Origin of the sequence: Spirillospora sp. NPDC052242, assembly GCF_040679555.1 — a bacterium.
Classification (GTDB): Bacteria; Actinomycetota; Actinomycetes; order Streptosporangiales; family Streptosporangiaceae; genus Spirillospora.
Genome location: NZ_JBFAUZ010000006.1, coordinates 1 through 57,464 on the forward strand (window position 1 = coordinate 1; position 57,464 = coordinate 57,464).

50 protein-coding genes and 2 tRNA genes (1 of these 52 running past the window's edge) are annotated in these 57,464 nt (G+C 71.1%); 20 read left to right on the forward strand and 32 right to left on the reverse strand.

The window, feature by feature from the left end; all coding sequences use genetic code 11:
• Nucleotides 1-146: 146 nt before the first annotated feature.
• The gene (gene rpmH / locus AB0L25_RS06410; protein WP_192759082.1) at nt 147-284 is read right to left on the reverse strand and encodes a 50S ribosomal protein L34; all 138 of its coding nucleotides are present in this window, start codon (nt 282-284) and stop codon (nt 147-149) included.
• A 708-nt stretch (nt 285-992) separates the two neighbouring features.
• On the opposite strand from rpmH, the gene dnaA reads away from it, so the two are divergent.
• The 12 genes from dnaA (at nt 993) to AB0L25_RS06470 (ending at nt 18,107) form a co-directional block, all read left to right on the forward strand.
• A complete protein-coding gene (dnaA, locus tag AB0L25_RS06415) occupies nt 993-3,230 on the forward strand; it encodes a chromosomal replication initiator protein DnaA (RefSeq protein WP_500169254.1) in 2,238 nt (745 codons plus the stop codon).
• 662 nt (nt 3,231-3,892) lie between these two features.
• Complete coding sequence (dnaN, locus tag AB0L25_RS06420; RefSeq protein ID WP_500169256.1) at nt 3,893-5,035, forward strand: DNA polymerase III subunit beta; 1,143 nt, start codon at nt 3,893-3,895, stop codon at nt 5,033-5,035.
• Between the two features lie 113 nt (nt 5,036-5,148).
• On the forward strand, nt 5,149-6,069 hold the full coding sequence (gnd, locus tag AB0L25_RS06425) for a phosphogluconate dehydrogenase (NAD(+)-dependent, decarboxylating) (RefSeq protein ID WP_500169258.1): 921 nt from the start codon (nt 5,149-5,151) through the stop codon (nt 6,067-6,069).
• Nucleotides 6,070-6,234: 165 nt separating this feature from the next.
• Entirely contained in the window at nt 6,235-7,359 is a 1,125-nt protein-coding gene (gene recF, locus AB0L25_RS06430; protein ID WP_500169260.1) for a DNA replication/repair protein RecF, read from the forward strand.
• Between the two features lie 211 nt (nt 7,360-7,570).
• Nucleotides 7,571-8,143, forward strand: a complete 573-nt coding sequence (locus AB0L25_RS06435) for a DciA family protein (RefSeq protein WP_500169262.1) — start codon at nt 7,571-7,573, stop codon at nt 8,141-8,143.
• Nucleotides 8,144-8,495: 352 nt separating this feature from the next.
• Nucleotides 8,496-10,445: a DNA topoisomerase (ATP-hydrolyzing) subunit B gene (gene gyrB / locus AB0L25_RS06440; RefSeq protein WP_500169264.1), complete on the forward strand. Its 1,950-nt coding sequence runs from the start codon at nt 8,496-8,498 to the stop codon at nt 10,443-10,445.
• Nucleotides 10,446-10,539: 94 nt separating this feature from the next.
• A complete protein-coding gene (gene gyrA, locus AB0L25_RS06445; RefSeq protein ID WP_500169585.1) occupies nt 10,540-13,038 on the forward strand; it encodes a DNA gyrase subunit A in 2,499 nt (832 codons plus the stop codon).
• 42 nt (nt 13,039-13,080) lie between these two features.
• The gene (locus AB0L25_RS06450) at nt 13,081-14,175 is read left to right on the forward strand and encodes a DUF3566 domain-containing protein (protein WP_500169266.1); all 1,095 of its coding nucleotides are present in this window, start codon (nt 13,081-13,083) and stop codon (nt 14,173-14,175) included.
• A gap of 101 nt (nt 14,176-14,276) precedes the next feature.
• Nucleotides 14,277-14,353: transfer RNA gene (locus AB0L25_RS06455), tRNA-Ile, on the forward strand.
• 215 nt (nt 14,354-14,568) lie between these two features.
• On the forward strand, nt 14,569-15,921 hold the full coding sequence (locus tag AB0L25_RS06460; protein WP_500169268.1) for a TrkH family potassium uptake protein: 1,353 nt from the start codon (nt 14,569-14,571) through the stop codon (nt 15,919-15,921).
• Between the two features lie 253 nt (nt 15,922-16,174).
• Nucleotides 16,175-17,452, forward strand: a complete 1,278-nt coding sequence (locus AB0L25_RS06465; RefSeq protein WP_500169587.1) for a TrkH family potassium uptake protein — start codon at nt 16,175-16,177, stop codon at nt 17,450-17,452.
• Nucleotides 17,445-18,107: a potassium channel family protein gene (locus tag AB0L25_RS06470; RefSeq protein ID WP_500169270.1), complete on the forward strand. Its 663-nt coding sequence runs from the start codon at nt 17,445-17,447 to the stop codon at nt 18,105-18,107. Before AB0L25_RS06465 ends, AB0L25_RS06470 begins: the two co-directional genes overlap by 8 nt.
• A gap of 276 nt (nt 18,108-18,383) precedes the next feature.
• Here AB0L25_RS06470 and AB0L25_RS06475 read toward each other — a convergent pair whose 3' ends face one another.
• On the reverse strand, nt 18,384-18,773 hold the full coding sequence (locus AB0L25_RS06475) for an ADP-ribosylation/crystallin J1 (protein WP_500169272.1): 390 nt from the start codon (nt 18,771-18,773) through the stop codon (nt 18,384-18,386).
• A gap of 92 nt (nt 18,774-18,865) precedes the next feature.
• Here AB0L25_RS06475 and AB0L25_RS06480 point away from each other — a divergent pair, with 92 nt between their 5' ends.
• Complete coding sequence (locus tag AB0L25_RS06480) at nt 18,866-19,585, forward strand: bleomycin resistance protein (protein ID WP_500169274.1); 720 nt, start codon at nt 18,866-18,868, stop codon at nt 19,583-19,585.
• 26 nt (nt 19,586-19,611) lie between these two features.
• On the opposite strand, the gene AB0L25_RS06485 is transcribed toward AB0L25_RS06480, so the two are convergent.
• On the reverse strand, nt 19,612-20,178 hold the full coding sequence (locus AB0L25_RS06485; protein ID WP_500169276.1) for a TetR/AcrR family transcriptional regulator: 567 nt from the start codon (nt 20,176-20,178) through the stop codon (nt 19,612-19,614).
• Nucleotides 20,179-20,189: 11 nt separating this feature from the next.
• Nucleotides 20,190-20,774 carry a short chain dehydrogenase gene (locus AB0L25_RS06490; RefSeq protein ID WP_500169278.1) on the reverse strand — a complete coding sequence of 195 codons (585 nt, stop codon included), beginning with the start codon at nt 20,772-20,774 and terminating at the stop codon, nt 20,190-20,192.
• A gap of 815 nt (nt 20,775-21,589) precedes the next feature.
• Here AB0L25_RS06490 and AB0L25_RS06495 point away from each other — a divergent pair.
• From AB0L25_RS06495 to AB0L25_RS06505, 3 genes are read left to right on the forward strand one after another with little or no spacing between them, the layout of a single operon-like run.
• Nucleotides 21,590-21,823: a hypothetical protein gene (locus AB0L25_RS06495; RefSeq protein ID WP_500169280.1), complete on the forward strand. Its 234-nt coding sequence runs from the start codon at nt 21,590-21,592 to the stop codon at nt 21,821-21,823.
• Nucleotides 21,780-22,757, forward strand: coding sequence for a helix-turn-helix transcriptional regulator (locus AB0L25_RS06500; protein ID WP_500169282.1), 978 nt, complete (start codon nt 21,780-21,782; stop codon nt 22,755-22,757). The genes AB0L25_RS06495 and AB0L25_RS06500 overlap by 44 nt, the downstream gene beginning before the upstream one ends.
• A gap of 48 nt (nt 22,758-22,805) precedes the next feature.
• A complete protein-coding gene (locus tag AB0L25_RS06505; RefSeq protein ID WP_500169284.1) occupies nt 22,806-23,729 on the forward strand; it encodes a DMT family transporter in 924 nt (307 codons plus the stop codon).
• Between the two features lie 138 nt (nt 23,730-23,867).
• Here AB0L25_RS06505 and AB0L25_RS06510 read toward each other — a convergent pair whose 3' ends face one another.
• A complete protein-coding gene (locus AB0L25_RS06510) occupies nt 23,868-25,640 on the reverse strand; it encodes a M64 family metallopeptidase (RefSeq protein WP_500169286.1) in 1,773 nt (590 codons plus the stop codon).
• 239 nt (nt 25,641-25,879) lie between these two features.
• Between AB0L25_RS06510 and AB0L25_RS06515 the strand changes: the two genes are divergently transcribed.
• The gene (locus AB0L25_RS06515) at nt 25,880-25,999 is read left to right on the forward strand and encodes a DLW-39 family protein (RefSeq protein WP_211238580.1); all 120 of its coding nucleotides are present in this window, start codon (nt 25,880-25,882) and stop codon (nt 25,997-25,999) included.
• A 246-nt stretch (nt 26,000-26,245) separates the two neighbouring features.
• Nucleotides 26,246-26,318, forward strand: a tRNA-Ala gene (locus tag AB0L25_RS06520).
• 59 nt (nt 26,319-26,377) lie between these two features.
• Here AB0L25_RS06520 and AB0L25_RS06525 read toward each other — a convergent pair.
• From AB0L25_RS06525 to AB0L25_RS06570, 10 genes are all read right to left on the reverse strand, one after another.
• Nucleotides 26,378-27,712, reverse strand: a complete 1,335-nt coding sequence (locus tag AB0L25_RS06525) for a tyrosine-type recombinase/integrase (protein WP_500169288.1) — start codon at nt 27,710-27,712, stop codon at nt 26,378-26,380.
• Nucleotides 27,712-27,951 carry a helix-turn-helix domain-containing protein gene (locus AB0L25_RS06530; protein WP_500169290.1) on the reverse strand — a complete coding sequence of 80 codons (240 nt, stop codon included), beginning with the start codon at nt 27,949-27,951 and terminating at the stop codon, nt 27,712-27,714. The genes AB0L25_RS06525 and AB0L25_RS06530 overlap by 1 nt, the downstream gene beginning before the upstream one ends.
• Nucleotides 27,948-29,630, reverse strand: a complete 1,683-nt coding sequence (locus AB0L25_RS06535) for a replication initiator (protein WP_500169292.1) — start codon at nt 29,628-29,630, stop codon at nt 27,948-27,950. Before AB0L25_RS06535 ends, AB0L25_RS06530 begins: the two co-directional genes overlap by 4 nt.
• A complete protein-coding gene (locus AB0L25_RS06540) occupies nt 29,627-31,093 on the reverse strand; it encodes an FtsK/SpoIIIE domain-containing protein (RefSeq protein ID WP_500169294.1) in 1,467 nt (488 codons plus the stop codon). Before AB0L25_RS06540 ends, AB0L25_RS06535 begins: the two co-directional genes overlap by 4 nt.
• A gap of 88 nt (nt 31,094-31,181) precedes the next feature.
• Nucleotides 31,182-31,388 (reverse strand): hypothetical protein, encoded by a 207-nt coding sequence (locus tag AB0L25_RS06545; protein WP_500169296.1) that lies wholly within the window; start codon nt 31,386-31,388, stop codon nt 31,182-31,184.
• The gene (locus AB0L25_RS06550; protein ID WP_500169298.1) at nt 31,385-31,696 is read right to left on the reverse strand and encodes a hypothetical protein; all 312 of its coding nucleotides are present in this window, start codon (nt 31,694-31,696) and stop codon (nt 31,385-31,387) included. The genes AB0L25_RS06545 and AB0L25_RS06550 overlap by 4 nt, the downstream gene beginning before the upstream one ends.
• Nucleotides 31,696-32,175, reverse strand: a complete 480-nt coding sequence (locus tag AB0L25_RS06555; RefSeq protein ID WP_500169300.1) for a plasmid replication, integration and excision activator — start codon at nt 32,173-32,175, stop codon at nt 31,696-31,698. The genes AB0L25_RS06550 and AB0L25_RS06555 overlap by 1 nt, the downstream gene beginning before the upstream one ends.
• A gap of 69 nt (nt 32,176-32,244) precedes the next feature.
• Nucleotides 32,245-32,979: a GntR family transcriptional regulator gene (locus AB0L25_RS06560; RefSeq protein ID WP_500169589.1), complete on the reverse strand. Its 735-nt coding sequence runs from the start codon at nt 32,977-32,979 to the stop codon at nt 32,245-32,247.
• A gap of 221 nt (nt 32,980-33,200) precedes the next feature.
• Complete coding sequence (locus tag AB0L25_RS06565; RefSeq protein ID WP_500169302.1) at nt 33,201-33,425, reverse strand: hypothetical protein; 225 nt, start codon at nt 33,423-33,425, stop codon at nt 33,201-33,203.
• Nucleotides 33,425-33,802, reverse strand: a complete 378-nt coding sequence (locus tag AB0L25_RS06570; protein ID WP_500169304.1) for a hypothetical protein — start codon at nt 33,800-33,802, stop codon at nt 33,425-33,427. Before AB0L25_RS06570 ends, AB0L25_RS06565 begins: the two co-directional genes overlap by 1 nt.
• A 364-nt stretch (nt 33,803-34,166) precedes the next feature.
• Between AB0L25_RS06570 and AB0L25_RS06575 the strand changes: the two genes are divergently transcribed.
• On the forward strand, nt 34,167-34,946 hold the full coding sequence (locus AB0L25_RS06575) for an aminotransferase class IV family protein (protein WP_500169306.1): 780 nt from the start codon (nt 34,167-34,169) through the stop codon (nt 34,944-34,946).
• A gap of 29 nt (nt 34,947-34,975) precedes the next feature.
• On the forward strand, nt 34,976-35,962 hold the full coding sequence (locus AB0L25_RS06580) for an SUMF1/EgtB/PvdO family nonheme iron enzyme (protein WP_500169308.1): 987 nt from the start codon (nt 34,976-34,978) through the stop codon (nt 35,960-35,962).
• 3 nt (nt 35,963-35,965) lie between these two features.
• Here AB0L25_RS06580 and AB0L25_RS06585 read toward each other — a convergent pair whose 3' ends face one another.
• The 17 genes from AB0L25_RS06585 to AB0L25_RS06665 all read right to left on the reverse strand — a co-directional run.
• The gene (locus tag AB0L25_RS06585) at nt 35,966-36,703 is read right to left on the reverse strand and encodes a hypothetical protein (RefSeq protein WP_500169310.1); all 738 of its coding nucleotides are present in this window, start codon (nt 36,701-36,703) and stop codon (nt 35,966-35,968) included.
• A 935-nt stretch (nt 36,704-37,638) separates the two neighbouring features.
• A complete protein-coding gene (locus AB0L25_RS06590) occupies nt 37,639-38,547 on the reverse strand; it encodes a hypothetical protein (protein ID WP_500169312.1) in 909 nt (302 codons plus the stop codon).
• A 193-nt stretch (nt 38,548-38,740) separates the two neighbouring features.
• Nucleotides 38,741-39,262, reverse strand: coding sequence for a hypothetical protein (locus tag AB0L25_RS06595; protein ID WP_500169314.1), 522 nt, complete (start codon nt 39,260-39,262; stop codon nt 38,741-38,743).
• A 95-nt stretch (nt 39,263-39,357) separates the two neighbouring features.
• Nucleotides 39,358-40,629, reverse strand: coding sequence for a hypothetical protein (locus tag AB0L25_RS06600; RefSeq protein ID WP_500169316.1), 1,272 nt, complete (start codon nt 40,627-40,629; stop codon nt 39,358-39,360).
• The gene (locus tag AB0L25_RS06605) at nt 40,629-41,888 is read right to left on the reverse strand and encodes an ATP-grasp domain-containing protein (RefSeq protein WP_500169318.1); all 1,260 of its coding nucleotides are present in this window, start codon (nt 41,886-41,888) and stop codon (nt 40,629-40,631) included. Before AB0L25_RS06605 ends, AB0L25_RS06600 begins: the two co-directional genes overlap by 1 nt.
• A gap of 29 nt (nt 41,889-41,917) precedes the next feature.
• The gene (locus tag AB0L25_RS06610) at nt 41,918-43,168 is read right to left on the reverse strand and encodes an MFS transporter (protein WP_500169319.1); all 1,251 of its coding nucleotides are present in this window, start codon (nt 43,166-43,168) and stop codon (nt 41,918-41,920) included.
• Entirely contained in the window at nt 43,165-44,424 is a 1,260-nt protein-coding gene (locus AB0L25_RS06615; protein ID WP_500169321.1) for an ATP-grasp domain-containing protein, read from the reverse strand. The genes AB0L25_RS06610 and AB0L25_RS06615 overlap by 4 nt, the downstream gene beginning before the upstream one ends.
• Nucleotides 44,421-45,518, reverse strand: coding sequence for a hypothetical protein (locus tag AB0L25_RS06620; protein ID WP_500169323.1), 1,098 nt, complete (start codon nt 45,516-45,518; stop codon nt 44,421-44,423). Before AB0L25_RS06620 ends, AB0L25_RS06615 begins: the two co-directional genes overlap by 4 nt.
• The gene (locus AB0L25_RS06625; protein ID WP_500169325.1) at nt 45,511-46,974 is read right to left on the reverse strand and encodes an iron-containing redox enzyme family protein; all 1,464 of its coding nucleotides are present in this window, start codon (nt 46,972-46,974) and stop codon (nt 45,511-45,513) included. The genes AB0L25_RS06620 and AB0L25_RS06625 overlap by 8 nt, the downstream gene beginning before the upstream one ends.
• Nucleotides 46,971-48,080: a 50S ribosomal protein L11 methyltransferase gene (locus tag AB0L25_RS06630; RefSeq protein ID WP_500169327.1), complete on the reverse strand. Its 1,110-nt coding sequence runs from the start codon at nt 48,078-48,080 to the stop codon at nt 46,971-46,973. The genes AB0L25_RS06625 and AB0L25_RS06630 overlap by 4 nt, the downstream gene beginning before the upstream one ends.
• Nucleotides 48,081-48,112: 32 nt before the next feature.
• Nucleotides 48,113-48,511 carry a Rieske 2Fe-2S domain-containing protein gene (locus AB0L25_RS06635; RefSeq protein ID WP_500169329.1) on the reverse strand — a complete coding sequence of 133 codons (399 nt, stop codon included), beginning with the start codon at nt 48,509-48,511 and terminating at the stop codon, nt 48,113-48,115.
• Between the two features lie 127 nt (nt 48,512-48,638).
• Complete coding sequence (locus AB0L25_RS06640) at nt 48,639-50,084, reverse strand: iron-containing redox enzyme family protein (protein WP_500169331.1); 1,446 nt, start codon at nt 50,082-50,084, stop codon at nt 48,639-48,641.
• 778 nt (nt 50,085-50,862) lie between these two features.
• The gene (gene cydC, locus AB0L25_RS06645) at nt 50,863-52,611 is read right to left on the reverse strand and encodes a thiol reductant ABC exporter subunit CydC (RefSeq protein ID WP_500169333.1); all 1,749 of its coding nucleotides are present in this window, start codon (nt 52,609-52,611) and stop codon (nt 50,863-50,865) included.
• Nucleotides 52,608-54,263 (reverse strand): thiol reductant ABC exporter subunit CydD, encoded by a 1,656-nt coding sequence (gene cydD / locus AB0L25_RS06650; RefSeq protein ID WP_500169335.1) that lies wholly within the window; start codon nt 54,261-54,263, stop codon nt 52,608-52,610. Before cydD ends, cydC begins: the two co-directional genes overlap by 4 nt.
• Nucleotides 54,260-55,303: a cytochrome d ubiquinol oxidase subunit II gene (gene cydB, locus AB0L25_RS06655; protein ID WP_500169337.1), complete on the reverse strand. Its 1,044-nt coding sequence runs from the start codon at nt 55,301-55,303 to the stop codon at nt 54,260-54,262. The genes cydD and cydB overlap by 4 nt, the downstream gene beginning before the upstream one ends.
• A 25-nt stretch (nt 55,304-55,328) precedes the next feature.
• Nucleotides 55,329-56,744, reverse strand: a complete 1,416-nt coding sequence (locus AB0L25_RS06660) for a cytochrome ubiquinol oxidase subunit I (protein ID WP_500169339.1) — start codon at nt 56,742-56,744, stop codon at nt 55,329-55,331.
• A 235-nt stretch (nt 56,745-56,979) separates the two neighbouring features.
• A protein-coding gene (locus AB0L25_RS06665; RefSeq protein ID WP_500169341.1) for a GntP family permease crosses the window boundary here: on the reverse strand, nt 56,980-57,464 show its 3' end. Its footprint extends 991 nt past the window's final position; the window shows 485 of its 1,476 coding nt (coding positions 992-1,476); its start codon lies off the right edge, out of view; it ends in the stop codon at nt 56,980-56,982.

Below are 57,464 nucleotides of genomic sequence, written 5' to 3' on the forward strand. Positions count from 1 at the left end.
AAATACTTTTTTTCGCCTCGTTTTTTTGTTTTAGTCGGTGGTCTAAGCCCCCCCGGGCGCCGGCCCCCCCCCCCCCCCCCCACGGCCAGTGTGAAGTCGTCCCGCCGCCGCATCCGGTGTCCGGACGGCAGCACGGTGGGGTGGGCTCAGACCGCGACCCGGGCGCGGCCCTTGCGGCGGCGCTCGGCGAGGACGGCGCGCCCGGCACGCGTGCGCATCCGCAGCCGGAAGCCGTGCTTCTTGTGGCGACGACGGTTGTTCGGCTGGAAAGTACGCTTGCTCACTTGAGGCTCCAGTGCTGCGGTCGGATCGTTAAGGCTCGATGGCTCGCATCTAGGGCCGCGTCTGGTCCCCCGCAGCGGGGGCCCACCCGTTCTTCCCAGTGGGTCGGTCGGCGGGCACGCGGCATCTCCGTCGATGCGTCTCGACCTCAGCACATTACGGGCTCATCGAGGACCCGGTCAAACGGAACGCCCCTCCCGGCACGGGCCGGCGGCGCGGGTCCCGCCCGCGCGTCCCGTTGTGGACGGCGACACGTCCCCAAAGTTATCCACAGGGCGGCGCCGGCGGTGGACGGTGCGCCCGCGCGGACGCGAGTGCGTGCAGGCCCCGGCGTCCAAGGGGCGGACGGTGGCCGGGACGTCTTCTGTTGCGGGTGGGCCTGACAGCGGCTATCGTCTTCCGGGCGAGCCGACGCCTCTTCGGTCATCTGTTGTCGGCATCATGCGCTTAATCCTCCCGTACCTGTACTCCTTTTCCGCACCGGTCCTTCCGTGGCCGGGCACCTCGCGACCGTTCCTTCAGGGTGCGCCTGAGAGTTATACACAGGCGCCGCACCACTATGCACAGCATGTGGAAAACTCTGTGGACAACTCGTGAGAGAGTAGGGCTTCCGCATCGCGGACGTGCCCCACGAGGCGGGACGCCACCCGCGGAACAGCAGGGCAGTCAGGTACTCCGTTCGACGGAGATGTGGGGAGGGGACCTTGCGCATGGACGGTCAGGATCTCGGATCGGTCTGGGCCCGCACCCTCACCGCACTGGCCGAGAGCGATCTGTCTCCGAGCTACCGCGCATGGCTGCCGATGGTCCGCCCGCTGGCCCTCGTCGAGGGCACCGCCCTCCTCGCCGCGCCGAACGAGTTCGCCAAGGACGCCCTGGAGACGCGGCTGCGCAGCCTGATCACGCAGGCGCTGTCGCGCGAGCTGGGCCGTGAGATCCGCGTCGCGGTGACCGTCCAGCCGGAACCGCCGGCATCCTCGGCGCCCGGCCCCGGCGGCGGGCCCCGCGCGGGCGGCGAGCCGCTGTCCGCGCCGATCCCCGGCCTCGGCCCGCACGAACCGGCGCCTTCTTCCTATGGCGAACGTCCCCACGACCGCTCGCACGAGCGCCCGCACGACCGTTCACATGAGCGTCCGCACGATCGTCCGCACGAGGGGGAGCGTCCGTACGGCGACCAGCAGTACGGGGACTCCCAGTACAAAGACGCGCAGTTCCCTGACCGCCAGTACCAGGAGCAGTCCTACGGGGACCAGGGGTACGGCGAGAAGGGGTACCGGCAGCAGCCCGGAGTTACCCACAGCCCCGGTGGTTATCCACAGGGGGAGGACGACCGTGGCTGGCCGCAGCGCGAGGGCGAGCATGGAGGCGGGTACCCCTCGGCGCCCCGGCAGCCCCCGTTCGGTTCGTCCCGTCCCGGCCCGTTCGACGGGCGCCAGGGCTACCGCGCGCGTCCTCCCGGAGCGGGCGGCGACTACGGAAACGAGGGATACGGGAGCGAGGGGTACGGCGGTCCCGAGAACTCCGGCTTCGGTGGGTCCGAGGGCTACGGCCCCGAATACGGGGGTTCCGAGGGGTTCGGGGGCGATCTTCCCGGACGTCCGCCGCACGCGCCCTCGCACCTGAACGACCGGACGCTCGGCCCGCTGCGTCCGGGCGGGCACGCGGAGGGCAAGGAGCGCGAGCCCGGAAGCGACACCGGCCACGGCGAGGGCCCCTTCCAGGGCGGCGAGGGCCCGTTCGGGGGCTCCGACCAGTCGTACCGGGGAGAAGAGGCGTACCGCGACGAGGACGCCTCCGACGGGCGCGGCCCCGGCGGGGCCCCTGGCGCAGGCCCCGGCGGCGGAGCGCCCGGTGGCGGCCCCGGCGGGACGCACGGGTCCGGCGGCGGCTCGGGCTCCGGGACGTCCGAGCACGCGCGGCTGAACCCGAAGTACACGTTCGAGACGTTCGTCATCGGGTCGTCGAACCGGTTCGCGCACGCGGCGGCGGTCGCGGTGGCGGAGCAGCCGGCGAAGGCGTACAACCCGCTCTTCGTCTACGGCGACTCGGGACTCGGCAAGACGCACCTTCTCCACGCGATCGGTCATTACGCGCAGAGCCTCTTCAACGGGGCGCGCGTCCGGTACGTGAGCTCGGAGGAGTTCACGAACGACTTCATCAACTCGATCCGGGACGGCAAGGCGGACGGGTTCCGCCGCCGCTACCGGGACGTGGACATCCTTCTCGTCGACGACATCCAGTTCCTTGAGGGCAAGGAGCAGACGCAGGAGGAGTTCTTCCACACCTTCAACACCCTCCACAACGCCAGCAAGCAGATCGTCATCTCCAGCGACCGCCCGCCCAAGGAGCTGGTCACGCTGGAGGACCGGCTGCGCAACCGGTTCGAGTGGGGGCTGACGACCGACGTCCAGCCGCCCGAGCTGGAGACGCGGATCGCGATCCTGCAGAAGAAGGCCCGGCAGGAGGGCCTGGCCGCGCCGCCGGACGTCCTGGAGTTCATCGCCTCGCAGATCGCGACGAACATCCGGGAGCTGGAGGGCGCGCTGATCCGGGTGACGGCGTTCGCGAGCCTGAACCGGCAGTCGGTGGACATGCGGCTCGCCGAGATCGTGCTGAAGGACCTGATCCCGAACGACACCGGTCCGGAGATCACCGCGGCGATGATCATGGCGCAGACCGTCGAGTACTTCGGGACGACGATCGACGACCTGTGCGGGCCGTCGCGGTCCCGGATGCTGGTGACCGCCCGGCAGATCGCGATGTACCTGTGCCGGGAGCTGACCGACCTGTCGCTGCCCAAGATCGGGCAGCAGTTCGGCGGCCGCGACCACACGACGGTCATCCACGCCGACCGGAAGATCCGGTCGCTGATGGCCGAGCGGCGCGCGATCTACAACCAGGTCACCGAGCTGACCGGGCGGATCAAGCACCAGGCGAGCAGGCACTGACCACAGGGGCCCCGACCTGTGGAAAACTCCCTCCCCGGGACTGTGGACGGCCGCCGTTCCCGTCGTCCACAGCCGGCGGGCGGAACAGAAACGACATAATCCGCCCTCTCGGCAAAACGGAAGCGGCTACTCACAGGTTGTGGAAAACCCTGGGGATTTTCGTGGATAACCCCGTGGACAACCCGTGGAAAACCTGAGGATGAAGTGTGGACGACTGTGGACGGGCTATGCACCGGCGCCCGCGTCTTGGGGAAAACCGGTGGAAAAGCTGGGGACGACCTGGGGACGAACGGTGGACGACCGAGCCCCCGCCCCGCGCGTCCCGCCGGATCCCGCCGACCGGCGTGGAGAACCCGTGGAAAACTCGTGGATAACCGGTGGATGACCTGGGGACGGCCTGTGGGCACAGAATCGCCCTCCACAGGCGGCCCTCGTCCTCCACAGTTCGTGCACAGCCCGCCCGTGGACAAAAATACGGGGCCTCACCTGGGACGATGGCCTCTGTCCACACTGTCCACAGCCCCTACTACTAAGACCACACCTGTTCTCTACCCAAGAAAAGATTCACCTCAAGTTCGGGCCTGGGGAAAACGCGCCCCGAGAGCCCGGACCGAGGTGCTCGCACCGAACCGTTGTCCGACACCTGCAGGAGGCGGGTCCCCTTGAAGTTCCGCATCGACAGAGACGCCCTCGCCGACGCCGTGGCCTGGACGGCGCGCACGCTGCCGCCCCGGCCCCCGGTCCCGGTCCTGGCGGGCATGCACATCGAGGCCGGGGGTGAGGGCAACGAGGACCGGCTGCGGCTCTCGGCGTTCGACTACGAGGTCTCCGCGCAGGTCTCCACCGACATCGACGTCGAAGAGGCCGGGACCGTCCTCGTGTCGGGCCGGCTGCTCGCCGAGATCAGCCGGAACCTTCCTCCCCACCCTGTGGAGATCACCACCGACGGGGCGAAGGTGATGGTGCGCTGCGGCAGCGCCAAGTTCACCCTCCTCACCATGCCCGTGGAGGACTACCCGACCCTGCCGGAGATGCCGCCCGCCGCGGGCTCCGTCGGCAGCGACGAGTTCGCCGCCGCCGTCTCCCAGGTCGCGATCGCCGCGGGCAAGGACGACACGATCCCGATGCTCACCGGCGTCCGCGTCGAGATCGAGGGCGAGACCGTCACGCTCGCGTCCACCGACCGGTACCGCCTCGCCGTCCGCGAGCTGCACTGGAAGCCCGAGCGTCCCGACTTCTCCGCCGTCGCGCTCGTCCCGGCCAAGACGCTCGCCGACACCGCCAAGTCGCTGACGTCCGGCGCCGAGGTGTCGATCGCGCTCGGCGGCACGTCCGGCGCCGGCGACGGCATGATCGGTTTCGCGGGCGGCGGCCGCCGCACCACGTCCCGGCTGCTCGACGGCGACTTCGTCAAGTACCGGTCGCTGCTGCCGAGCGAGTACGCCGGCCACGCCGAGATCCACACGGCGCCGTTCATCGAGGCCGTCAAGCGCGTCTCGCTCGTCGCCGAGCGGAACACGCCCGTCCGGCTGTCGTTCCGGCAGGGCGAGGTCGTCCTCGAGGCCGGGACGGGCGACGAGGCGCAGGCCGTCGAGGCGCTGGAGGCCAACCTGGAGGGCGAGGACATCGACATCGCCTTCAACCCCGGGTTCCTGCAGGAGGGCCTGTCGGCGATCGGCTCGGACGTCGCCCGGCTGTCGTTCACGACCCCGACCAAGCCCGCCGTGCTCACCGGCAAGCCGCCGGAGGAAGGCGCGAACCCGAACTACCGTTACCTGATCATGCCGGTGCGTCTGTCCGGGTAAGGATCGGTTCACGGGCATCACAGGGGGGACGGACGATCCGCGGGGGAGCCGCCCTCGCGGATCGGCGCGCGTCCCGACCGGCGCGCGCGCAGACGAAGCACAGGGGAGTGAACATGGAGCTGGGCATCATCGGCCTGGGCAAGATGGGCGGCAACATGGCCGAGCGGCTGCGCCGCGGCGGCCACACGGTCGTCGGCTACGACCGCGATCCCGCGCTGAGCGACGTCGGCTCGCTGCAGGAGCTGGTCGACCGCCTGTCCCCGCCGCGCGCCGTGTGGGTGATGGTGCCCGCCGGCCGTCCCACCCAGGACACGATCAACGGCCTCGGGGAGATCCTCGACGAGGGCGACATCGTCGTGGACGGCGGCAATTCACACTATGTGGACGACCAGAAGCACGGCGAGGAGCTCGCGGCCAAGGGCATCGGCTTCGTCGACTGCGGCGTCAGCGGCGGCGTGTGGGGCCTCGAGAACGGCTACGCGCTCATGGTCGGCGGCGACGACGAGCACGTCGCGCGCCTCATGCCGATCTTCGAGACGCTCAAGCCCGAGGGCGAGTTCGGGTTCGTCCACTCCGGCAAGGTCGGCGCGGGCCACTTCGTGAAGATGGTCCACAACGGCATCGAGTACGCGATGATGCAGGCCTTCGGCGAGGGCTACGAGCTGATCGAGGCCAGCGACGTCGTGACGAACGTGCCGGAGACGTTCCGCAGCTGGCAGGAGGGCACGGTCATCCGGTCGTGGCTGCTCGACCTGATGAACCGCGCGCTCGCCGAGGACCCCGAGCTCGACGACATCCGCGGCTACGCGAACGACTCCGGCGAGGGCCGCTGGACCGTCCAGGCCGCCGTCGACCACGCCGTCCCCCTGCCCGCGATCAGCGCGTCCCTCTTCGCCCGCTTCGCCTCCCGCCAGGACGACTCCCCCGCCATGCGCGTCGTCGCCGCCCTGCGCAACCAGTTCGGCGGCCACGCCGTCGAGTCGGCCAAGGGCGCCGACTCCCCCGGCGCCGACGTCACCCCGCCCACCGTCTGACGAAAGTTATCCACACCCCGTGGATTCCCCCCGCCTTCGGGGGACGACCCTCGACACTCGAGATGGGGTCGGCCCCCCAGGGCGGGCGGGGACCGGAGACCGGGGCCGACGGGCGGTGGGCGTTGTGGGCGGGGCAGGGGGTGGGAGGCTCTACGCTCGTGTTCCGTGCACGTCGCCCACCTCTCGCTCCAGGACTTCCGCTCGTACGCGGCCGCCGAGGTCGCGCTCGAGCCGGGGGTCACCGCGTTCGTGGGGCCGAACGGCCAGGGCAAGACGAACCTGGTCGAGGCCGTCGGTTACGTCGCGTCGCACGGGAGCCACCGGGCCTCGACGGACGCGCCGCTCGTGCGGCACGGCGCGCCGCGCGCGATCGTCCGCGTCGGTGCGGTGAAGGACGACCGCAAGGCCCTCATCGAGCTGGAGATCAACCCCGGTAAGGCGAACCGGGCGCGGCTGAACCGGTCGCCCGTCCCCAGGCCGCGCGAGATCCTGGGGATGGTGCGGACCGTGCTGTTCGCGCCCGAGGACCTCTCGCTCGTCAAGGGCGACCCGGGGGAACGGCGCCGGTTCATGGACGAGCTGCTGACGGCGCGCGCGCCGCGCTTCGCGGGGGTGCGGTCCGACTACGACCGGGTGCTCAAGCAGCGCAACGCCCTGCTGAAGTCGGCGGCGGCGCACCGCCGCGCGCCGGGCCCGGAGGTCCTCGCGACCCTCGACGTGTGGGATTCGCACCTCGCCCGGACGGGCGCCGAACTGCTGGCCGCGCGGCTGGACCTCGTGGGCGCGCTCCGTCCGCTCGTCGCGCGCGCGTACGATGCGCTCGCCCCCGGCGGCGGGGCGGCGGATCTGCAGTACCGCAGCTCGCTGGGCGACGCCGAGTTGTCCACAGACCGTGGAAAACTCGCCGAGCAGCTGCTCGCGGCCGCGGGCGACACGCGGAAGCAGGAACTGGAGCGGGGCGTCAGTCTCGTGGGCCCGCATCGGGACGAGCTCGTCCTGCGCCTCGGGGAGCTGCCCGCGCGGGGGTACGCGAGCCACGGCGAGTCCTGGTCGTTCGCGCTCGGGCTGCGGCTCGCCGCGTTCGACCTGCTGCGGGCGGACGGCGACGACCCGGTGCTGATCCTCGACGACGTCTTCGCCGAACTGGACGCGGGGCGCCGCAGCCGCCTCGCCGGGATGGTCGCGCCGGCCGAGCAGGTCCTGATCACCGCCGCCGTGCCCGCCGACGTACCGGACGAACTGACGGGCGCGACGTTCGCCGTGTCGGACGGCCAAGTCCTCCGGGAGTGACCCGCAGGGCGCTGGGGTGCCGCAGGGCCGGGCGCCCCGCGGCCGCCGTCCCCCTGCGTACCGGGTGCTCTGCGCGGCGGCCGTCCCGCGCATGGCGGCCGCGCCGGGCCCGATGGCCGGGCGGCGGGCGTCCCTTCGGACGGGTCGTCCTGTCGGGTGTCGTGGGGTGCGGTCAGAATGGTCGTCCACAGGCTGTGGGGAGGAGGGTGACATGAGCGAGGATCCACAGGATGTGGACGGCGCCACCGGCGGGGCCGCCGACGGCGAGCCGGGGGACGCCGATGCCGCGCGTCCCGCCGATCCCCTGGCCGCGTCCGGGAAGTCGGGGATCGAGCTGGCGCGGGAGGCGCTGGCGCAGGCGAAGGCGGACGCGCTGAAGCGGGGCACCCTCCCCGGCCACAAGAACCGCCGCAAGGGCGGGGGCCTGCCGGTGCGGAGCCGGGATCCGGGGCGCGGCGGGGACCCGAAGCCGTTCGGGGCCGCGATCCGCGACCTGCTCGCGACACGCGGGTGGGAGCAGCGCGCGGCGGTCGGCGGCGTGTTCGGCAACTGGGCGGGGATCGTGGGGCCCGAGCTGGCCGAACACACCCGGCCGGAGCACTTCGAGGACGGCGAGCTGACGATCGCCGCCGACTCGGCGACGTGGGCGACGCAGCTGCGGCTGCTGTCGTCGAACCTCGTGCGGCGGCTGAACCAGGAGCTGGGGCACGGGACGGTCCGGCGGGTGAAGGTGGTCGGCCCGTCGTCGGGCCCGCGCCGCGGCGGGGCGTGGCGCGCCCGCTGAGTCCCGGAACCGCCGACCTTGTCAGTGCCGGGTGAGAACATCTGTTCGGGATGCAGGGCGACGAGTTCGGCGACGAGCGTGCCGTAGGCCAGAGAACCCCCCCAGAGTCATGGGGGGATGTGCCTCCGGTGTCGCTCGGCCGCCACACGCGCACACAGCGCCGCGTGAGTGCCACTTTTCGCCGTGCGACCCGGTAGAATGACATCGGGTACAGGATGCTGCGCCGCCGTGGGGTGCCCGGGGCTCTGACCAGGTGTGAACAGAGCACAGGGGCGCCCTCATGTGTGTTACGGGGCACACCGCGCTCCCTCCGGGCGTGGGGCGGCAGACATCCCCGGCAGGAGGATCTCCTTTGGCGTACGACGCTAGTTCGATCACTGTCCTTGAAGGCCTCGAGGCGGTGCGCAAACGCCCGGGCATGTACATCGGATCGACCGGTGAGCGCGGCCTCCACCACCTGGTCTACGAGATCGTGGACAACTCGGTCGACGAGGCCCTGGCGGGCTACGCCGACGACATCGTGGTGACGCTGCTGGCCGACGGCGGCGTGAGCGTGCTCGACAACGGCCGCGGCATCCCGGTCGGCGAGCACCCGGTGGAGAAGCGGCCGGCCATCGAGCTGGTGCTGACCACGCTGCACGCGGGCGGCAAGTTCGACGGCAAGTCCTACGCGGTGTCCGGCGGCCTGCACGGCGTCGGGTCCGCGGTGGTGAACGCGCTGTCCACCCGGCTCGAGGCCGAGGTGCGCACGGACGGGCACGTCTGGCGGCAGTCCTACACCTGGCAGGGCCCGGAGACGGAGCTGCGCAAGGGCGAGGAGACATCGGAGACCGGCACCCTCATCAGGTTCTGGCCCGACGCGGAGATCTTCGAGACCACCGAGTGGAACTTCGAGACGCTGTCGCGGCGCATGCAGGAGTACGCGTTCCTGAACCGCGGGCTGGCGATCACCCTGCGGGACGAGCGGCCCGACCACGCGAACGGTGACGGGAACGGCGAACCGCACGTCGTCCGGTACCACTACGAGGGCGGCATCCAGGACTTCGTCCGCTACATCAACGCCCGCAAGGAGGCGGTCCACGAGTCGGTCGTCTACTTCGAGGACTCCACCGAGGGCATGTCGGTCGAGATCGCCATGCAGTGGAACTCGTCGTACGCCGAGTCGGTCCACACCTTCGCCAACACGATCAACACGGCGGAGGGCGGCACCCACGAGGAGGGGTTCCGGGCGGCGCTCACCACGATCGTCAACCGGTACGCCCGCGACAAGGGGCTGCTGCGCGAGAAGGACGACAACCTGACCGGCGAGGACGTCCGCGAGGGCCTCACGTCGATCATCTCGATCAAGCTCGCCGACCCGCAGTTCGAGGGGCAGACGAAGACGAAGCTCGGGAACACCGAGGCGAAGTCGTTCGTCCAGCGCGCCTGCAACGTGTACCTCCGCGACTGGTTCGAGGAGAACCCGGGCGAGGCCAAGGAGATCATCAACAAGGCGTCGCAGGCGGCGCGCGCGCGGGTCGCGGCGAGGCAGGCGCGGGATCTGACGCGCCGCAAGAGCCTCCTCGAGACGACGTCGCTGCCCGGCAAGCTGTCGGACTGCCAGTCCACCGACCCGGCGCAGTCGGAGCTGTACATCGTCGAGGGCGACTCGGCGGGCGGCTCCGCGAAGGGCGGCCGCGCCGTCCAGTACCAGGCGATCCTCCCGATCCGCGGCAAGATCCTGAACGTCGAGAAGGCGCGGATCGACAAGATCCTCAAGAACAACGAGGTCCAGGCGATCATCACGGCGCTGGGCACCGGGGTGCACGACGAGTTCGACATCTCCCGGCTCCGCTACCACAAGATCATCCTGATGTCGGACGCCGACGTCGACGGCCACCACATCAACACGCTGCTGATGACGCTGCTGTTCCGGTTCATGAAGCCGCTGATCGAGGCCGGCCACGTGTACCTGTCGCAGCCGCCGCTCTACAAGATCAAGTGGGACGCCCGGGGCAACGAGGTCGACTACGCGTTCTCCGACGCCGAGCGCGACGCCGTCATCGAGGCGGGCATCGCCGCCGGCAAGCGCGACCCGCGCCCCCGCGACCTGGTGCAGCGGTTCAAGGGTCTCGGCGAGATGAACGCCAACGAGCTGTGGGACACCACGATGAACCCCGAGAACCGGGTGCTCCTGCAGGTCCAGCTCGACGACGCCGCCCAGGCCGACGAGCTGTTCAGCGTGCTCATGGGCGAGGAGGTCGAACCGCGCCGCGAGTTCATCCAGCGCAACGCCAAGGACGTGCGCTTCCTCGACATCTGAGGTGCGGGCACGGGCCGGGCTCCCAGCGGCCCGAACCGTAGCGGTGAACGTACTTCCTTCCCTTCAAGCAGAAGAGGTCAGCTAAGTGACGGACATGACCACGGCGGGCGGCCCCCACCCGGGCGAACGGATCGAACCTGTCGACATCCAGGTCGAGATGCAGAAGAGCTACCTCGACTACGCGATGTCGGTCATCGTCGCGCGCGCGCTTCCCGAGGTCCGCGACGGGCTCAAGCCGGTGCACCGCCGCGTCCTGTACGCGATGTACGACGGCGGCTACCGTCCCGACCGCGGGTACTTCAAGTGCGCCCGCGTCGTCGGCGACGTCATGGGGAACTACCACCCCCACGGCGACTCGGCCATCTACGACGCGCTGGTGCGGCTGGCGCAGCCGTGGTCGATGCGGTACCCGCTGGTGGACGGCAACGGGAACTTCGGCTCGCGCGGCAACGACCCGGCCGCGGCCATGCGGTACACCGAGTGCCGGATGGCGCCCCTGGCGATGGAGCTGCTGCGCGACATCGACAAGGAGACCGTCGACTTCACCCCGAATTACGACGGCCGCTCGCAGGAGCCGGACGTCCTGCCGTCGCGTTACCCGAACCTGCTGGTCAACGGGTCCGCGGGCATCGCGGTCGGGATGGCGACGAACATCCCGCCGCACAACCTGCGGGAGGTCGCCGACGGCGTCCGGTGGTACCTGGACAACTACGGCGCGACCGATGAGGAGCTGCTCGAGGCGCTGATCGAGCGGATCAAGGGCCCCGACTTCCCCACCGCCGCGCTGATCGTCGGCCGCAAGGGCATCGAGGAGGCGTACCGCACCGGCCGCGGCTCGATCACGATGCGCGCGGTCGTCGAGGTCGAGGAGATCCAGGGCCGCACCTGCCTCGTCGTCACCGAACTCCCCTACCAGGTCAACCCGGACAACCTCGCCCTCAAGATCGCCGACGGGGTCAAGGACGGGAAGCTGGACGGCATCGCGGACGTCCGCGACGAGACGTCCGGACGGACGGGCCAGCGGCTCGTGATCGTCCTCAAGCGGGACGCGGTCGCGAAGGTCGTCCTCAACAACCTGTACAAGCACACGCAGCTGCAGGAGACGTTCGGCGCGAACATGCTCGCGCTCGTCGACGGGGTTCCCCGCACGCTCCGCATCGACCAGTTCGTCCGGCACTGGGTCGCGCACCAGATCGACGTCATCGTCCGCCGCACCCGGTTCCTGCTGCGCAAGGCCGAGGAGCGCGCCCACATCCTGCGCGCGCTGCTGAAGGCCCTCGACCGCATCGACGAGGTCATCGCGCTGATCCGCCGGTCGCCGTCGGCGTCGGAGGCCCAGCAGGGCCTGATGAACCTCCTGGAGATCGACGAGATCCAGGCGCAGGCGATCCTGGACATGCAGCTGCGCAAGCTCGCCGCCCTGGAGCGCCGGCAGATCACCGACGAGTACGACAAGCTCATGGCGGAGATCGCCGACTACAACGACATCCTCGCCTCGCCCGATCGGCAGCGCCGGATCGTCGGCGAGGAACTCGAGCCGATCGTCGAGAAGTTCGGCGACGAGCGCCGCACCCAGATCGTCCCGTTCGACGGCGACGTGTCCTACGAGGACCTGATCGCCGAAGAGGGCGTCGTCGTCACGATCACCCGCGGCGGCTACGCGAAGCGGACCCGCACCGACCTGTACCGGGCGCAGAAGCGCGGCGGGAAGGGCGTGCGCGGCGCGCAGCTGAAGCAGGACGACATCGTCGACCAGTTCTTCGTCACCACGACGCACCACTGGATCCTGTTCTTCACCAACAAGGGCCGCGTGTACCGGGCCAAGGCGTACGAGCTGCCGGACGCCGGGCGCGACTCGCGCGGGCAGCACGTCGCGAACCTGCTGGCGTTCCAGCCGGACGAGCACATCGCCCAGGTCATGGACCTGCGCGACTACGACGTGGCGCCCTACCTCGTGCTCGCCACCAAGAAGGGCCGCGTCAAGAAGACCGCGCTGCGCGACTTCGACTCGCCCCGCACCGGCGGCATCATCGCGATCAACCTGGTGGACGACGACGAGGTGATCGCGGCGCGGCTCGTGTCGTCCGACGACCACCTGCTGATGGTGTCGACCGGCGCGCAGGCGATCCGGTTCCGCGCCGACGACGACTCGCTGCGCCCGATGGGCCGCGCGACGTCCGGCGTGATCGGCATGCGGTTCGAGGAGGACCAGGAGGTCCTCAACATGCTGGTCGTGCAGGGCAGCGAGCAGGACGTCCTGGTCGCCACGGAGGGCGGCTACGCGAAGCGGACGCCGGCGGACCAGTACCCGCTCCAAGGACGTGGGGGTAAGGGAGTCCTCACCGCTAAGATCGTTGAGGCGCGCGGCACGTTGGTAGGGGCCCTCATGGTCGGCCCGGACGACGAGGTGTTCGCGATGACGTCGAACGGCGGCGTCATCCGTACCACCGCCGCCGAGATCAAGCAGTCCGGCAGGCAGACCATGGGCGTGCGGTTGATGAACCTCGCCGACGGGGACAGCGTCGTGGCCATCGCGAGGAACGTAGAGTCCATGGATGACGCAGAGGAAGCCGAGAGTGGCGAGGACGAGTAATGGAGCCGGTCTCGTCCCGCCGCTAGGCCAGGAGGACGACACGTGAGCACCGAGCCCGGCGAGAACAAGGGCGGCACCGGCAAGGGGAGCGCGAAGAAGCCCGGCGGCGGGACGGTCGCGGCCGCCTCCGCCAAGCCGGGCCGTGACGAGGCGAAGGCCGGCGTCGGCCGGGGCGCCGAGGAGACGAGGACCGACCTGGCCAAGGTCGACGACGAGCCCGAGTCGGGCTCCGCGGCCGGGTCCGGTTCGTCGACGGCGGACGACACGGTCGTCGACGACGCCGGGAAGGGTTCGGCGAACTCCACGGGCGCGAAGTCTGGTTCGTCCGGCTCGTCGAGTTCGTCGGGCTCGAAGGCGGCGGGGGCCAAGGGCTCCGCGAAGGACGCTCCGGGCGCGTCGAACGCCAAGGGGACGTCCGGGGCGAAGAGCCCGTCGAGCGCCCCGAGCGCCCCGACCGGCTCGCCGGCCCGCTCGTCCGGCTCGTCGGGCGGCTCCGACTGGACCAAGCCCGCCGAGCCCGCCGCCTCCGTCTCCGCGGGCCGCACCGAGCAGCCGTCCCCGCCGCCCTCCCCGCGCGCTCCCTCCGCCCCGTCGGCCCCGCCCGTCCCGGCGGGCGCGCAGACGCCGCCGTCCGGTTCCGGAGCGGCCGGCGGCGGGTTCGCGGGCACCGTCCTGCGCGACCGTCCGGTCCCCGCCACGACCGCGGGCGGCGCGTCCGGCAAGCCCGCCGGGGGCAAGGGCGGCAAGGGCGACGGGAAGCCGGCCCGCAAGGCGCAGCTGCAGCTGGCGCGCCTCGAGCCGTGGTCGGTGATGAAGTTCAGCTTCGTCCTGTCGCTGGTCTGCTTCGTGGTGCTGCTGGTCGCGGTCGTGGTCCTGTACGTGATCCTGTCCGGCCTCGGCGTGTTCGACGCGCTCACCGACACGATCAACAGCCTCACCGAGGGCGACGACGGCTCCGCCTCCGGCGTCGACTCCGCGAGCTGGTTCTCGTTCTTCCGCGTCTTCGGCTACACGGTGCTGGTGGGCGCCCTGAACGTGCTGCTCATCACGGCCCTGTCCACGGTCGGGTCCGTGATCTACAACCTCACCGCGGATCTCGTGGGCGGTGTCGAGGTGACGCTCAAGGAGGCCGAGTAGTCACTGCGCGCCCGCTCCGCCGCGGCCGTCCGATATCGATTTCCGGTTGCCGCTCCAGATGGGGTAATCTCTCGTTGCGCCGCCAAGGACGGCCGCAGTGCGGGCCTATAGCTCAGTCGGTTAGAGCGCATCCCTGATAAGGATGAGGCCGGTGGTTCAAGTCCACCTAGGCCCACCAGCACGAAAAACCCCCCACCGGGACCGGTGGGGGGTTTTCGCATTCCCGCCCGGGGAGCGGGCGGGAGGTCCCGGGCGGAAATCGAACCGGGCACGGGCGGAATGCCGGTACGGTCGGCGCGTGCGTTCTGTGGTGGCATGCCGGACTGATCACGTGGTCCGCGCCCGGCAGCGGGCCGGCGGACGCGCCGGCGCGGGTTCGGCGGGGGCGGACGGGTGAAGCCTCGCGGTGCCGCCCTGCTGGAGCGGTTCCAGCATCCGGCGCAGGTCGTCGTCACCGGGTTCGGGATCACCATCCTGATCGGGACGGGCCTGCTGTCGCTGCCGCACGCCACCGCCGACGAGCCCTCGGCCGACCCGGTGGACGCGCTGTTCACCGCGACGTCCGCCGTATGCCTCACCGGGCTGATCACCCAGGACACCGCGTCGCACTGGTCGCTGTTCGGCGAGCTGGTGATCATGGGGTTGATGCAGGTCGGCGGTCTCGGCCTGATGACGGTCGCCACGCTGTTCGGGATCCTCCTGTCCGGACGGGTGGGGCTGCGCGCGCGCATGGCGGCCCAGGTCGAGACGAAGACCCTCCAGATGACGGACGTACGCCGCGTCGTGCGGAACGTCGTGCTGTTCAGCCTGACGTGCGAGGCCGTGGTCGCGGCCGTGCTGGCGGTCCGCCTCGCGCAGGGGTACGGGGAGTCGTGGGCCCGCGCCGTCTATCTCGGCGCATTCCACTCGGTGTCGGCGTTCAACAACGCGGGGCTGGCGCTGTGGCCGGACAGCATCATGCGGTTCGTCGGCGACCCGTGGATCTGCCTGCCGATCTGCGCGGCCGTCATGATCGGCGGGCTCGGGTTCCCGGTCGTGTTCGAGCTGGCGCGCCGGTGGCGGCGTCCGCGCACGTGGTCGATCCTGACGCGCGTCACCGTCGGGACGACGACGGTGCTGTTCGTCGTCGGCGCGTTCGTCCTCACCGCCCTGGAGTGGAACAACACCGAGACGCTGGGCACGCGCCCGCGCCCGACGCGGTGGCTGGCGGGCATCGTCCTGTCGGTGATGCCCCGCAGCGGCGGGTTCAACAGCGTGGACACGTCGGCGATGCGTCCGGAGAGCTGGTTCGTGACGGACGTCCTGATGTTCATCGGCGGGGGCAGTGCGGGCACCGCGGGCGGGATCAAGGTGACGACGTTCGGGCTGCTGGCGTTCGTCCTGTGGGCGGAGATGCGCGGGGACGCGCACGTGAACGTGGGCACGCGGCGGCTGCCGGCCGGGACGCCGCGGCAGGCGATGGCGATCGTCCTGCTGAGCGCCGGGCTCGTGACGGTCGCGACGATCGTCCTCATGGCGCTGACGGACCACTCGCTGGACCGGGTGCTGTTCGAGGTGGTGTCGGCGACCGCGACGGTGGGGCTCTCCACGGGGATCACGGGGGATCTGCCGCTGTCGGGCGAGGTGATGCTGGTCGTGCTGATGTTCGTCGGGCGCATCGGCCCGCTGACGTTGGCCACGGCGCTCGCGCTTCGCAAGCGCACGAGGCGGTACGAACTCCCCGAGGAGCGGCCCATCGTCGGCTGAGCCGCGCCCCGGCCGCGTGCGGGGGCGTGCGGGGCGCCCGCGGGCGCGCGGGGTGGCGATGACACCGGTTCTTTAGCGGTACCTTCACATGCCGGGCCGCATCCCGATTTGTCGGCCTTGGCATGGTCCGCGAGGAGAGAAGGACGTGGTTCGGGGGATCCGACGGCCGCGGCGGGGGCCGAAACCCCGGGGGACGGCGCTGCTGGAGCGGTTCCAGCACCCGGCCCAGGTCGTCGTCACCGGGTTCGCGGTCATGATCCTCGCCGGGACGGGCCTGCTGTCGCTGCCCGTCGCCCGCACGGGCCCCGGCGGGGCCGAACCGCTGGACGCGCTGTTCACCGCGACGTCCGCCGTGTGCGTGACCGGGCTGATCACCGTGGACACGCCGGTCTACTGGTCGACGTTCGGCGAGGTCGTCATCCTGTGCCTGATCCAGGTCGGCGGTTTCGGCCTGATGACCCTGGCGACCCTCTTCGCCATCCTCCTGTCCGGACGGGTGGGGCTGCGCGCGCGCATGGCCGCCCAGGTCGAGACGAAGACCCTCCAGATGACGGACGTACGCCGCGTCGTGCGGAACATCGTCGTGTTCAGCTTGAGCTGCGAGGCGGTCATCGCCGTGGTGCTGGCCGCCCGGTTCGCCCTCGGCTACGGTGAGCCGCTCGGCCGCGCCGCCTACCTGGGCGTCTTCCACTCGGTGTCGGCGTTCAACAACGCCGGGTTCGCGCTGTGGTCCGACAGCCTCATGGGGTTCGTGACCGACCCGTGGATCTGCCTGCCGATCTGCGCGGCGATCATCGTCGGCGGGCTCGGGTTCCCGGTGGTGTTCGAGCTGGCGCGCCGGTGGCGGCGTCCGCGCACGTGGTCGATCCTGACGCGCGTCACCGTCGCGACGTCCGCCGTCCTGCTCGCCGGCGGGACCCTGGTGCTCACGGCCCTCGAATGGACCAACCAGGACACGCTGGGGCCGCTCTCGCGCCCGTCCCGCGGGCTCGCCGGGTTCGTCATGGCGGTCATGCCGCGCACCGCCGGGTTCAACAACGTGGACGTCGCCGCGATGCGCCCCGAGAGCTGGCTGGTGACGGACGTCCTGATGTTCATCGGCGGGGGCAGTGCGGGCACCGCGGGCGGGATCAAGGTGACGACGTTCGGGCTGCTGGCGTTCGTCCTGTGGGCGGAGATGCGCGGGGACGCGCACGTCAACGTGGGCACGCGGCGGCTGCCCGTCGGCACGCAGCGGCAGGCGATGGGCATCGTGCTGCTGGCCGTGGGGCTCGTCGTGGCCGCGACCGTCACCCTGATGATCCTCACCTCCCACTCCCTCGACAGGGTCCTGTTCGAGGTGGTGTCGGCGTTCGGCACCGTGGGGATGTCCACCGGCATCACCGCGGACCTGCCCCCGTCCGGCCACATCCTGTTGATCGTGCTGATGTTCCTCGGGCGCATCGGCCCGCTGACCATGGCCACCGCACTGGCGCTGCGCAGACGCGTCCGGCGCCACGAACTACCGGAGGAGCGACCCATCGTTGGCTGACAGCAGAAGAGATCCCGTCGTGGTGATCGGCCTCGGCCGCTTCGGCACCGCGCTCTCGCTCGAACTGGCCGAGCGCGGCACCGAGGTGCTCGCGATCGATCACCGGCCCAAGGTCGTCCAGGCGCTGTCGGGGCGGCTGACGCACATCGCCACCGCCGACTCCACCGACATCGACGCCCTCCGCGAGCTCGGCGTCGCCGAGTTCTACCGCGGCGTCGTCGCGATCGGCGGCGACCTCGAGGCCAGCATCCTGACGACGTCGCACCTGGTGGAGCTGGGTGTGGACAACATTTGGGCCAAGGCCGTCACGCACCAGCACAAGCGCATCCTGGAGCGGATCGGCGCCCACCACATCGTGCTGCCCGAGCACGACATGGGCGAGCGCGTCGCGCACCTCGTCAGCGGCCGCATGCTCGACTACGTCGAGGTCGACGACGACTTCGCGCTGGTGAAGACGCACCCGCCCAAGGACATCGAGGGCGTGCCGCTGGGGGAGACGCGGCTGCGGTCCCGGCACGGCGTCACCGTCGTGTGCGTCAAGTCGCCGGGCGAGCAGTTCACGTACGCGACGGCCGACACCGTCCTGCAGTACAGCGACGTGATCCTGGTCGCGGGCCCGATCGCGAAGGTCGAGAGCTTCGCCGAACGGACCTGACGTCCCGTCCGTCCGTCCGGTGTGGCCGGTGGCGGCGGCTGGGGACAACCGCGATCCTGGGGATTTCCTGGGGACGACGCTGGGGACGGCGCCGTCCCCAGGGGTGTGGAGCAAGTTATCCACAACTTGTGGACGACGAGTGTGTGCAGTCCGCCGACCAGCGAGAACACACGTTTCCCCAGGACGAACGGCCTGTGGAGATCCGGGGACGACGCTGCGTCACCGGTTGTCCACCCCTGGGGACGACAGTTATCCACAATCTGTGGACACCCGTGTTCACCCGTTGAGCCCGAGGTGCCGATGGACGGTCCGCACGCGATCGTCCGCGCGGAACTCGTGCACCACCTCGATCGGGCCGACGATGTGCGCGTTGAACTCGGCGAGTTCCTCTGCAGGCACCCACAGCTCCAGGATCGTCCGTCCGCCGGCCTGCCGGACGGGGTAGCGCGCGGCGAACGCGGCGTCCACCGCGAACCGCGTCACGAACCCCGAGCCGTGCGCCGGGACGTTCCAGTCCCGCGCGATCTTGATCGCGTACTCCTCGTTGAGGACGGGGTAGAAGATCGGCTGCTCGGGCAGGCGCGGCGGCCACGCGCGCCAGCCGGCGGCGCGCAGCAACTCCAGTTCGGCCGGGCCGACCGGCCGCCACAGCGTCAACGTGCTCATTCCCCGAGTCTGTCCGCAGCGGTGGCCGGGGGGCGACCGGATTAGCTAATCAAACTTGACCACCCGCTCGCCGTCGGCCTACGCTCGCCGCCATGGGCCAGAAGACGATTCCGATCTTTCCGTGCCGCTCGATCGGCGACACCTGGGAGTTCTACAAGGCGCTAGGATTCGAGCAGACGTCGTGGCAGACCCGTCCCAACCCTTTCCTCTCCGTACGCCACGGTGACATCGAGCTTCAGTTCTACGGCTGGAAGAAGCACGACCCCACCACGTCCATGCACATGTGCTACGTCGTCACCGACGACGTGGACGGCCTCTACGAGGCCTTCCGCAGCGGACTAAAGGAGGCTCTGGGGCGGATCCCGACGCGCGGGCTGCCCCGTATGGGCGTCCTCAAGGACATGACGTACGGCATGCGGCAGTTTCTGCTCACCGACCCCGACGGCGTGCAACTCCGCATCGGCCAGCAGATCTCCGACGATCTCGAACACGCCCCCATCCCCACCGAGCCCGTCGCGAAGGCCCTGCACATGGCCGTCCTCCTGGGCGACTCCAAGGAGGACTACAAGGGAGCGGCCAGGATCCTCGACAAACTCCTCGACGGCACCGAACCCTTGACCCCGCCCCAACGCCTCCAGGCCCTCACCATGCGCGCGGACATGGCCCTCCACCTCGACGACCCCGAACACGCCCGTACCGTCCTGTCCCAAGCGCGCGCGGTGCCGCTGACGGACGAGGAACGCGCCGCCCTGAGCGACGAACTGCTCCGCCTGGAAGACCTGGACCCGTCCCCGGAACTCCCCGCCCCCTGACCCGCGAGCCCGGCGCCGGACGGACGTCAGAAGTGCCGGTCGACGATGGCGCGGGCGGCGCGGCGGGCCGCCGGGACGGTGTCGCCGACGGACTCGAGCGCCGCGGCGGCCATCGTCCCGTCGAGGAGGAGCGTCAGCTCGCGGGCGAGCGACCCGGGATCGCGCGCGCCGGCCGCGTCCGCGAGGTCGCGCACCCACGCGAGGACCGCCCGCTTGTGGTCGACGGTCGCCCGGTGGACGGCTCCGCCCGGCACCGACTCGCTCGCCGTGTTGAGGAACACGCAGCCGCGGAACCCGCCGTCGTCCCCCGCCCGGATCGCGTCGAACATGCCGACGAGGCGGTCGCGCGGGTCGTCGCCGGCGGCGTCCGCGGCCTCGCGCAGCATGCGGCGCCACTTGCCGTCGGCCCCGTGCAGGAACGCCAGCACCAGGTCGTCCTTGGACTTGAAGTGCGCGTAGAGCGTCGCCTTGGCGACCCCGGACTCGGCGATGATGCGGTCGACGCCGACGCCCCGGATGCCGTGCGCGTAGAACAGGTCGGCGGCGGTGCGCAGGATCCGGTCCCGGGCGGGTTCGCGCGCGGCGGCGGCCATTGGGCGTACCCTCACCGGCGCGGGCGGAAGATCTCGCCCTGCGCCGACCCGTCCACGGCTCCCGCGTAGGCCCGCGCCACGTCCGCCGCCGGGGTGCCGTCGGCGCCGTCCATGCCGAGGGCGTCGAGGGTCTCGGAGACCCACCCGGGGCTGACGGCGTTCACCCGGAGCCCGCGCGGCAGCTCGGCCGCCGCCGTCCGGACGAACGCCTCGAGGCCCGCGTTCACCAGCGCGCCGAACGCCGCACCGGGGATGGGACGGTCGAAGGTCCCGCTCGTCAGCGTGATCGAGCCGCCGTCCCGCAGGTGCCGGATCGCCCGCCGGGCCAGATGCACCTGCCCCAGCAGCTTGGCCCGCATGACGTCCGCCGCGTCGACGTCGGCGTCCAGCGGCGTGAGCGGCGCCCCGGCGGCGCAGCACACGACGGCGTCCGCGCCGGGGACGGCCTCGAACAGCGCGTCGATCGTGGCGGGGTCGTCCAGGTCGACGCCGACCGGTCCGCTCCGGGACGCGCGGACGACTTCGTGTTCCTTCTCGAGCAGGGCCCCGACGGCCGAACCGATCACGCCCGTCGCCCCGACGACGATGACCTTCATTGCCCTCCTCGGACCGCACTCCGGCAAGGAGGCCAACCTAGACAGACAGGTCTGTCTAGGTCAAGGCCGCGCACGGATCCGCGAGAAGGTCCCCCGGGCGTCCGCGTGGCGGGCGTCGGCTGGGGACAGAGGTGGGGATTATCGGTGGACGACGTTGTCCACCGACTCGGCCCGCCTGTGGACCGAGTTTGTCCACAGCCTGTGCAACCAGTCGGTCACATAGCGTCATGGCGCGGCATCGGTCGAGGTGAGAGCGTTATCCACGCTGTGGACGGACGGGCCTGGGGTTGGGGACGAAGCTGGGGAAGAATGGTGGACGGCGAACCGGCCGGAGATCCCCAGGGTGTGCACAGAAGTTATCCACAGGCTGTGGACGACAGGTGTGGGCACCCGGTCATCTGAATACCTGTGGAGATGACTCGCCGGAGTGGCGGGAGGCGTGCAAAACTGCGTCCGGCCTGGGGATTTCCTGTGGAGAAGATGCCCGCACGCGCTGGTCGCGAGGGGGGCGACCCGTTCGGAAAGTTATCCACAGTTTGTGGACGATGGGCTGTTCGCGAACCGCCGATGGTTCGCTGGGTCATGGATCGGCGGGACGGCCCGTGCGACGTGCACGCGGCCACCGGCGGGGCCCGCGCGCGAACCGGTGAGCACCCGGTCGCGCACCGGCGTCCCGGCCGAGGGGAAGCCCGGCGAGCGGTGCGAAGGGGGAGAGATGAAGGCTCGACCTGACGGCGGACGCCCCGCGGCGGCGCGCGACATTCCGGCACTGACCTGCGAACATATGTTCGACTACGTGATAGGGTCCCGGACCCATGGGGCAGTTGCTGAACGAGCCGGTCCGCGCCGAGCACGACCCGGCCGGACGGCTCACCGCGTACGAATGGCGGGGGTCGCGCTATGCGGTGCAGGAGGTGCTGAAGACGTACGGAGCGCCGGGCGACGGCCGGGTCTACCGGGTCCGCGTCACCGGCGCCGACGGGGTGGCCGTCGCGGAGCTCGGCCGTGACCGGGACCGCTGGCGGCTCCGGACCGTCTTCTCCGCCTGACCCGCCGCGGACGGCCGCCGCGCCCGGAGCCGTCCCCCGGCCGCCGGCTCCGCTGGCGCCGCGCCCGGCCGCCCGCTCGCCGAAGCGGCCCGACCGGGTCAGCTGGACGCGGGTCCACGGCGTGCAGGGCTCCCCGCTCGACCTGCTGACCGCCCGCATCGGACGACGGCACTACGCGCCGCACGTCCACGACGAGTACGCCATCGGCGTGACGGTCGACGGCGTCGAAACGATGCGGTACCGCGGTGAGAACGTCTACTCGGGAGCGGGCAGCGTCGTCGTGATCGAACCCGGAGAGGCGCACACCGGCGGCCCGGCACGGCCGGAGGGCTTCGCGTATCTGGCCCTGTACCCGACCGCCGAGCTGCTGCGGGCGGTCGTGCCCGGGGACGCCGAGCCGCACTTCCGGGGCCCGATCATCGACGACCCGGCGCTGGGCGACGCGCTGCGGCTCGCCCACCGCGCCCTGCGCGCGGGCGACGACCCGCTGGAGGCCGAGACCCGGCTGCTGGAGGTGTTCGGCGCGCTGGTCCGGCGGCACGCGATACCGCGCCCCGGTGCCCCCGCGTCCGGACGTCCGGGGCCCGGGGCCGCGCGGATCGCGCGGAGCGTCGCCGACCGCCTGGCCGACGAGCTGACCCGGCCGCCGCCGCTGGCGGAGGTCGCCGCCGACCTCGGCCTGTCCCGTTACCAGGCGCTGCGCGCGTTCCGCGACGTCATGGGCATGCCCCCGTACGCCTGGCTGGCGCAGCACCGGGTGTCGCGCGCCCGCGCCCTGCTGGACGCCGGGCACCGTCCGGCCGACGCGGCGGCGCTCGTCGGGTTCGCCGATCAGGCGCACCTCACCCGCTGGTTCCGTCGGGTCCTCGGGGTCACCCCCGGCGCGTACCGCAACAGCGTTCAAGACGCCGCCGTCCGCCGCGCCGCATCCTGAACCCGCGCTCGGGGCAGTCCGGGCGGACGACGGACGTGGAGGGTCGTGGTGAGTCGCCGCGGTTGGGTGCTGTTCGCCCTGATGTGCGTGCTGTGGGGCATCCCCTACCTGCTGATCAAGGTGGCGGTCGACGAGGTGTCGGTGGCCGTCGTGGTGTTCGCCCGGACGGCGCTGGGCGCGGCCGTGCTGCTGCCGCTCGCGTTCCGGTCGGGCGGCTTCGGCACGGTGCGGCGCCACTGGCGCCCGCTGCTCGCGTTCACCGCGCTGGAGATCCTCGGGCCGTGGGCGCTGCTCTCCGACGCCGAGCGGCACCTGACCAGCTCCATGACGGGCCTGCTCATCGCCGCGGTCCCGATCGTCGGGGTGGTGCTCGCCCGCTGCACCGGCGACGCCGAACGGCTCGGGCCCGTCCGGTGGGCGGGCCTGCTGGTCGGCCTCGCCGGCGTCGCCGTGCTCGCCGCCCCGCACCTCGAGGGCGGCAGCGCGTGGGCGATCGGCGAGGTCATGCTGGTGGTCCTCGGCTACTCGATAGCCCCCATGGTCGCGCTCCGCCACCTGCAGGACGTCCCGAGCCTGCAGCTGTCGGCGTCCTCCCTCGGCATCGCGGCGGTGGTCTACGCCGGGCCGGCCGCGCTCACGCTCCCGGCGGAGACGCCGAGCGGCGGCACCCTCGCCGCCCTCGTCGCGCTCGGCCTCGTCTGCACCGCCCTCGCGTTCACGGTGTTCTTCGAGCTGATCCGCGAGGTCGGCGCGTCCCGCGGCATGGTGTTCACCTACGTGAACCCCGCGGTCGCCGTCGCCGCGGGCGTCGTGTTCCTCGACGAGCCCCTCACCGGGACGATCCTCGCGTCCTTCGCGCTCATCCTCGGCGGCTCCGTCCTCGCCACCGCCCACCGCACCCCCGACCCGCCGGACGCCCCCGCCCCGGCGACTCCCCCACCCGCCAGAACCGAATCCGCCGACCCCGCCTGACGCCCCCGCCGATCCCCGTGTCGTCCGGCACCTGCGGTCAGGGCCCTGCGCGGCTCGGTTCCAGTGGGGATCGCCACCCGCCGCGCCCCTCTCGCAGACCGGCGACCTGGTCCGCAGGGGGGACGCGGGGGACGGGCGTCAGCGCAGCGTGACCACGAACTTGCGCGGCTCGCCGATGTTGCCCGCGGAGTCGATGGCGCGGTACTCGATGGTGTGCCGCCCCTTCCCGAGCTTCCCGTACGTCAGCCCGTCGATCACGGTGCCGTTCTCGGTGAAGAGCCACGGGGCTTGCGAGTCCGTCGGCCAGCCGAAGTAGTTGAACCAGCCGTCGCCGTCCACCCGGAACTCGGTCACCACCACGCCCGGACGGTCGTCGGTGCCGGTCAGCCGCATGTGGAACGGGCCGTCGAACACGGAGCCCGCCGCCGGTCCGCCCCGCCGGCCCGCCGCCGACAGCTCGACCGACGCCGTCGGCCGCTCCGCGTCGATCGTCCACGCGAGCCGGTCGGAGCCCACCCGGGCCACGAGCCGGTGCGTCCCCTCCCGCAGCCGGAACCGGGCGAGGTCGATGTCCCGCACGCCCCCGCGCACCGCGCGTCCGTCCAGCTCCCAGCGCACCTTGGGGGCCTTCCGCGCCGGATGCGTCGTCTCCGCGTACACGACCGACTCCGCGCCCACCGGACGATCGGTCGGCGTCGAGCCCGTGAACCGGGGCCGCACCCCGTCCTCGGGGGTCTTCGCCCGCCCGTCCACGGTCCAGGCGCGCGTCTGCGTGAGCGCCGCCGACCCGCGGATCGCCGGATCCCGGACGAACTCCGTCGGGTCCGTCACGGTCACCTTGACCGTGTACGTCCCCTTCCGCTTCAGCTTCGCGAGATCGAGGTCGGGCCCGCGCCCCACCACCCGCCCGTCGACCGTCCACGTGATCGACAACCGGTGGTCCACCGGGTGCAGGGTCTCCACCCACAGCACGCGGTCGCCCCCCACCACCGCGTCCGTCGGCGCATGCCCCTGGATCAGGTCGACCTTCGCGGAGATCCGCTGCGTCATCCGCTCCCGCGCCACCTGGTCGAAGTAGTACCCGAGCGTCTTCATCAGCGAGTGCTCGCTCGGCCGCCACACGCCCTTGCCCGAGTACAGCCCGCCCTCGTAACGCCCGATGACGCCCCCGGACTCGCTCGGCTCCCCCAGCCAGCGCCACCACTTCTTCTTCTGCGCCAGCATCTCCCGCTCGGTGAGCAGCGTGTGATGCGCCGACTCGGGCTCCGGCCCCTCGTACGTCCCGCCCGGAACGCCCCGGTAGTAGTAGTCGTACTCGTCCTGCAGCCCGCCCAGCGAATGCCCGAGCTCGTGCGGCGCGATGAGCGCCGACATGGCGTTCCCGCCCGACGCCGTCGCGTACGTCCCGCCCGCGCCGCCGTAGGTGTCGCTGTTCGCCAGCGCGAGGATCTGCCGATTGCCCTCGGACGTCCCCGGCACCAGGTCCGCGTACCGCTCGGCCGCGCCCTGGTCCATCACGAGCAGCCGCTGGATGCCGTCCTCGCGGCAGCCGCTCCAGAACGCCATGCCCAGCGGCGTGTCCTTCCGGGCGGACGACACCTCGGGGTCGCAGCTCACGCCCGAGTCCCGCGACGGCGTCTCGACCGCGTACACGTTGAAGTAGCTGCGGTACGACTTGAACGGCTCGATCGTCCACAGGTCGTTCAGGTGCTCGGCGATGTGCGCCCGGAACTCGGGCATGTCGGCGCCGGTGTAGCCGTCCCCGAGGATCACCAGGTTGAAGCGCTCGGACGGATCACCCGTCACCTGCACCGGCACCACCTGCGGCTCCGCCGCCCGCGCGGGCGCCGGAACCAGCGCCACCGCACCCAGCACGACCGCGCCCAGCGCGCCCTTCCCGCTCGTCCGCACGTTCGGACCTCCTCGGATCAGCCCCCGAACGATCAAGCGACATGCCCCGCGATTATCACCCCCAAGATCCACTTTTGTCCCGAACCGATCGCCCGCTCGATTGGACGTTCGGTCCGATAACGGCGAGTGGGTGCGGAACGCCGGGGATCGGTTGCTAGGCTGCGGAGAGCCTGGGGGACGGCCGACGTCCGCTCGTCCTCCGGGACAGGGCTCATAGTCGAGGTGAAGGGGTCCCCACCGTGAAGAAGCTGCTCATTCTCGCTGTTGTTGCTCTCGGCGGCTTCGCTGTCTGGCGCCGGCTGCAGCAGGACCGCGCCGAGCTGGACCTGTGGACCGAGGCCACGTCGTCCGACAGCTGACACCGCCGGCGACACCCGGCCCCGGCGTGAGCGAAGCGGACGCGTCCGCCTCGATCTCGCCGGGACCACCGTCGCCCCCGGCGCCGCGCGCGCCGCACACCACCCTGCCCTGAACCGGCGCCACCCGGCGTCGGCGATGGCGCATGCCCACGATCGTCCCCGCCGGGCCGCACCCCGCCACGGTGTACGATCGTTCCCGTCCGGTGCCCGGACCACCGTCGGCGCACGCCGACGCCCGGAGCCCGAGGGGCCTTAGCTCAGTTGGTAGAGCACCGGCTTTGCAAGCCGGGTGTCAGGGGTTCGAATCCCCTAGGCTCCACCTGCGAGAACGCCCCCGTCCAGACCCCGGACGAGGGCGTTCGTGCAATTAACGTGCGATTAGGCCACCGGGACGAGCGCACCGGCCGCACCATCGTCATCGTCTCCCCGCTCGGCGGAGATCTTCGCGTTCAGCGCATCGGCGATGGCGCGCCCCGCCTCCGAAGTGGCGTGCTGGTAGATCATCGCGGCTCTGACACTGTCATGCCCCATCCGGTCCATGAGGTCCCGCAGGCTCGCACCACTCTGCGCGGCGAGGGTGTTGCCCGTGTGCCTCAGGTCGTGGAAGTGCAGACCAGGGATGCCGACCGTGGCCACGGCCAGCGCCCACCGCGACGCACGCCGGAAGTTGCCCCGCCGCAGGACACCGCCGTTCGGACCGGCGAACACGAGCGCGCCCGGATCGCTATCGACGTGCTGTTCCAGATGCTTCGTGATCAGCGGGACGACGCCAGCCGGAACGCTCACCGTCCGCTTGCCCGCCCGCGATTTCGGAGGCCCGAGCACGAGGTCACCGGAGTCGAGTTCGAGGTACTGCCGCCGCACGGTCACCGCGCCGGCCCCCGTATCGACATCGCGCCGCCGCAGCGCAACGGCCTCACCCCACCGGAGGCTTGCGAAGGTGGCCAGCAGGACGAGCGCCCGGTACCGGTCATCGCACTGGACGGCCGCGCGCCCCTCTACGGCCAGGTCCCAGAGCACGCTTTCGGCCGCCTGCCGGTCCGGGAGAGTGTGAGGGTAGGCCCGTGTTTCCCCGCCCGTCAGCCGGTATCGAAGTTGGTAGTCACCCGAGGGCAGTTTGCGGATGTTGCCCTGAGGACGACGCCCGAGCAGCTCGGCCAGTTCGAAGACTTGCGCGAGCGTCAGCACGGGACGTTCCTCGGGGTTCTCGTCACCGGCACCCTTGATACGGCACGGGTTCCGAGGAATCATTCCGTCCTCCTCGGCCGCCGTCATCAGCACCGCCCGAAGCAGTCGGTACGCCTTAGCCGTCACGCTTGCCGAAACCCCGGAGTCGAGAAGCCCAGTACGCCATTCCCGAACCATGCTCGTCGTGATGTCGCCGACGGAGACCCCGCCGAGAGTCGGCCCGATGTGCTTCCGTAGCAGCCGCTCGTACAACTCGACCGTCCGGGGACGCAGGCCCGGACGCTCCTTGATCCACTTCGCCGCGTAGACGCCGAGCTTGACCTTTGCGCGTTCGGGGTCGATCCACTGTCCCTGGATCATCTGCGCCTCAGTCAACGCGAGGAACCGTTCGGCGTCCCCCTTGCGCGCGAATGTCTTCGGAGCGTTCCGGCGCCGTCCGTCAGGCCCGGGGTAACTCGCTTGGTACCGCCCCGAGGGCAGTTTGCGAACGTTGCCGAAACGCCGATGACCGTCCTTGTTCGCCATTACGCGGCCCTCCACACGTCCGACGCGGTCATGGGCTCGACGAGCCCGGCCGCGATGTACTCGCGAAGCGCGGACTCAGGGATGCGCACGAAGCGCCCGAGCTTGACGAAGCGGATGCGCCGTTCGGCGACGAGCCGACGCGGGAACCGCTGCGAGGTGTTCAGGTACTCGGCCGCTTCCGCGATGGTGAGCAGCCGATCAGCAGCGGATAGAGGGGAACCGTTGGTGCGCTTGGTCACGCTGCCTCCGCAGTTGCCGAGAGTTCGGGGGTGGGGTTCTGAGTTGCTGCGTCGAGCTGTCGGCGCCGTTCGGCCCGCTCGTTGATCAGCAGCAGTAGCCGTTGTTCGACCGGTCGGACGTCGGGGTCACCGGGACCCGCGCGTTCCCAGACGTAGGGGGCAGCGGGGTCGGTGGGGTTGGCGACGGGGATGCCCGCCTCAGCCAGGCGAGCGAGTGCCCAGGCTTTGCGGTCGGCCTTGTGATCGGCGAGCGTCTTGCCCGACCACTTGCGCGAGACCAGGACGCGACGGCCGCCGTAGCCGAGGTGTTCGCGTCGGTGTGCCTTGCCCTTGCAGAAGCCGGGCGTCAGGCCGGGCCGCGGATTCTTGGGTTGGACGCCGTAGCGGAGCCAGTTCGCGCACGTGGGCGAGCACGGTTCGTAGCGGAGTGTCTCGGCCATGCGGTCGGCGTGCTCACGCTGTGAGAAGGTCTCGGCGTTGTGGCATTCGGCGACGCCCTTGACGAGGTACTTGGTCAGGTAGCCGATCAGCTTGCGCGACTCGGGTGAGTCGGCCATGACGCCTTGTGCGTCGATCTGACGGCCGAACCGGACGACGTGCAGGGGTTCGGCGTCGTCGTCCAGGCCGATGGCGTCCAAGGCGTCATCCCAGGTCGGAAGTATCTCGCCGGTTGCCGGGTCGACGTAGCCGCCGTTCTCGCCCGCAGCGTCGTCCCAGACCGGGAGTCGGTCCCCGGAGTAGACGACGCGTTCGGTCGAGGGCCACCACACCTGGTGATAGGTCGCCGCCACCACTTGCCGAAGTTCCGCGCGGGAGATCGTCCCGCGGATCGCCATGTGCAGGTGGGGAGCCAGCCGCCGTTGGGGTTCGACGGTGGCGAAGTACTGGACGTCATGGCCGACGAACCGGCGGAGGTTCTGCACGAACCGGTCCACCAGCTTGGAGAAGTGCAGGGCATCGCGAGCCGCCCGCGCGTAGTCGTACGAGTCGGGGTCGACCGGCGTCCCGTCGGAGCGGACCCGCCCGTAGGAGTCGAGGGTGAGCGTCAGGAACAGCGACGGCCGGAAGGTCTTGCCGTCACGGCCCCGGTAGACCTTGCCCACGGTGCGCGAGGAGACCGGCTGCCGAGGCAGGTCCGGGGCATCCTGCCGCCGCCGCGTCGACCGGGTTCGCCGCTGCTTCTGTTCGCCGGTCTTGAGGGAGCCCCGCACGCCCGAGCGTTCGATCTGGCCGTCGAGTTCACGAAGGACGCCGTCCCAGAACTCGACAGGTTCCCCGTGCGCGGTGCCGTCCTGTGCCGCGCGGTCGTGTTCGGCCTGTGCCTGTGCCCGCAGTTCCATCCAGGCCCGCTGCTCGTCGTTCGGGTCGGCACGCGTGATGACGGGTTCCTCGGCCAGGTGCCAGCCTTGGCGGCACTGGACGGCCCGCAGCTTGCGCTTACGTTCGGCACACGGAGGACACACCGAGGCGAGCGTGTGCCCGCACGGAACGTTGATCACCTCAGAGGTGCCCGTGTTCAGGTCCACCCGCCGCATCGGGACGGGCCGGATGCAGACGCCATGGTCGATGGCGACCTGTTCCAGGACCCCGCGCGCCAGCGGAGCCAGCGTCTTGACGAGCGCGCTCGTCTCAGAGTCCTCGGGATCGGATTGCGTCACGCCGGGACCGGTTTCCGTCACGCAGCCTCCCCAGCGTCGACTTCGGACAGGGCGAGCGCGACCATCTCGCGGATGTCGTCATCGGACACGTAGGCCGCCCGCACCCGGACGGGATCGGGTGAGGTCTCCAGCCGAACGAACCCCACCCCCGCACCGACCTCCGGAACCGACGAGATCTGGTCGGCCAAGGCGCCACGGTCGCGGGCACCGTCGCCGAGAACCATGTCGACCTGCTCGTCCTCATCCAGGCGAAGGGCGATGCGGTCGGGGAACAGGTTGCGCAGGTTGTTGACCTCCTTGCGCGCGTCCTGCTGCGCGCCGATCACGCAGTATCCGACCGACCGGCCCTGTGAGGTCAGCACCGCCAGCGCCGATTCGGCGCGCTTGCGCAGGTCCCGTTCCGGGCAGTACGCCGTCAGGAACGCCAGCTCATCCACGATCACCACCCGGAACGGGTGCGCCGTCGAGGGGGCGAACGAGCGCGTCACGCCCGCGAACTCCTCTGCCCGCGCGTTCATGTCCTCGGCCGCGTCCTCCAGGAGCTTGACCATGCCGCCGCGCGGGTCGGAGGAGTACCGGCCGAACCGTTCGAACAGCGGACGCCCGTAGCTCAGTTCCATGCGCTTGGGGTCGATAGCCCACACCTCCACCAGCCCCGACAGCATCAGCGGGAGCAGCGCGCGGACGGTCGACCAGATGACCGACCCCTTGCCGGCCCCCGTCGCACCCGCGATCAGAACGTGCGTGCCGAGCAGCCGCAGCCGCCACGGTGAACCGTCCTCGACCCGGCCGACCACCACCCCGGACAGGTCCACCGCGGCCGCATCGAGGAGAGGCAGGGCCGGGAGCGGGACGGCGAGGGCATCGCGCCGGACGAACTCCAGCCAGAGCCGTCCCGGACGGTCCCCCTCACGCACACGGACGAGCGCGGCCCCGAAGCCGTGCGCCAGGTTGGGCACCACGCGTTCCCAGGCATCCGGAGCCTGCCCCTTGAGCATCCGGACGAGAACGCGATCCGAGGTCGGGCCGCAGCGGACCCGAACGATCGAGGGCAGATACTCGCGGCCCTTGTGCATCTTGGTCAGGCCAGCCGTGACCAGGACGGGTTGCCAGTGGCGCCGGTACACCCACGCCAGCCGCCACCGACCCCGCAGCGGACGGACCACGTAGCGGACGAACGAGGACGGGTCGGCAGCCGCCCAGGTACCGAGCAGCACCAGGACCAAGGCGACGACCAGGATGGGGACCGTCCACCCGAACCGGTACGCCAGCCAGCCCAGACCAGCCGCCACCGAGACGGGGACGATGTTGCGGACCAGGAAGACCGCGACGCGGACCAGGACGCGGACGGCGTTGACGAGCAGCACCAGGCCCTCGGGCATGTGCCACACCGGAGGCGCCCACTTCGGGGCCGCGAACGGGTCGCGCTGCGACTCGACCGCGACGTTCTCACCGGGACGGATCTTGCGGAACTCCCATGCCATGATGGGTCACCTCTTCACTTGCCAGCGCTTTTGCGAGGGGAGAGAAGCGGGGCGGCCGGAGGTACCAGCTCCAGCCGCCCCACCCAGATCAGCCAGGGACGATGCGAGGGTTCTCGGCCGACAGCGACCGCGACCGGCACACCCGGCACCCGCCGTCACCGCAGAACCGCGCCAGGGTGTGAGCCCACCGCACGCCCCGCCGCCGCTCGGCCAGTTCGACCAGCAGCCGCAGACCGGCCGCACCGGCACCGACCAGGACCACCACGGCCAGGACGAGCAGCGCGAAGACGTTCATGCCGCACGCCCCTCACCCGTGCCGGACGCCCCGTCGACGCTCGTCGCGTGAAGCCGCTCGACCTCGGCCGCGTACACCGCGAACGACTCGGCCAGCTTGCGCGCCGCCCGAACGTCTTCAGCGGTCGGAGCTTCGGCGTTCGTCGGCACGATGAGCACCGACGCGCCCGCGTGATCCAATGAGATCTGAGCCCGGGGACCGCCCGTGGTGCACAGCACCCGCAACGACTCGTCCGGGTACACGTTCACCGAGGTCCGCGCCGTCCCGTCCGGCTCGACCACCACCGTGGTGTAGCTGTAGGAGCGCATCAGGCCGCGTCCTTACCGGCCGCACGACCCGCACCCGACCCCGAAGGCGCGGCCTTGCCCGTACCGGCCGCCCGCATCCCCGCCGCCTTCAGCGAGTACGCCAGCCGGTTGTTCTGGCTGTTGACGTACGGCGTCACCGTCAGCCCGTCGAACTCCACCGGCACGAACGGGAACCCGTTCGGCGCCTCCGGCATCACCGGCTGAACCGGCGCCATCAGCTTGACCTTGAACGTCCCCTTGGATTCGGGGTCGGCGTCCAGCACCTCCACCGACCACACCAGCTCGCCCGTCTCCTTGTCGCGAGCCTGCACGAAGTTCTCACGGGACGACCGGTCGAAGTCCCGGACCGGCTCGACGCCGCCCTTGACGAACGCCCCGAACGGGAACACGTCCCCGAACGCCACCTTGAACGGACCCTGCACCGCCATGCGGACCACCTCCAGCCATCCACCCGACCGCTTGTCCGGTCGAGTGCGCATGCCTAGAGAGTACCTCCACAACTTGACCGAACAAGTGATTAAGTGAGTGACCTAGGTCACATGGCCGCGTCAGCTCGGAACGCTGTAGACGTCCTCCAGCTCATGCAGCGATCCCGGCATCACGACCTCGGCCGCGAATCGCGGGACGTCGGCGGCATCGTGCATGGTCGCCAGGATCGAGAGCACCGGCGCGGATTCACGGATCTTGAGCAGCTCGGGTTCATCGCCTTCAGGAAGACGGGCGGTGAGCCGTTCGGCGATGTGGTCGAGCCGCAGATCCTTGACCGTCCGCAGATGAGCGCGCAGGCCCACCCGCAACGGCTCGGCCTTGTCCAGGTCGGTCCCGTACGCCAGCTCTTGCGGGAACCAGCACGTCACCAACTCCGAGGCGATCCCATCGCGGACGACGACCCACCGCCGAGCGAGCAGCCGGCCCCCGCCGTTCGACCCGAACAACGCGGCGACCGGTGCCGGAGGCTCGACCAACCCGACGTGGACGAGGGTGATCCCCTCCAGCGATTCCGGTTGATCGAGGAGCGCCAAGCCGGGACGACTGGCCCGCACCTCAGGACCGGGACGCCCCTTCACGAACGACCCACGCCCGTGCTCACGGGTGATCCACCCGTCTTGCTGGAGCATCTGCAAGGCCCGCACCACGGTCGTACGGCCGACCGCGAACTCTCGCACGAGTTGCGACTCAGACGGCAGCATCGAACCGGCCGGGTAGTCCCCGTTCTCGATCCGGCGCCGGATCTCCAGGACGACCCGCGCGTACTTCGGGGGCTCGAACTCCAAGCTCGACATCTTGACCACCTGACGACTCTGACACTCGACCGCTTGAGTGCATCTCTGCTGGCACTGTAGCCGCCGCAGACGCAGCCGTCACGCCATCCCGGCGAACATCACACCACCCGCCACCAGGGAAGACACGATGACGGACCCCCGGAAAGCCCTCCAAGAAGGGTTCCGAGGGTCCGTCAGAGCCTTCGCAGGACACTCCGCGCGACCCGATCGAAGGCCGCCGATCACCTCACCCAGGGCCAGCCGCGCGCGTACACGATCGCCTTCCGCAGTTCCTCGGGGCTGACGGCCTCCACCAACCGCGGACCGCTCGGAAGGCGCACCATCGCCCACCACGAACCCGTGGCTTCCCCGAACCACGCCCACACGCCCGAGAACTCCCGTTCGATCCGGGCAGCGGCCAGCCGCCGAGGCGGCGCCTCCCACAGCACGCCCGGAGCTGTGCTCATCACGCGCCGCCGTCCGGCGAGCCAGCGAACGGCACGGCCAGCACCCGCGCGAGCCGGTCAGCAGCCGTCTGCGCATCGGTGATCGGGCACAGCGGCTCCAGTTCGTTCGGAGACTGGCGGGTCGGCCCCGACCAGACCCACCACCACCAGAGCACGCCGTTACGGTCACGGCACACGACCTCTTGCCGCAACCCTGGGTGCATCAACTGCCCCTGCGGGTTCCCGTCCTCGGGTTCGCCCGCCGGGTTCTCCGCCCGAACGGCCCCATGCCCCCACACCTGCGCGACCAGATCACGAGCCGTCAGCGCGTGCACCAGTGCCAAGGCGGCCGGACGCCACACCTCCGCGCGTTCTCTGGCCATCACCCTGCCCGTCATGGCCCCACCTCCCTAGAAACGAAGGCGGGACCGATGCCCCCTCTCACCATTGGCCACCGGTCCCGCAGCCTGAGTTACGCCGCGCACGTCCCCCGATCGGAGGAGCACGCGACGCAGGGAGAGCGCGTCGGCCCGAGCGCGCCACCGAACCCCGACGGTCCGACCAGCACGGCGCGACGAGGGTGGACGTAGGTCCATCCCCGTCCGTCGCAGCGGGAGCACTCAGCAGCCGTTCGCGTCTCTTCCATGCCTTCAAGGCTGCTAGTGGATCTTGGAAGTTCCCATGTCCCGCCCCTGCCTCAGCACCGAACTTTCACTGCACCCAGGGATGTGGCACCGGTTCAGAGGCTGCCAAACTGAGGCCATGGCGGAACTGAACGGCGCACCGGCCACCCCTGAACAACTTCAGGTGCTTGCGCTCGTCAACTACGGTCACTTCACCTCAATGCGAGTCGATGAACAGCAGATTCGCGGCCTTTCGCACCATCTCGAACGACTCGTTCGAGACTGCCGTGTTCTCTTCGCAGCCGAGCTGGACCGCGACCGGGTGCGGGAACTCGTCGCCCAGGCCATCGCAGGACGAGACGGATCGTTCGTCGTCCGCGTGACGGTGTTCGACCCCGCCCTAGAGCTGGGCCGCCCGGGTGTGAAGGCCGAACCGCAGATCCTCGTCACGACCCGGTCAGCCGGCCCCATGCCGCCCGCACCGATGCGCGTCCAGACCGCCAGCTACGTCCGCGACCTCCCCGAGGTCAAGCACGTCGGCCTGTTCGGCGCCCTACGCCACCGTCGTAACGCCCAGCTCGACGGGTATGACGACGCCCTGTTCCTCGACCCCGAGTCCTACGTCTCCGAGGGCGCCACGTGGAACATCGGGTTCTACGACGGCGAACAGGTGATTTGGCCGAACGCCGAGGTTCTGCCTGGCGTGACCATGCGCCTTCTCCAGCAGGTTCACGACCGGACATCCCTGGCACCGGTCAACGTCTCGGACTTGCCCCGCATGCAAGCAGCGTTCGCCACCAACACCTCAATCGGCGTCCGGGCGATCAGCGCAATCAATGACGTCGAGTTCCCGGCCGAGCATCCCATGCTCGATGATCTACGCAAGGAATACGGCGAGATCCCCGGAGAATCGCTCTAGCGGCACCCGACACCCCCGGAGCCCCCGAGATGACAACCACGGTTCAGCGCTGGACCGGCCGAGAAATCCGAGCCCTGCGCGAGGCCAAGCGCATGAGCATCCGCGATTTCGCCGGACACCTCGGCGTCAGCGAACGCATGGTCTCCAAGTGGGAGGCCGGAGGCGAAGACATCACGCCCCGGCCGGTCAACCAATCCGCCCTAGATTCCTCGCTTGCCGCCTCCGACGCCGAAGCGCACGCCAGGTTCGCCGACATGCTCGGACTCACCTTGCCGGCCCCCACCACTCAGGAGAAGTTCATGCCCGAAGAACCCACACCTAGCGCCACCGACGAGGACACGATTCCCGTCGGCGACGAGAACCAGGTGCGGCACCCCGTGGACGGCAAGCTCATGACGCTGGTCGAGGCCGGAGTGTTCTTCGCAGGCACGGACAACGAACCGGTCTACGTACCGGCGTTCTACATGGACGTCTTCCCGACCACCAACGCCGACTACGCCCGCTTCCTATCGGCCACCGACCACAAGCCGCCGCAGCACTGGGAGAACGGCAAGCCCCCCGCGGACCAGCTAGACCACCCGGTCGTATTCGTCACCTGGCACGACGCCACCGCCTACGCCCAATGGTCCGCGAAGACCCTCCCCACAAGCCAGCAGTGGGAGAAGGCCGCCCGAGGAACCCGAGGCGACATCTACCCATGGGGCAGCCAGCGCACCCCCGCCAAGTGCAACTGCCGCGAACACGGCATCCGCAGCACCACCCCCGTAGACCGCTACGCCAGCGGCGTCAGCCCCTACGGCATCTACGACATGTGCGGCAACACCTGGGAATGGTGCTCCACCGAAACCGACCCAGGCCGCTACGAACTGAAGGGCAGCGCGTTCACAAGCCCCTTCCTCCGTTGCACACCCTCCGCCTTCAACGATGCCAGCGCTGACATGTGGGACGACGACACCAGCTTCCGCACCGTAACCCCCGCCGAAACGATGCGCGCTCTTCTCAACATGAAGAGTTGAAGGCTACCGTGATCGCCTCACCGCCCAGGGGCGATTCACGAAACCCTTTGATTCCTTACTTCCTTTCAAATGTTTGCCGGTCGGTGAAGTTAGCGGATTGTCGTCCTTGCTGGCGTGAAAGTCCGCCATGAACCTGCCCAATAGATCGTCTTCCGTGGCCAAAGTGTGTCCATCCGCAACGGCGATCGCAAAGCTCAAGATATCATTGAGGCTGTTTCTAAAATTGCTTTTAAGCGTATAATTGTCGACGAAATGTGCGAACATTTTAAGGGCGGTCGCAGCTGTGCGCTCTCCGAGGGGTATGCATTTTATGTCGTGCTCCTGTATGAATTTCAGACGCCTATCTATAGTGCGACATTCTTTCTTGCTTAAAGCCCTGGCTTGGGCTGAAAGTAGTTTGTGCTTGCCGGTGTTCAGTGCGGACGAGATGGCGACGTGTGAATATTCGACTACCGTGGGGTGGTCGCCGGAGAAGTCGAAGATCAGTCGATCTGTTGCCCCTCTGCCGATTCTTCCGCGATGAGGGCGTGGTATATCTTTATGAATGTGAATGTAATTTTTCCATTCAACTTCATCTTCACCTTTGAAGAGTGGTATGTAATATCTGTTCTGCGTAGTTCTTTTGCCTTGCGTTAACAGCAACTCGTGTGCGGTCACCGATGTGATCATCGTATTCGCTGGCAATGTCATCCGGCCGGCGATCGCATAGCTAATTAGCTGTGTATCCAGCAACTCCGCCATGACGGCATTATGCAGCAACGACGCCTGGGAAGCAGCTGTTCGTTAGATGGGAGCGGTGTGAGCGCCAGCACCCTCGGTCCGACAGTAGGAACTTGCCGAATCTGGCTGTTTGGGATCAAGGGGCGGCGGCGCTTGCGGCGCCGTTACGGCCGCCCGGCTCCGCCGGTCGGCGCGTGCGGCGTGGGCGCCGGTCACCGACCGGCGGCCCGGGACGGCCGCGCGCCGCGCTGCCGGGCGTTCGCTCCCGGCCAGCCGCCGCCATGGGGTCGCGCCGCCGCCCGGCTGACGGTCGCTGTGTCCCCACGGGATTGAGCGTGCGCTTACCAGGGGGTCTCGCGACCCCCATGGACCCCCGCGCGCCGAAGTACTCCTTCGCGCGATGCCGCCCTTGCCGGGTCGGGGTCTTTCGCGCGAAGAAGCACTTCGGAACGTGGGTGCGTCTGTGCAGGTGGGTGCGAGGGCGCCGTGCGATTAGCGTGCGATTAGGGGCGGGCGCCAGGGGGCAACTGCGGTCACTTGGGGATCATGGTTCGTTGAGGTCAGCGGCTTGATCACGGGTGAGCACGCGGATTTGCAAGCCGGGTGTCAGGGGTTCGAATCCCCTAGGCTCCACCCACCGCAAAGCCCAGGCCAGGAGTTGAGCCCTGACCTGGGCTCTTGTCTGTCGGGCTCGGCTCTTCCGCGTCCGTGCCCGGTTCCTGCCCGATCGCTTCGCGGCCTTCTTCTTCAGCGGGCAAGCGCCTCAGCCTCATTCAAGGTGGCTTGCCGTTGTCCACTCCATCACCGGGTCTCCGGGCGTGCCCTTGCGTGCCCGATGGGGTGGCGAATGTGTTCTCGGTGGACGTGTGCCTCTGGCGGGGGCGTTACCGTATCCGCCTTTTCTGCCGTGGTCGGCTTGGTGCCGAGCTGGTGCGTTCCCATGAGGCCGCCCTGCGTTATGGGCGGGGGGAGAAGGTGGGGACGAACGACTTCCAGCTGTCGTAGTAGGACGGGTAGGGGACCGGGGGCGGCGAATTCGACGGGGCCTTGCTCGGTGCTGGGCTGCTCGGGGTGGACGACGGGCGTTTCGAGGCGGACGGGGATGGCGTGGGTGCGGGCTTCGCAGGCGAATCGGTTCGTGTCTTGTAGTCGGATACCGGTGTGCTGCTGGTCGAAGCCGACGGGGACGGTTGTGCCTGCGTGGGGGGTGGGGGCGTTCGGGGCGTGGGCGCGACGTCCGTGCTCTCGGTGGAGGCGGTGGGGCGCTGCGGCGGTGCGTCGGTGGTGGCGAGCGTGATCAGGCCGACGATGGCCGCGCCGGTGGCCACGCCCAGGAGCCACGCCATGACGGGCAGCCGCCGTTTCGTCCGCTTCCGGGTCGGGGGTGCGGGAGCGGGGTCCCGGGCGACGCCGCCGTCGGTGGCGGCGTCTTCCGGAGCGGGCGTGTCGCTCACGAGGGTGACGTCTGGAGCGGGTGCGTCCACCAGGACGGTGTCCTCGGTGGCGGGGGTGCTTTCGGCGGGTTGTTGGGCGGGTGAGAGGGCGAGCCACGCCTGGGTCCAGCGGTCTGTTTCGTGGGCCACCTCGTCCGGGGGGTGCGGGCCGTGGGCGCGCATGCACGCGGTGACGAAGGCGACGACGAAGGGGAGGCGGGGCGGGTTGGGCAGTCGCTTGCCGGCGAGGTTGTCGGAGAGCGTGCTCACCGGCAGGAGGTCGGCGGGCGGTTCGCCCGAGTCGGGGTCGGTTCCGCCGAGCGTGTTCAGGGTGCGCAGCGAGGGCTGACCGGCCCAGGCACGCAGGTGCCGGAGTGCTTCCAGGAACTCTTCCGCCGTGGTCGCCGACCCTGGATTCGGCCGAGTCTGCATCTATTCTCCCGAACTGTTCCTGTTCTGGGGAAACGTTCGATGTGCACAGCCATGTTAGGGCCTCAAGAGCCCAAGTGTACGGAAGTGTTTATTGGAGAACGTGTCCATTGCAGGTCTCGCGGGTGGCCGGTGCGCGACGCTGGGCGCCCGGCCCGATGAGTTCACCGCGGGACGTGTGCAGGTGGATCGGGCGCTAGCGGCGGGTGGCGCCGTGGAGGGAGCCGCCGAGGAGGACGGCGCCGGAGAGGACGCCGCTCACGAAGGGGATCCAGTCGACGTGCGAGAGCGCGGCCATGATCATGCCCGCGGCGCCGAGGGCGGTCAGGAGGGCGCCCGGGACGGCGATGGCGGTGCGCTTCCAGATCGGTGCGAGGGCGACGAAGTGCAGGCCGACGATGATGGCGATCCAGGCGACGTTGCACTGGGTCGGGGCGTCCAGGGCGCGGAGGACGGCGATGCCGCCGAAGATCAGCGCGAACTCGGCCAGGACGACGAGGCCGAACTTGGGGCCGAACCATGCGGGCGGGGGGTCGGCGGGGCCTACCTTGCGGCGGTCCGTGCGGAAGCCGGTGACGATCACCGCGGCGAGGCACAGGACCGCCGCGATGCGGAGGGCGATCCCGAGGGGGCCCGGGACGGGCGCGCCGGCGTTCGCGAGGACGAACGCGGTGCCGAAACCCGAGCCGACGAGCAGGCCGAGGAGTTGGGGGGACATTCCGGTGATCTTACGACGGCGGCCGCCCCACGAGGACGTCGCAGGGGCCGTCGACGCCGATCCCCGGGGGTCGTCGATCGACCCCCGGGGCGCGGTCAGTGGTGGAAGACGGACGCGACGCGGGCGCCGGCGGCGCCGATGTTGACGACGGATCCGCCGCCGGCGGGCACGGTGCGGCAGAACGCGCCGCCGTAGCCGTCGGGGAACGCGAAGACGCCCCAGACGGCGGTCCAGTCGGTGACCCGGCCGCCGGCGTCCATGACCGGTTCGCGGTTCGGGACGATCCGGCGCTGCGCGATGTACGGTTCGCGCAGGCATTCGGCGACGGTTTCGGCCCATTCGCGGTCGGTCTGGTCCCAGCCGGTGCGGATGCCGTGGCCGCCCAGGCCCGCGACCGGCTTGAGGATCATGGTGTCGCGTTCGGCGCGGACGAACTCGGCGAGGTCGCGGGTGAGGTGCCGGGTCCAGGGGAGGACGCGGTCGACGAGGGCGCGCTCGCCGGGCGCGAGGTCGGCTTCGGAGAGCAGCGCGAGGCAGCTCTTGTACGCGAACATCCCGTTGGAGACGGGCGTCCACAGGACGACGCGGCCGTCCTCGTGCGCGCGCTGGACGGTTTCGGCGGGGCGCACGTTGCGGTCGTCCCGCGCGATCTGGTTCGGGGTGTAGTAGCGCAGGACCAGGTCGATCGGCTTGCCGTGCAGGTGGAGGCGGCCGTTCCGCGTCTGGACCTGGTCGACGTCGCCGTAGACGAGGTCGATGCCGTGGCGGCGCATGGACGCCTGGAACGAGCGGTGCATCGCCTCGTAGGGGGCGATGCCGCCGACGCCTTCGAGGGTCGCGACGACCGGGTCGTCCTTGCCGGTGGCCCGGACGAACTGGCGTGCGATGGCGGCGGGGGTGTCGACGTGCGCGAGGCCGTGGTCGGCGGCGAACGCGCCGAACGCGTCGGTGGCGAGCAGGGCGCGGTTGAGGTCGCCGACGTCGACGCCGCCGAGTTCGCTGCCGACGTTGAACTCCATCAGCCGGTAGCCCGACGCGTCCTGGTACATGTCGGCGCGCCCGTACAGGACGGGTTCGCCGGAGAAGCGGGTCATGATGCCGGTGCGGTGCTCGTCCATGCCGAGGGCGCCGCAGAACGCGCGGACGTCCCCGCCGAACAGCCGGTCGGGGAGGGAGGTGAGCAGGCGGAACAGGCGGGCGAGGTCGTCGGCGGCGCGGCGGATCCCGTCCTCGGCGCAGAACATCGGGCGGGGCAGCAGGTACTTCCGCCAGGCCGCGGCGTACGTCTCGGGGAGGTCGGCGGACGCCACGGCGTCGCGGAGCGCTGGGTCGGCGGCGCAGGCGTCGAGGTACTTGTGGGTGACCATCAGGCGTCGGCCTCGACGTCGAGCTCCTTCTCGATGGCGCGGATGGCCTCCCGGTCGGCGTGGACCTGCGCGGAGTCCTCGTGGGCGAGGATGATGTAGCCCATCGTCATGCTGGCGAACAGGTCGGTGCTGGCGTCGACGTGGTCGCCGGTCTTCACGAGGTGGACGGGCGAGTGGTAGCTGGGCAGCTCGCGGGCCGCGTCGTAGATCTCGGCGTTGCGGACGATCCCGGTGGAGTGCGACATCAGGAACACGGCCATGACGTTGCGGTGCAGCGTGTAGCCGGGCGGCAGTTCGGGGCCGAGGCCCCGGCAGACGTCGACGATGCGGGTGACCTGGCTCTCGCCGGTGGCGATCTCGGTGACGGCGGGGTTGCCGGCGCCGGCGAGGCGCGCGTTGACCTCCAGCAGCCGCGGCCCGTCCGGGGTCATCATGATCTCGGTGTGGGCGGCCCAGTTCCGCAGCCCGACGGCGTCGAGCGCGGAGAGCCCGTAGTCGATCAGCTCGCCGTACTCGTCGGTGTCGTAGGGCAGCCACTCGACGGAGTCGTACACGGCGATGCCCTCGCCGTACGGCACCCGCCGGTACTTGATGATGTCGGTGATGGAGTGCCGCCCGTCGTGGCTGACGGTGTCGATGGCGTACTCGACGCCGGTGAGCTGCTCCTGGACGAGCACCTCCTCGGCGACGACGTCGAGCTTGTCGCGGCTGCCGAGCATCGCGTCGAACCGTTCGCGCCAGCCCTCGCCGCCGGGCGCGCGGCTCACCCCGACGGTGCCCGCGCTGGTCGGCGGCTTGATCACGAGGTCGCGGCCGGCGAGTCCCTCGCGGTCGATCCAGGCGGCGACGGCGGCCGGGTCGGTGGTGCAGATCTGCTTGGGGACGGGCAGGCCGGCGTCGGCGAGGGCCCGGTGCATGAGGTACTTGTGGCGGCGGGCGTCCACGAGCGCGGGGTCGTTGGAGAACGCGGGGGCGAGCGCGTCGGAGAGGCGCTGCGCCTCCTGCAGCGCCGCCTCGACGCCGGGGATGACGGCGATCGGCTTCAGCGCGCCGAGCCGGGCGATGGTCGCGTCGATGTCGCCGTGGTGGTTGATGACGGCGTCGTAGTCGGCGGGGTCGTGCGAGGAGTGCAGCGGGCCGAGGGAGGGCCCCGCGTAGTCCATCACGGCCACCGGGCTGAAGCCCGCCCGCCGCAGCGCGGGGGCGACCATCGCCGCCGAGGTGAAGGGGCGGACGATCGCGACGACCGGCTTGTCCATGGGGTTCCACCTTCGTTCGGTTGATGTGTTCATTCGGCGGCCGGGGCGAGGTCCGGTTTCTCGGCGGCGGCGGGACGGCGGCGCGCCGTGCCCGCGCCCGCGGCGACGCACGCGGCGGCGGCCAGCCCGCACGCCCCGGTGAGCACCCACACCCCGGAGCCCCACGCCTGCCACGCGGCGACGCCGATGATCGGGCCGAGCGCGTACCCGGCCTGCTGGGGGACGGTCGCGGCGGCGATGTAGCGGGCCCGCAGCGCGGGCGGGGCGACCAGGCCGGGGTAGGCCATCATCGACGGCGCGGCGATGACCTCCCCGAACGTCCACACGACCGTCGCGAGCACGAGGAGCGCGACGGGCGTCGGCCCGGCGTAGAGCAGGTGGCCGAGGCCGAGGACGGCCATCCCGATCGTCATCGGCAGCCCGATCGGGAGCCGCTGCGTCCACTTCGACAGCAGCACCTCGAACACGATCACGATGGCGCCGTTGACGGTGAGCAGCGCCGCGTACACCTGCTCGCCGTGCCCGTTGCCCGTCACGTACAGCGGGAGGGCGGCCGACCCCTGGATGTAGGCGACGGCGGTCAGGAAGAGGCCGAGGACGACCAGCATGAACCGGCGGTCGCCGGCGACCGCCCGGTAGCCGCCGCGCCCGCCGGCCGCGGCGTCGCCGCCGCCGGGTTCGGGGTCGCCCTTCAGCACCAGGTAGGCGACGATCCCGAACGCGAGGGACGTCGCCGCGTCGACGTAGAACAGGGCGTCGTAGGACGAGTACGCCAGCAGCAGCGCGGCGCCGAGCGGCCCGAGGGTCGCGCCGACGTTGAACGTCAGCCGCAGGACCGCGAACACCATGACGTGCCGGTCCTCCGGCGTGAGCTCGACGACCCACGCCATCGCCGCCGGACGGTACGCCTGCGCGGTCAGCCCGGCGCCGGCGGCGACCGCGGCGCCCACCCACATGTTCGGGACGTGGACGAGCGCGGCGGTCAGCACGGCGGTGCCGGCCATCGACCCGATGATGACGCGCCGGTAGCCGAACCGGTCGGCGGCGGCGCCGCCCGCCGCGGAGCCGGAGATCCGGCCGATCATCAGCGAGGTCAGCACGACGCCGGCCTGCCAGGCGGAGAACCCGCGGTCCGTCAGGTACAGCACCAGGAACGCGTTGAGGAACGCGGCGAGGTTGCTGATCAGGTTGCCGAGGACGAGGACGCGGACCGTCCCGTTCATCTGCCGCAGCGTGGCGATGATCGTCGGCGGCGCGGCGGCCTTCCCGGGGGTGCTCACGTCGCCGGCTCCAGCGGGGTGCCGGTGAAGGTGAAGAACCGGTCGGCGTCGGCCGCGGCCGCGCCGGTCTCGGCGAGCGTGTCGCCGACGGCGATGACGTAGCCGCTGCGGGCCAGCCCGTACGGTGGGAGCCGGATCCGCATGCCGGGCTCCACCGCCACCCGGACCTCCGTGATCGGCGGCCGGACGAGCTCCTCCCGCACCGCCGCCGACGTGATCTCCATGTCGTGCGCCGGGTACCCGAACCGGACGGACGCCGCGCGCGGCGGCCCGCGGAACACCACGGTCGGCGCGCGGCCCGCGACGACGTCGGCCGCCGCGAGCGGCGCGTCCACCCCGGACGTGAGCAGCCCGAGGTACGGGATCATCCCGCCGCCGAGCCGCACGTTGATCTCGACGACCTGCGGGCCGTCCGGCGTGAGCTTGAACTCGATGTGCGTGTACCCGTCGGTGAACCCGACCGCCTCGTGCGCCCGCCGCAGCGCGTCCCGCATGTCCGGGTCGTGCAGCAGCGGGTCGGCGGCGTCGACGTCGTGGCCGATCTCCTCGAACGCCATCCGGCCGGTCCCGAGGACCTTCCGGGCGACGATCAGCGGCGTGCACGTCCCGCGGTGCAGGACGCACTCGATCGCGACCTCGGGGCCTTCGAGGAACTCCTCGACGAGCACGTAGTCGTCGAACTGCCGGATGCCGCCCATCCGGACCCCGTCGGTCAGCGCGAACGCGGCGTCGAGTTCGTCCGGTCCGTGGACCTTGCGGACACCCATGCTGCCGCCGAGGTTGCGCGGCTTGAGGATGACGGGGTAGCCGATCCGGTCGGCGAACGCGCGCGCGTCGTCCAGAGTGGAGACGGCCAGCGACGCGGGCTGCGGCAGGCCCGCGGCCCGCAGCGCGGCGCGCGTCGCGTACTTGTCGCGGCACCGCGCGACGGCGTCCGGGTCGAGGACGGGGAAGCCGAGCGCGGCCGACAGGTGCGCGGACGTCTCGATGTACACCTCGTCGTAGCAGAACACGCCCGCGACGTCGTGGTCGCGCGCCACGTCCCGCGCGGCCGCCGTGAGCTTGTCGAGGTCGAGGCAGTCGACGACCGTGTGCCCGGCGATGTAGGGGTCTTCCCAGGTGGGCGGCGCCGGGTTCAGCAGCCAGATCCGGTACCGGGCGGACACCGACTCCAGGATGTAGGCGCGGTACACCGAGTAGCTGCTCGCGATCAGGAGCAGAAGCGGGCGTTCCCTGGCCGAATCGTCTTGCCTCATGCGAAGTAGTCCTCCAGGGGGCCGCGGCGGCGGACGTCCAAGGTCGCGCAGTGGAAGCCGCCGCCGAAGGTGTTGACCGTGCGGAACGGCACGGGGATGGGGGTGAAGCCCTCCTTCTCGAGGAGCCGGAGGAGTTCGGTCTCCCGGGCTTCGACGAAGATGCGGTCCTGGTCGAGCATCAGGGTGTTCATCGCGATCCAGCGGCTGCAGAAGTACATCGTCTGGTCGGCGGGAATGGCGGGTTCGGGGCAGACGACGGTGTCCCAGCCGGCGAACATCTCCGGCAGTTCGCGCACCCGCTCGGGGTTGATCAGGACGCGGCCGGGGCGCAGCGGGACGAACGTGGCGTTGAGGTGCATCGGGTGGTCGTCGAGGAACGCGACCTCGTGGACGCGGAACTCGTCGCCGAGGAGGCGGCGCACCCAGTCGATGCCGAAGCGGTTCGTGACGTGGCTGCGCTGCACGAGGATGTCGCGGCCGAAGCGCATGAAGTCGCCGGCGTCCACGATCGGCTCGAACTCGGTGATGACGGACGTCTCGGGCGGGAACGGGTTCGCGGGGTCGGGGGCGGCGGGCTTCGCGGCGGCGTAGCCGGGGTTGTAGGACGCGTCCGTGAGCTGGGGTTTCGGGGCGGCGACCCAGCGGGCGCCGCGCCGGAAGTAGTCCTTGAAGATCGTCCGGAAGGGGTGGGTGGCGAAGTAGTAGGACCGCCAGCCCATGGTGGCCTCGACGATCTGGTCGCCGGCGACGAGCGCGATGTCGCGGGGGAAGGTGTGGGAGGAGCCGCCGGTGGACGACCAGTCGGCGGTGCCGAACGCGGCGGACTGGTCGACGGGGTCGGGGCGCCGGACGGTCACGCCCTCGGCCTCGAGGATCGCGGCGAAGCCGTCGAGCTCCTCGCGGGCGGCGTCGACCTGGTCGGCGGGGAAGGGGCCGCCGCCGTTGCGCCGGTAGAAGTCCCACGCCTCGGGCGGGACGGTCGCCTCGACGGCGGGGTGCCAGGGCGGGACGGCGGCGCCGTCGACGACGCCGACGATGACCTCTTCGAGCGGGTCCCACTCGTTGTAGGACGAGACGGGCGACGGTTCAGGCATCGTGGGTCCTTTCGGCGGTCCGGACGGACACGCGGGCGCGGGTCGATGCGGCCTTGAGGCCGTGCAGGCGGTGCGCGGGGACGTGCAGGACGTCGCCCTTCTCCAGCAGGTGCGGGCGCTCGGTGGCCCACGCGTGCACGTGGACGGCGCCGTCCTCGACCTCGATGAGCCGGTCGGCGTCGTGGACGCCGGTGGTGAACGGGTCGTCCGGGCGCAGGGTCGTGACGGACGCGTCGTCGCGTGCGGCGACCGGGGGGTTCGTGTGGGCGTCGAGGGTGTCGGCCCACGCGATCTGGGCGCGGAAGTCCTCGTCGCCGAGGCGGAGGAGGAGCTTGGTGTCCTCGATGCCGCGCACGAGTTCGGGGATGACGAGTTCGCCGTGCGCGCGCGCCAGCCCGAGGAGGAGGTTCTCGTAGGTCATGCGCCCGTGGTGGACGTCGATGTGGGCGTGCTCGTCGCAGTACTTGGCGTCCACGCGGTCGCCGTAGACGGCGCGGAGCATGACGCCGGTGTCGGCGAAGCCCTGGGCGAACAGCCACTCCAGGTAGGTCACCGCCGCCATGTAGCGGAACATCCCGCGGTGGTCCTCGGTGAGCCAGTTGAAGTAGTTGACGCCGATGAGGGAGCTGGTGAGGTAGAAGTTCCAGTACGCGTGCAGGTCGGTGCGGAGGCCGACGCTGGCGAGCATCTCCTTGAAGATCGTGCTGTGCTTGGCGCCGTAGACGCCGTACCCGAACTCGTCGTTGAAGATCTTGAAGAGTTCGGACTGCTCGGCGCCGTAGGACCCGCCGAGGTTGCGGGCCATCGCGGACGCCTCGGTCAGCGCGTCCAGCGCGAGCTGGATGAGGTGCAGGTTCGCGGCCTCCTCCGGGTGCCGGCACTCGACGATCGCCCGCATGGTGCCGCCGACCGGCGCGGACGCGTCGACGGCCGGGTTGACGCCGGACGCGTCGGCGGGGGCGCCCGCGCCGCCGACCTCGGCGAGGAAGTACTCCTGGAGGTCGTCGAGGGTCCGGACGGGCGGGGCCGGGACGGCGTCGTCGAGGAACGCGAACGCGTAGCGTTCCAGCCCGGGGCGGACGGCGTCGCGGAGCCGCCGCACCTCGTCGCCGTAGAAGAGGTCGAAGTCGTCCTTGGCGGTGGCGAGCCCGGCCGCCGGGAGGAGGATCATGTCGCTCTCGTAGGCGTTGCACAGGATCCGCCCGGCGGCGAGCTGGCCCGGCCCGAGGAACTCGGCGAGGGTGGCGGGGACGGTGTGGCCGGCGAGGGCGTCGATCGCGCCGATCGGCCGCCGGTAGGGATTGCCGGTGATGTAGACGTCCGGTCCCGGCCGGAAGATCGGCTGCGCGCAGTAGGCGGCGAGCGCGGACGACCGCCCGGTGTCCGTGCTCGTCGTGTCCGTGCTCGTCGTGTCCGTGCTCGTCGTGCCGGTGCTCGTCGTGTCGCTGATCGTCATGCGGTCTCCTCGGCGGGCGGGACCTCGAAGCGGATGTGCCGCCCGTCGTGCAGCGCGGTCACCGCGACGGGGTCGCCGGGCTGGACCAGCGGCGGGACGGGCAGGCACTGGATCGCCTGCTTCCAGTGCGACTCGACGCCGGGCGCGTTCGTCAGCGTGACGCCGGGCACGAGGTCCATCTCGAACCAGAACGCGACGGCGTGCAGCCGTCCGGGGGAGGTGGGCCGGACGAGCAGCTCGGTGCGCTGCGGGGACGCGTCGGCGGTGCGGAAGTCGAAGTCGAAGACCGGCACCGGCTCGGACAGGGCGCGGTGCTCGTGGCGGTGCAGCCGGGAGTCGAAGTACTCGAGCGTCGACAGCCGGTTGAAGGGCGCGAGGTCGAAGCCGTGCAGCTTGCCGACGTGGTTCTTGCGGTGCAGGTGGACGCTCTCGACGAGCTGCGCGTACACGCGGGCTCGGTACGGCATGATCGTCGCGTCCGGGGCGAGCAGGTGCTCGCGGGCGTGCGCGATGGTGCCGAGGATGCCCTCGCCGAGCAGCCCGCAGTCGACGATCTCGGTGACGAGCAGGTCGGCGCGGCGCGGCAGGTCGCCGGGGACGGTCATCCGGGTCGACATCTTCGGGACGACCCGGACCGTGTCGTCGTATCCGGCGGTGCGGACGACCTCGACGGCGGCCCCGGCGACGGCCGGCTGGCCCTCGCAGGCGACGACGCCGCGGGCACCGGCGCGGGCGGCCATCATCGCGAGGAGTCCCGAGCCGGCGCCGATGTCGAGGACGAGCGCGTCCGGGTTCGCGGCGACGGCCTGCCGGATCGCGTGGTCGTAGCGTTCGGCGCGCTCCTCGTCGTGCAGCATCTCCCAGTGCCAGCGCGGCACGGCGTGCCGGACGGCCCGGTTGTGGCCGAGCAGCGCCTCCTGGTTGTGCCGGTCGACGCCGAGGATCAGCCGGTAGGCGCGGGCGGCGTCCTCGTAGCGGCCCTGGTCGTGGAGGTCGCTCCCCCAGGCGAGGAACTCGGCCACGTTGATGGCGGGGGCGTCGGTGGCGGGGGCGGCGATCGGGGGCGCGGTCTCGGGTGCGGTCGCGGTGTCACGGGTGAGGGTCACGGCCGGGCCTCCCGGGCTCGGGGTGGACGGTGTCAGCGGCATGCGGGCTCCCGATCGCTCGCGTCCGGGTCGGGGCTCGCGTCCGGGTCGGGGCCGGGCGGGAGGTTCGCGAGGACCTCCTTGTGCAGGACGGACACGGGCGTGTCGTCCGCCGTGCCGTCGGGGAGGACGACGACGGCCTCGTCGCCGGTGCGCACCATCGGGAGGCAGCCGCGGCGGACGGCGGCGACGCCGACCCGGGTGCCGTGCCACGGGCAGGCGAGCCGCCGCCCGTCCGGGGTGGGGCGGGCGAGGGAGAGCGGGCCGCCGCGGTGGGGGCAGTGGTCGCGGACGAGCAGCGGCGGGCCGCCCGCGCGCAGGACGAAGTACCGGTCGTGGCCGACGTAGAGGGTGTTGTGCCGGCTCAGGTCGATGACGATGACGCGGGCCATCGGCTCCTCTTCGAGTGATCGGCGCGCGCGGAGGCGGGCGGGGGCGGGCACGCGCGGGCCGCCGCCCGTCCGGGCGCGGGTGGAACGGGAGGGGCGCGCTCTCAGGCGCGCGGGGGAGCGTGGCGGGTCATCCGTCGCGGTCGACGGGCCGTTCGGCGGGTTGTGCGGCGGGCCGGTCGACGGGCCGGTCGACGGGGTGGGCGAGGCAGACGGCCTCGGGCGTCACGGCGCGCAGGCCGTGGAGGCGCCCGGCGGGGACGAGCAGCACGTCGCCGCGCGCGAGCCGTTCGGGCGGCCCGGTCGGGGTGGTGACGAGGTCGGCCTCCCCGGCGGCCATCTCCAGGACGACGTCGCCGTCGCGGGTGCGGGTGCCGAAGGGCGCGTCCGGGGCCAGGACGATCCGGTCCGGTTCGGCGCCGCGCGCGGTGCGGGCGTCCGCGGCGAGGCCGCGGTACCGGGTGAGGTCGTCGGACCAGCGGATCTGCGCGGCGGTGTCCGCCTCGAACCAGTCGCCGACGAGCCGGGCCTCGGCGACGCCGCGGAGCAGCTCGGGGACGACGCGGGGGCCGTGCCGGTCGGCGAGGGCGAGCAGGACCTGCTCGCGGGTGATGCGGCCGTGGTGCTCGTCGATGTGCGCGTGCTCGTCGCAGTAGTGCAGGTCGACGGCGTCGCCGAAGATGTCGCGGAAGACCTTGACCATTTCCACGAATCCGGGGGCGAAAACGGCCTCCGCATAGGTCACCGCGCCCGCGTATCGGAAGAATTTCGCATGGTCGCGGGACAGGTAGTAGTAATAGTTGTTCGTGGCGAGCGGCCCGGCGAGATAGAAGTTCCAGTACGCGTGCACATGGGTCGCCATGGCGCGGCTGCGCAGCATCTTGGCGAAGATCGTGGTGTGCTTCGCGTCGTGGACGCCGTACCCGAATTCGTCGATGAAGATCTTGAACAGGGCGGACTGCTCGGGCCCGTACGCGCCGGCGAGGTTGCGCGACATCGCGGACGCCTCGGTGAGGCCGTCCAGGGCGAGCTGCACCAGGTACAGGTCGGCGGCGGTGCGGCGGTCGTGCGCGGCGGCGACGGCGGCGAGCGCGGGGGACGGGCCGGTCGCGGCCTCGGCGACGACGTGCCGGAAGTAGGCGTCGAGGACGTCGACGGTGTCGGCGCCGCTGACGTCGACGGCGCCGGCGAGGCAGCCGAACGCGAGGCGTTCCAGCTCGGAGAGGGAGCTCTCGCGGAGTTCGCGCAGGTCCTCGCCGTAGAAGCGGTCGAAGTCGTCGTGCAGCGGCGCGAGGCCCCCTTCGGGGAGCAGCACGGTCTCGGCCTCGTAGAAGGTGCCGAGCAGCCGGTGCGCGGCGAGGGCGCGGTGCGCGGACGGCGCCGCGGCGTCGAGCGGCCGGGCGAAGTCGCCGGCGGCGAGGGTGTCGGGGGCGAGCGCCCGGCGGTACGGGTTGGGGGCGTGCAGGACCCGGGCGTCACCGCGGAACAGCGGGCCGCGCGCGAACGCGAGGAGCCGCTCTCCCAGGGGTCCGCCGGCCCGCTCTCCGGCAGGGGTGACCTGAGATTGGATTGTCATTTAGTTGTACCGTTCACCTGACTACGCGTGGATGGGTGTAGCGAAAGGTGTACGGGGCCGATTGTGTCGGCCCGGTGCGTGTCAAACGGTTCATGATTCGCGGATACGCGAACCTATAAGTGGTTGATCACCGCGGCGGTCCCCTCACCTCGTTGTGAAAGACCAATGGATCGGTCGGCCGGAACGTTAACAGCGGTCTTCGAGGCGATCAATGAACGGAGTGTGACGGGCCGCACGCCGGGCGGGCACTCGGCGTGCCTCTTGACGATCCGGCCGGGTTCGGCGTGGGGCGGCCGGGCGGTGCGGCGCCGCGGGCGGGTCGCGGCGCCGGAACGCGGGCCCGACCGGCCTGACCTCGGCGGCCGATGATCAAGCGACCGGGCGGCGCGGACCGGACGGACGGGCGCCGCGTGCGGCGCACGGGCGCGGGCGGGGACGCGGCGGGCGTCCGGTCCGGGTGTCGGTCGGCCCGGATCGGTGTCCGGATGCGGTCAGCGGGCGGGGGCGATCGCCCGGGTCCGGCGGCCGCACCGGTCGCGCGTCCGCATTACGGCCCGACCATAACGCCGACCGTTTTCCCGTCAGGCGGCGTGGACCCGCTCCCCCGCGAGGTACGTCTCCCGCGATCGTCGAGCAGTCGGTGACGCTGAAGTGGGTGAAGCGGGTGGGACGCCTCCTGGACGACGAGGGCCGCAGCATCGGCGCCACGGCGTCCCCGCGTTCGACGCCATGGTGCTCACGCTGGGCCGGGAGATCGACCGGCTGGCGCCGGTCCCGGTCACGGCACGCTGATCGCCGGGGCGGCGCGCTCCCGCTCCCACATCGACCGGTAGATCCCCGGACGGGCCGCGAGTTCGGCGTGCGTGCCGCGATCGGCGATCCGGCCCCGGTCGAGCACGACGATCTCGTCCACGGCGTCCAGGCCCGCGAGCCGGTGCGTGACGAGCAGCGTCGTGCGTCCCTCCGTGGCCGCCAGCAGGTCGGCGGTCAGCGCGTCGGCCGTCTCGGTGTCGAGGTGCTCGGCGGGCTCGTCCAGCAGCAGGACCGGGAAGCCGGCCAGCAGCGCGCGGGCCAGCGCGATCCGCTGCCGCTGCCCGCCCGACACCTGCGCGCCGTGCTCCCCGACCCGCGTGTCCAGGCCCGACGGCAGCGCGTCGACCCACTCCAGCAGCCGCGCCCGCCGCAGCGCGTCCCGGATTTCCTCCTCGCTCGCCGAGCGCCGCGCCAGCCGGACGTTCTCGCCGATCGTCGAGTCGAACAGGTGCGCGTCCTGCGCGCACAGCCCCACGACGGTGCGCAGGTCGTCCCCCGCGAGGTCGCGGACGTCCGTGCCGTTCAGCGTCACCCGTCCGTCCGCCGGTTCGAGGAACCGCAGCAGCACGGACGCGAGGGTCGTCTTGCCCGAACCGCTCGGGCCCACCACCGCGACGCGGCGTCCGGGCGGCAGGTCGAGCGACACGCCGTCGAGCGCCCACGGCCCGTCGGGCGTCCAGCGCGCGCGCAGGTCCGTCACGCGAACCGTGTGGGGGCCGTCCGGGAGCCGCACCGGCTCGTCCGGGTCCCGCACGGGTTCGGGCCCGTCCAGGACGGCGAACACCCGCGCCGCCGACGCCCGCACCCGCTCGAGGTACTGCGCCGCGAGCGGCAGTCCGTTGACGACCTCGAACGCGGCGAGCGGCAGCATCACCACGACCGCGAGCAGTACCCCGTCGAGCGTCCCGTCCCGCACCGCCGGGACGCCGGTCGCGAGCCCGCCCCACACGGCGAGCCCGCCCGCGAGCGCCGACAGCGCCGCGCCCAGCCCGGCGGTCCCCGCCGACCGGGCCGTCGCGCGGGTGAACTCCCGGTCGATCCGGGCGGCCTCCGCGAGCCGCGCCGGGGCCGCGCCGTAGGCGATCAGCTCGGGCGCCCCGTGCAGCGTGTCGACGACGTGCGACGCCAGCTCGCCCCGCAGGTCGGCCGTCCGCCGCTCCGCCCGCCGCGCGACCGCCGCCGACAGCCACGGGGCGGCGAGCCCGGCGGCCAGCAGCGTCGCCAGCAGCACGGCCCCGGCGGCGGGCAGCAGCGCCCACGCCACCCCGACCGACGCGCCCCCGACGACCGCCGCGACCGCGCACGGCAGCAGCGTCCGCAGGTAGAGGTCCTGGACGGCGTCGACGTCGTCGACGAGCCGGGCGAGCAGGTCGCCGCCGCGGAACGCGGGCAGCCCCGCCGGGGCGAGCCGCTCCAGCCGCTCGTAGACGCGGGCCCGCAGGTCGGCGAGGATCCGGAACGTCGCGTCGTGCCCGACGAGCCGCTCCACGTACCGGAACACGCCGCGCCCGATCCCGAACGCCCGGACCGCCACGATCGCGACCATCAGCATCAGGACGGGCGGATGCTGCGCCGCCCGCGAGATCAGCCACGCCGACGTCCCCATCAGCGCGACCCCGCTCCCGAGCGCGAGCACCCCGAACACGACGGAAACGACCAACCGCCCCCGCACGGGCCGCGAGAGCCTGATCAGCCGCCAGATCGGCCCGTTCACGCCGCCACCTCCGCCGGTTCCACGTGGACGACTCGGTCGGCGAGGGCGGCGAGGGCGGGGCGGTGGGCGACGAGGACGACCGTGCGGTCGGCGGTGAGGCGGCGGACGGCCTCGATGACGGCGGCCTCGCTCTCCGCGTCGAGGCCCGAGGTCGGTTCGTCCAGCAGGAGCAGCGGCGCGTCCCGCAGGAACGCGCGGGCGAGCGCGACGCGCTGCCGCTGTCCCGCCGACAGGCCCGCGCCGCGCTCGCCGAGCGGGGTGTCGAGGCCGCGGGGGAGGTCGTCGGCGAACTCGAGGACGTTCGCCGCGCGGGCGGCGTCCCGCACCGCCTCGTCGGTGGCGTCCGGGTCGCCGAGGCGGATGTTCGCGGCGATCGTCCCGGCGAACAGGTGCGGGCGCTGCGGCACCCACGCGAGGTGGCGGCGCCACGCGTCCGGGTCGAGGTCGGCGAGGTCGGCCCAGTCGACGAGGACGCGCCCCGCGTCGGGCCGGGCGAAGCCGAGGAGGACGTTCAGCAGCGTCGACTTCCCCGAGCCGCTCGGGCCGGTGAGGGCGACGGTCTCCCCCGGGTGGATCGTGAGGGAGAAGGCGTCGAGGGCGGGCGCGTCGCGTTCCGGGTAGGCGACGGTGACGCCGTCGAGGCGGATCGTGGCGCCGCGGACGTCCGGGACGCGGGTGTCCGTGCCGGCCTCCGGCAGGGGGGTTTCGAGGACCTCGAAGATGCGTCCGGCGGCGGTGAGGCCCTCGACGCTCGCGTGGTACTGCGCGCCGACCTGGCGCAGCGGGAAGTACGCCTCCGGCGCGAGGATCAGGATCAGCAGCGCGGTCTCGAAGGCCATGCCGCCCTCGACGAGGCGGAGCCCGATCGACACGGCGACGAGCGCGACCGACAGCGTCGAGAGGAGTTCGAGCACCATCGCGGAGACGAACGCGATCCGCAGCGTCGACATGGTGGCCTTGCGGTACCGGCCGGTGACCTCGCGGATGCCGCGGGCCTGCGCCTTCGCGCGGCCGAACACCTTCAGCGTGGGCAGGCCCGCGACGACGTCCAGGAAGTGCGCGGACAGCAGCGAGAGGGTGCGCCACTGCCGGTTCATCTTCCACTGCGTCGCGAGGCCCACCAGGATCGCGAAGACGGGGATCAGCGGGACGGTCACCGCGATGATCACCGCGGAGAGCCAGTCGCCGAGCAGGATGCGGGCGCCCACGGCCAGCGGGACCGTCACGGCGAGGATGAGCTGCGGCAGGTAGCGGGCGAAGTAGCCGTCGAGGGCGTCGACGCCGCGGGTCGCGAGCGTCGCGAGTTCGCCGCTGCGCTCGCCCGACAGCCAGCGGGGGCCGAGCCGGGTCGCGTGCTCCAGGAGGCGGCCGCGGAGCTGCGACTTCACGGCGGCGGCCGACCGGTGCGCCGCCACCTCCTGGAGCCAGGCGACGGCGCCGCGGCCCGCGACGACCGCGAGGAGCAGCAGCATCGGCGTGCGCAGATCGCCGAGGTCGGCCGATCCGAGGAACGTCCGGCTGATCATGTCGGCGAGCAGCGTCGCCTGCGCGATGACGAGCCCGGCGGTGGCGGTGCCGAGGACGGCCGACGCGGCGAGGAACACGCGGGTGGTGCGGGCGTGGCGCAGCAGGCGCGGGTCGAGCGGCTTCATCCGACCGGGCTCTTCTTCTTCGGGCTCTTCTTCTTCGGGGTCTTCGCCGGCGGGATCTGCGCGGTGCCGATCCGCTTGCGGAACACCCAGTACGTCCAGCCCTGGTAGATCATCACGATCGGGGTGAACACCAGCGCGACCCACGTCATGATCTCGAGGGTGTAGTCGCTGGACGCCGCGTTCTCCTTGGTCAGGCCGTTCGCGGCGGTGATCGTGGACGGCATCACGTCGGGGAACAGCGAGCCGAACAGCGTCACGAAGGCGAGGACGACGGCCGTCCCGGTCCCGATGAAGGCCCAGCCCTCGCGGCCGCGCGCGTTCGCGGCGGCGGCGCCGGCGAGCGCGGCGGCGGCGCCCGCGACCGCGAGCCACGTCCACGTCTTGCCGTACTGCACCTGCGTGACCAGCAGGAACGACCCGGCGACGACGAGCGCGGCGGCGGCCGCGACGCGCGCGATGCTCCGGGCGTGCGTCCGGACGGTCCCGGTCGTCTTCAGCGCGACGAACACCGCCCCGTGCAGGACGAACAGGGTGAGCGTCGTCAGCCCGCCGAGCAGCGCGTACGGGTTGAGGAGGTCGAGGAGCGTCCCGGCGTACTCGTGGTCGGCGTCCAGCGGGACGCCCCGGACGATGTTCGCGAACGCGACGCCCCACAGGAACGCGGGGACGACGCTGCCCCAGAAGATCGCGCGGTCCCAGCGGGCGCGCCACAGGGCGTCGTCCCGCTTGCCGCGGTACTCGAACGCGACGCCGCGCACGATGAGCGCGAGCAGGATGAGCAGGAGCGGCAGGTAGAAGCCGCTGAACAGGGTCGCGTACCACTCGGGGAACGCGGCGAACATCGACGCGCCCGCGACGATGAACCACACCTCGTTGCCGTCCCACACCGGGCCGATCGTGTTGATCACGACGCGGCGGCGGACGTCGTCGCGGCCGAGCACCGGCAGCAGCATGCCGACGCCGAAGTCGAAGCCCTCCAGGAAGAAGTAGCCGATCCACAGGAACGCGATGATCAGGAACCAGGCGGTCGTCAAGTCCATGACGGCGGGCCCTTTCGCTCGAAGGTCAGTAGGCGAACGCGAGCGCGCGCTCTTCGTCGTGGTCGTCGTCGCCGTCCTCGGGCGCCGGCGCGACGTCGTCCTCGGTGGGCGGCCCGGCCTTCGCGTACTTGGCGAGCAGCTTGACCTCGATGACGAACAGGACGGCGTAGAGCGCGGTCAGCGCGACGACGGAGAGCAGCATCGAGCCGGCGGACACCCCGGGCGAGACGCTCTGCGAGGTCTGCATCAGCCCGTACACCGACCAGGGCTGGCGTCCCATCTCGGTGAACACCCACCCGGCGGAGCTGGCGATGAACGGCAGGGTGAGCGACAGCATCCCGATCCGCCACATCCACGGGTTGCCGGGGAGGCGGCCGCGGCGGGTCAGCCACAGGCCGAGCAGCGACAGCCCGGCGGTGGCCATCCCGATGTAGACCATCATCCGGAACGTCCAGTACGTGACGGGGACGTTCGGCGTGTAGTCGCCCGGGCCGTGCTCGGCCTCGGCGGCGGCCTGGAGGTCGTTCATGCCCTGGACCTCGCCGTCGAAGCCGCCGGTGGCGAGGAACGACAGCACCCCGGGGATCTCGAGCCCGACGATCTCCTCGGTGCCGTCGGGCGTCCGGATGCTGAAGGGCGAGAACGGCGCCCCGGTCTGGGTCTCGTGCAGCCCCTCGGCGGCGGCCATCTTCATGGGCTGGTGCTCGGTGACGACCTTGCCCAGCATGTCGCCGCTGATCGCGACGGCGATCGACGCGACGGCGGTGACGACGAGCGCCATCCGCAGCGACGGCCGGAACACCTCGACGTGCTTGCGCCGCATCAGGTGCCACGCGCTGACCCCGGCGACGAACATCCCGGCGGTGACGAACGACGCCGCGATCGTGTGCGGGAACGCGGTGAGGTGCATCGGGTTCGTGAGGACGGCCCAGAAGTCGGTGAGCTCGGCGCGCCCGGACGCCTCGTCGATGCGGTAGCCGACGGGGTTCTGCATCCAGGAGTTCGCGGCGAGGATGAAGAACGCGGACAGGATCGTGCCGAGCGACACCATCCAGATGCACGCGAGGTGGATCTTCTTCGGCAGCCGGTCCCAGCCGAAGATCCACAGGCCGAGGAACGTCGACTCGAAGAAGAAGGCGAGCAGCCCCTCGATCGCGAGCGGCGCGCCGAAGACGTCCCCGACGAACCGGGAGTAGGCGGACCAGTTCATGCCGAACTGGAACTCCTGCACGATCCCCGTCACGATCCCCATCGCGAAGTTGATCAAGAAGAGCTTGCCCCAGAACTTGGTGGCCCGCAGGTACTCGGTCTTGCCCGTCCGCACCCACGCCGTCTGCATCCCGGCGACGAGCGCGACGAGCCCGATGGACAGCGGGACGAACAGGAAGTGGTAGACGGTCGTGATCCCGAACTGCCACCGTGCGATGTCAACCGTGTCCATGGCCACCCTGCTCCCGGCCGAACGTCCTCATGCGCGGGCCTCCCCGGCTATCTACTACAAGCTGTAGTACTACGTCCTGTACGACATACTACGAGCTGTAGTACTACCTGTCGTCGTAATCCCGATCACGCCCGCCCGGACGGGGCATGACCTTGATCACGCGACGGCGGGACGCAGGCCCGCGAAACGACGAAGCCCCGCCCGGGGAGGGCGGGGCTTCGTCGCGCGCGACGCGTCAGGTGACGGAGATGGCGAGGCTGATCGCCGCGGCGATGAGGAACGCGGTGCCGCCCATGAACGTCTCCATCAGCGTCCAGCTCTTCAGCGTGGTGCGGATGTCGATGTCCATGTAGCGGTTGAACAGCCAGAACCCGGAGTCGTTGACGTGCGACAGGACGGTTCCGCCCGCGGCCACCGCGACCACGACCAGCGCGATCTCCGGCTGCGACAGGCCCGCGTCCGCGATCAGCGGCGCCACGATCGGGGCGGTCGTCACGATCGCCACCGTCTTGGAGCCCAGCGCGACCCGCAGCGCGGTGGCGATCAGGAAGGCGAGCACGATCACCGGCAGCGACGTCTTGCCGAGCAGGTCGGCGAGGGCCTCGCCCGCGCCGGTGTTCTCCAGCACCGCGCCGAACACGCCGCCCGCGCCCGTGACCAGCAGCACCAGCGCCACCGGCCCGAGCGACGCGGACGCCGCCTTCTCCAGGCGCTCCATGC

Bases quoted from the DNA above. Each gene is read 5' to 3' on its own strand.
- AB0L25_RS06495 (WP_500169280.1), top strand. From the start codon at position 21,590: ATGGGGCAGTTGCTGAACGAGCCGGTCCGCGCCGAGCACGACCCGGCC.
- AB0L25_RS06580 (WP_500169308.1), top strand. From the start codon at position 34,976: ATGACAACCACGGTTCAGCGCTGGACCGGCCGAGAAATCCGAGCCCTG.
- AB0L25_RS06595 (WP_500169314.1), bottom strand. From the start codon at position 39,262: ATGTCCCCCCAACTCCTCGGCCTGCTCGTCGGCTCGGGTTTCGGCACC.
- AB0L25_RS06525 (WP_500169288.1), bottom strand. From the start codon at position 27,712: ATGGCGAACAAGGACGGTCATCGGCGTTTCGGCAACGTTCGCAAACTG.
- gyrA (WP_500169585.1), top strand. From the start codon at position 10,540: ATGACCACGGCGGGCGGCCCCCACCCGGGCGAACGGATCGAACCTGTC.
- cydB (WP_500169337.1), bottom strand. From the start codon at position 55,303: ATGGACTTGACGACCGCCTGGTTCCTGATCATCGCGTTCCTGTGGATC.
- AB0L25_RS06540 (WP_500169294.1), bottom strand. From the start codon at position 31,093: ATGGCATGGGAGTTCCGCAAGATCCGTCCCGGTGAGAACGTCGCGGTC.
- AB0L25_RS06635 (WP_500169329.1), bottom strand. From the start codon at position 48,511: ATGGCCCGCGTCATCGTCATCGACCTGAGCCGGCACAACACCCTCTAC.
- AB0L25_RS06660 (WP_500169339.1), bottom strand. From the start codon at position 56,744: ATGGACACGGTTGACATCGCACGGTGGCAGTTCGGGATCACGACCGTC.
- AB0L25_RS06465 (WP_500169587.1), top strand. From the start codon at position 16,175: ATGATCCTCGCCGGGACGGGCCTGCTGTCGCTGCCCGTCGCCCGCACG.
- AB0L25_RS06640 (WP_500169331.1), bottom strand. From the start codon at position 50,084: ATGACAATCCAATCTCAGGTCACCCCTGCCGGAGAGCGGGCCGGCGGA.
- AB0L25_RS06590 (WP_500169312.1), bottom strand. From the start codon at position 38,547: ATGCAGACTCGGCCGAATCCAGGGTCGGCGACCACGGCGGAAGAGTTC.
- AB0L25_RS06605 (WP_500169318.1), bottom strand. From the start codon at position 41,888: ATGGACAAGCCGGTCGTCGCGATCGTCCGCCCCTTCACCTCGGCGGCG.
- AB0L25_RS06555 (WP_500169300.1), bottom strand. From the start codon at position 32,175: ATGCGCACTCGACCGGACAAGCGGTCGGGTGGATGGCTGGAGGTGGTC.
- dnaA (WP_500169254.1), top strand. From the start codon at position 993: ATGGACGGTCAGGATCTCGGATCGGTCTGGGCCCGCACCCTCACCGCA.
- AB0L25_RS06585 (WP_500169310.1), bottom strand. From the start codon at position 36,703: ATGGCGGAGTTGCTGGATACACAGCTAATTAGCTATGCGATCGCCGGC.
- AB0L25_RS06620 (WP_500169323.1), bottom strand. From the start codon at position 45,518: ATGCCTGAACCGTCGCCCGTCTCGTCCTACAACGAGTGGGACCCGCTC.
- gnd (WP_500169258.1), top strand. From the start codon at position 5,149: ATGGAGCTGGGCATCATCGGCCTGGGCAAGATGGGCGGCAACATGGCC.
- AB0L25_RS06575 (WP_500169306.1), top strand. From the start codon at position 34,167: ATGGCGGAACTGAACGGCGCACCGGCCACCCCTGAACAACTTCAGGTG.
- AB0L25_RS06565 (WP_500169302.1), bottom strand. From the start codon at position 33,425: ATGAGCACAGCTCCGGGCGTGCTGTGGGAGGCGCCGCCTCGGCGGCTG.
- AB0L25_RS06615 (WP_500169321.1), bottom strand. From the start codon at position 44,424: ATGAGGCAAGACGATTCGGCCAGGGAACGCCCGCTTCTGCTCCTGATC.
- AB0L25_RS06560 (WP_500169589.1), bottom strand. From the start codon at position 32,979: ATGTCGAGCTTGGAGTTCGAGCCCCCGAAGTACGCGCGGGTCGTCCTG.
- cydD (WP_500169335.1), bottom strand. From the start codon at position 54,263: ATGAAGCCGCTCGACCCGCGCCTGCTGCGCCACGCCCGCACCACCCGC.
- AB0L25_RS06485 (WP_500169276.1), bottom strand. From the start codon at position 20,178: ATGGCCGCCGCCGCGCGCGAACCCGCCCGGGACCGGATCCTGCGCACC.
- AB0L25_RS06570 (WP_500169304.1), bottom strand. From the start codon at position 33,802: ATGACGGGCAGGGTGATGGCCAGAGAACGCGCGGAGGTGTGGCGTCCG.
- AB0L25_RS06475 (WP_500169272.1), bottom strand. From the start codon at position 18,773: ATGAGCACGTTGACGCTGTGGCGGCCGGTCGGCCCGGCCGAACTGGAG.
- AB0L25_RS06600 (WP_500169316.1), bottom strand. From the start codon at position 40,629: ATGGTCACCCACAAGTACCTCGACGCCTGCGCCGCCGACCCAGCGCTC.
- AB0L25_RS06480 (WP_500169274.1), top strand. From the start codon at position 18,866: ATGGGCCAGAAGACGATTCCGATCTTTCCGTGCCGCTCGATCGGCGAC.
- AB0L25_RS06545 (WP_500169296.1), bottom strand. From the start codon at position 31,388: ATGAACGTCTTCGCGCTGCTCGTCCTGGCCGTGGTGGTCCTGGTCGGT.
- AB0L25_RS06550 (WP_500169298.1), bottom strand. From the start codon at position 31,696: ATGCGCTCCTACAGCTACACCACGGTGGTGGTCGAGCCGGACGGGACG.
- AB0L25_RS06490 (WP_500169278.1), bottom strand. From the start codon at position 20,774: ATGAAGGTCATCGTCGTCGGGGCGACGGGCGTGATCGGTTCGGCCGTC.
- AB0L25_RS06435 (WP_500169262.1), top strand. From the start codon at position 7,571: ATGAGCGAGGATCCACAGGATGTGGACGGCGCCACCGGCGGGGCCGCC.
- AB0L25_RS06625 (WP_500169325.1), bottom strand. From the start codon at position 46,974: ATGACGATCAGCGACACGACGAGCACCGGCACGACGAGCACGGACACG.